58 protein-coding genes, 1 tRNA gene and 1 pseudogene (2 of these 60 only partly in view) are annotated in these 56,638 nt (G+C 50.1%); 28 read left to right on the top strand and 32 right to left on the bottom strand.

Annotated elements, in window-relative coordinates; genetic code table 11:
* The 7 genes from pyrC to A7Z29_RS00875 form a co-directional block, all read left to right on the top strand.
* Nucleotides 1-713 carry the 3' portion of a dihydroorotase gene (pyrC, locus tag A7Z29_RS00905; protein WP_000126572.1) on the top strand. It extends 334 nt beyond the left edge of the window, so the window shows 713 of its 1,047 coding nt (coding positions 335-1,047); its start codon lies beyond the left edge, outside the window; the stop codon is at nt 711-713.
* Between the two features lie 73 nt (nt 714-786).
* Nucleotides 787-1,032, top strand: a complete 246-nt coding sequence (dinI, locus tag A7Z29_RS00900) for a DNA damage-inducible protein I (protein WP_001217767.1) — start codon at nt 787-789, stop codon at nt 1,030-1,032.
* 276 nt (nt 1,033-1,308) lie between these two features.
* On the top strand, nt 1,309-1,563 hold the full coding sequence (gene bssS / locus A7Z29_RS00895; protein WP_000414435.1) for a biofilm formation regulator BssS: 255 nt from the start codon (nt 1,309-1,311) through the stop codon (nt 1,561-1,563).
* Between the two features lie 114 nt (nt 1,564-1,677).
* The gene (gene solA / locus A7Z29_RS00890; RefSeq protein WP_000872755.1) at nt 1,678-2,796 is read left to right on the top strand and encodes an N-methyl-L-tryptophan oxidase; all 1,119 of its coding nucleotides are present in this window, start codon (nt 1,678-1,680) and stop codon (nt 2,794-2,796) included.
* A 46-nt stretch (nt 2,797-2,842) separates the two neighbouring features.
* Complete coding sequence (locus A7Z29_RS00885; RefSeq protein WP_001253424.1) at nt 2,843-2,956, top strand: YceO family protein; 114 nt, start codon at nt 2,843-2,845, stop codon at nt 2,954-2,956.
* 261 nt (nt 2,957-3,217) lie between these two features.
* Entirely contained in the window at nt 3,218-3,784 is a 567-nt protein-coding gene (locus A7Z29_RS00880; RefSeq protein WP_000060038.1) for a cytochrome b, read from the top strand.
* 1 nt (nt 3,785) lies between these two features.
* The gene (locus A7Z29_RS00875; RefSeq protein WP_000749261.1) at nt 3,786-4,361 is read left to right on the top strand and encodes a YceI family protein; all 576 of its coding nucleotides are present in this window, start codon (nt 3,786-3,788) and stop codon (nt 4,359-4,361) included.
* 41 nt (nt 4,362-4,402) lie between these two features.
* Here the strand turns inward: A7Z29_RS00875 and trhO are convergent, their stop codons facing one another.
* Nucleotides 4,403-5,455 carry an oxygen-dependent tRNA uridine(34) hydroxylase TrhO gene (gene trhO / locus A7Z29_RS00870; protein WP_105289686.1) on the bottom strand — a complete coding sequence of 351 codons (1,053 nt, stop codon included), beginning with the start codon at nt 5,453-5,455 and terminating at the stop codon, nt 4,403-4,405.
* Between the two features lie 224 nt (nt 5,456-5,679).
* Here trhO and lpxL point away from each other — a divergent pair, with 224 nt between their 5' ends.
* From lpxL to A7Z29_RS00855, 3 genes are all read left to right on the top strand, one after another.
* Nucleotides 5,680-6,600, top strand: a complete 921-nt coding sequence (gene lpxL / locus A7Z29_RS00865; RefSeq protein WP_010345635.1) for a kdo(2)-lipid IV(A) lauroyltransferase — start codon at nt 5,680-5,682, stop codon at nt 6,598-6,600.
* A gap of 170 nt (nt 6,601-6,770) precedes the next feature.
* Nucleotides 6,771-7,997: a multidrug efflux MFS transporter MdtG gene (mdtG, locus tag A7Z29_RS00860; RefSeq protein WP_000050573.1), complete on the top strand. Its 1,227-nt coding sequence runs from the start codon at nt 6,771-6,773 to the stop codon at nt 7,995-7,997.
* A gap of 82 nt (nt 7,998-8,079) precedes the next feature.
* Nucleotides 8,080-8,454: a MysB family protein gene (locus A7Z29_RS00855; protein WP_000180062.1), complete on the top strand. Its 375-nt coding sequence runs from the start codon at nt 8,080-8,082 to the stop codon at nt 8,452-8,454.
* Here the strand turns inward: A7Z29_RS00855 and A7Z29_RS00850 are convergent, their stop codons facing one another.
* The 3 genes from A7Z29_RS00850 to mdoG form a co-directional block, all read right to left on the bottom strand.
* Nucleotides 8,455-8,682, bottom strand: coding sequence for a YceK/YidQ family lipoprotein (locus tag A7Z29_RS00850; protein WP_001211109.1), 228 nt, complete (start codon nt 8,680-8,682; stop codon nt 8,455-8,457). It abuts the gene before it with no gap.
* A 148-nt stretch (nt 8,683-8,830) separates the two neighbouring features.
* The gene (mdoH, locus tag A7Z29_RS00845) at nt 8,831-11,374 is read right to left on the bottom strand and encodes a glucans biosynthesis glucosyltransferase MdoH (RefSeq protein ID WP_071995174.1); all 2,544 of its coding nucleotides are present in this window, start codon (nt 11,372-11,374) and stop codon (nt 8,831-8,833) included.
* A complete protein-coding gene (mdoG, locus tag A7Z29_RS00840; RefSeq protein WP_077629659.1) occupies nt 11,367-12,902 on the bottom strand; it encodes a glucans biosynthesis protein MdoG in 1,536 nt (511 codons plus the stop codon). The genes mdoH and mdoG overlap by 8 nt, the downstream gene beginning before the upstream one ends.
* Nucleotides 12,903-13,294: 392 nt before the next feature.
* On the opposite strand from mdoG, the gene mdoC reads away from it, so the two are divergent.
* Entirely contained in the window at nt 13,295-14,452 is a 1,158-nt protein-coding gene (gene mdoC, locus A7Z29_RS00830) for a glucans biosynthesis protein MdoC (protein WP_105289685.1), read from the top strand.
* A gap of 7 nt (nt 14,453-14,459) precedes the next feature.
* Here the strand turns inward: mdoC and clsC are convergent, their stop codons facing one another.
* The 6 genes from clsC to csgB form a co-directional block, all read right to left on the bottom strand.
* The gene (gene clsC, locus A7Z29_RS00825) at nt 14,460-15,941 is read right to left on the bottom strand and encodes a cardiolipin synthase ClsC (protein ID WP_123058393.1); all 1,482 of its coding nucleotides are present in this window, start codon (nt 15,939-15,941) and stop codon (nt 14,460-14,462) included.
* Complete coding sequence (gene ymdB / locus A7Z29_RS00820) at nt 15,883-16,416, bottom strand: O-acetyl-ADP-ribose deacetylase (protein WP_000842234.1); 534 nt, start codon at nt 16,414-16,416, stop codon at nt 15,883-15,885. Before ymdB ends, clsC begins: the two co-directional genes overlap by 59 nt.
* 94 nt (nt 16,417-16,510) lie before the next feature.
* A complete protein-coding gene (locus A7Z29_RS00815) occupies nt 16,511-16,822 on the bottom strand; it encodes a type 1 fimbrial protein (protein ID WP_000489603.1) in 312 nt (103 codons plus the stop codon).
* A gap of 116 nt (nt 16,823-16,938) precedes the next feature.
* Complete coding sequence (gene csgC / locus A7Z29_RS00810; protein ID WP_000992819.1) at nt 16,939-17,271, bottom strand: curli assembly chaperone CsgC; 333 nt, start codon at nt 17,269-17,271, stop codon at nt 16,939-16,941.
* Between the two features lie 58 nt (nt 17,272-17,329).
* Entirely contained in the window at nt 17,330-17,788 is a 459-nt protein-coding gene (gene csgA, locus A7Z29_RS00805; RefSeq protein WP_000771421.1) for a curli major subunit CsgA, read from the bottom strand.
* A gap of 40 nt (nt 17,789-17,828) precedes the next feature.
* Nucleotides 17,829-18,284, bottom strand: a complete 456-nt coding sequence (gene csgB / locus A7Z29_RS00800; RefSeq protein ID WP_010345644.1) for a curli minor subunit CsgB — start codon at nt 18,282-18,284, stop codon at nt 17,829-17,831.
* 756 nt (nt 18,285-19,040) lie between these two features.
* Here csgB and csgD point away from each other — a divergent pair.
* From csgD to csgG, 4 genes are read left to right on the top strand one after another with little or no spacing between them, the layout of a single operon-like run.
* Nucleotides 19,041-19,691 (top strand): biofilm master transcriptional regulator CsgD, encoded by a 651-nt coding sequence (csgD, locus tag A7Z29_RS00790; protein ID WP_000481491.1) that lies wholly within the window; start codon nt 19,041-19,043, stop codon nt 19,689-19,691.
* 4 nt (nt 19,692-19,695) lie between these two features.
* The gene (csgE, locus tag A7Z29_RS00785; protein WP_000833234.1) at nt 19,696-20,085 is read left to right on the top strand and encodes a curli production assembly/transport protein CsgE; all 390 of its coding nucleotides are present in this window, start codon (nt 19,696-19,698) and stop codon (nt 20,083-20,085) included.
* Between the two features lie 24 nt (nt 20,086-20,109).
* Nucleotides 20,110-20,526, top strand: coding sequence for a curli production assembly/transport protein CsgF (gene csgF / locus A7Z29_RS00780; protein WP_001264078.1), 417 nt, complete (start codon nt 20,110-20,112; stop codon nt 20,524-20,526).
* 26 nt (nt 20,527-20,552) lie between these two features.
* A complete protein-coding gene (gene csgG, locus A7Z29_RS00775) occupies nt 20,553-21,386 on the top strand; it encodes a curli production assembly/transport protein CsgG (protein WP_001189336.1) in 834 nt (277 codons plus the stop codon).
* A 62-nt stretch (nt 21,387-21,448) separates the two neighbouring features.
* Here the strand turns inward: csgG and A7Z29_RS00770 are convergent, their stop codons facing one another.
* The 4 genes from A7Z29_RS00770 to ghrA form a co-directional block, all read right to left on the bottom strand.
* Nucleotides 21,449-21,940, bottom strand: coding sequence for a DUF1097 domain-containing protein (locus A7Z29_RS00770; RefSeq protein WP_032147879.1), 492 nt, complete (start codon nt 21,938-21,940; stop codon nt 21,449-21,451).
* Between the two features lie 101 nt (nt 21,941-22,041).
* Nucleotides 22,042-22,596, bottom strand: coding sequence for a molecular chaperone YcdY (gene ycdY, locus A7Z29_RS00765; RefSeq protein WP_001001898.1), 555 nt, complete (start codon nt 22,594-22,596; stop codon nt 22,042-22,044).
* Nucleotides 22,597-22,619: 23 nt separating this feature from the next.
* Nucleotides 22,620-23,357, bottom strand: a complete 738-nt coding sequence (locus tag A7Z29_RS00760; protein ID WP_000283652.1) for a phosphatase — start codon at nt 23,355-23,357, stop codon at nt 22,620-22,622.
* 54 nt (nt 23,358-23,411) lie between these two features.
* A complete protein-coding gene (ghrA, locus tag A7Z29_RS00755) occupies nt 23,412-24,350 on the bottom strand; it encodes a glyoxylate/hydroxypyruvate reductase GhrA (RefSeq protein ID WP_000351340.1) in 939 nt (312 codons plus the stop codon).
* A gap of 233 nt (nt 24,351-24,583) precedes the next feature.
* On the opposite strand from ghrA, the gene A7Z29_RS00750 reads away from it, so the two are divergent.
* Nucleotides 24,584-24,671: transfer RNA gene (locus A7Z29_RS00750), tRNA-Ser, on the top strand.
* 195 nt (nt 24,672-24,866) lie between these two features.
* Here the strand turns inward: A7Z29_RS00750 and phoH are convergent.
* The 5 genes from phoH to putP all read right to left on the bottom strand — a co-directional run bounded on the left by phoH (nt 24,867) and on the right by putP (nt 31,319).
* Complete coding sequence (gene phoH / locus A7Z29_RS00745; protein ID WP_000533536.1) at nt 24,867-25,655, bottom strand: phosphate starvation-inducible protein PhoH; 789 nt, start codon at nt 25,653-25,655, stop codon at nt 24,867-24,869.
* 643 nt (nt 25,656-26,298) lie between these two features.
* Nucleotides 26,299-27,570 carry an iron uptake transporter deferrochelatase/peroxidase subunit gene (efeB, locus tag A7Z29_RS00735; RefSeq protein ID WP_001199187.1) on the bottom strand — a complete coding sequence of 424 codons (1,272 nt, stop codon included), beginning with the start codon at nt 27,568-27,570 and terminating at the stop codon, nt 26,299-26,301.
* Nucleotides 27,571-27,575: 5 nt separating this feature from the next.
* Nucleotides 27,576-28,703, bottom strand: coding sequence for an iron uptake system protein EfeO (efeO, locus tag A7Z29_RS00730; protein WP_105280997.1), 1,128 nt, complete (start codon nt 28,701-28,703; stop codon nt 27,576-27,578).
* A 57-nt stretch (nt 28,704-28,760) separates the two neighbouring features.
* Nucleotides 28,761-29,591, bottom strand: a complete 831-nt coding sequence (gene efeU, locus A7Z29_RS00725) for an iron uptake transporter permease EfeU (protein ID WP_105289683.1) — start codon at nt 29,589-29,591, stop codon at nt 28,761-28,763.
* Nucleotides 29,592-29,810: 219 nt separating this feature from the next.
* Nucleotides 29,811-31,319: a sodium/proline symporter PutP gene (gene putP / locus A7Z29_RS00720; RefSeq protein WP_001018481.1), complete on the bottom strand. Its 1,509-nt coding sequence runs from the start codon at nt 31,317-31,319 to the stop codon at nt 29,811-29,813.
* A 421-nt stretch (nt 31,320-31,740) separates the two neighbouring features.
* On the opposite strand from putP, the gene putA reads away from it, so the two are divergent.
* On the top strand, nt 31,741-35,703 hold the full coding sequence (gene putA, locus A7Z29_RS00710) for a trifunctional transcriptional regulator/proline dehydrogenase/L-glutamate gamma-semialdehyde dehydrogenase (protein ID WP_105289682.1): 3,963 nt from the start codon (nt 31,741-31,743) through the stop codon (nt 35,701-35,703).
* Between the two features lie 39 nt (nt 35,704-35,742).
* On the opposite strand, the gene rutR is transcribed toward putA, so the two are convergent.
* Together rutR and A7Z29_RS00700 are read right to left on the bottom strand one after the other, a co-directional pair.
* A complete protein-coding gene (gene rutR / locus A7Z29_RS00705) occupies nt 35,743-36,381 on the bottom strand; it encodes an HTH-type transcriptional regulator RutR (protein WP_010344430.1) in 639 nt (212 codons plus the stop codon).
* Between the two features lie 221 nt (nt 36,382-36,602).
* Complete coding sequence (locus A7Z29_RS00700; RefSeq protein WP_001273661.1) at nt 36,603-36,776, bottom strand: con-10 family general stress protein; 174 nt, start codon at nt 36,774-36,776, stop codon at nt 36,603-36,605.
* Nucleotides 36,777-37,137: 361 nt separating this feature from the next.
* Here A7Z29_RS00700 and wrbA point away from each other — a divergent pair, with 361 nt between their 5' ends.
* Together wrbA and A7Z29_RS00685 are read left to right on the top strand one after the other, a co-directional pair.
* Entirely contained in the window at nt 37,138-37,734 is a 597-nt protein-coding gene (gene wrbA / locus A7Z29_RS00690; RefSeq protein WP_001151442.1) for an NAD(P)H:quinone oxidoreductase, read from the top strand.
* Nucleotides 37,735-37,754: 20 nt separating this feature from the next.
* Nucleotides 37,755-37,982 (top strand): YccJ family protein, encoded by a 228-nt coding sequence (locus A7Z29_RS00685; RefSeq protein ID WP_001143120.1) that lies wholly within the window; start codon nt 37,755-37,757, stop codon nt 37,980-37,982.
* A gap of 37 nt (nt 37,983-38,019) precedes the next feature.
* Here the strand turns inward: A7Z29_RS00685 and agp are convergent, their stop codons facing one another.
* Nucleotides 38,020-39,261, bottom strand: a complete 1,242-nt coding sequence (gene agp, locus A7Z29_RS00680; protein ID WP_105289681.1) for a bifunctional glucose-1-phosphatase/inositol phosphatase — start codon at nt 39,259-39,261, stop codon at nt 38,020-38,022.
* A gap of 157 nt (nt 39,262-39,418) precedes the next feature.
* Nucleotides 39,419-40,852 (bottom strand): gluconate:proton symporter, encoded by a 1,434-nt coding sequence (locus A7Z29_RS00675; RefSeq protein ID WP_105289680.1) that lies wholly within the window; start codon nt 40,850-40,852, stop codon nt 39,419-39,421.
* A gap of 272 nt (nt 40,853-41,124) precedes the next feature.
* Here A7Z29_RS00675 and A7Z29_RS00670 point away from each other — a divergent pair, with 272 nt between their 5' ends.
* From A7Z29_RS00670 to cbpM, 5 genes are all read left to right on the top strand, one after another.
* The gene (locus A7Z29_RS00670) at nt 41,125-42,039 is read left to right on the top strand and encodes a LysR family transcriptional regulator (RefSeq protein ID WP_000776565.1); all 915 of its coding nucleotides are present in this window, start codon (nt 41,125-41,127) and stop codon (nt 42,037-42,039) included.
* A 50-nt stretch (nt 42,040-42,089) separates the two neighbouring features.
* Nucleotides 42,090-43,343, top strand: coding sequence for a D-amino acid dehydrogenase (locus tag A7Z29_RS00665; RefSeq protein ID WP_105289679.1), 1,254 nt, complete (start codon nt 42,090-42,092; stop codon nt 43,341-43,343).
* On the top strand, nt 43,340-43,696 hold the full coding sequence (locus tag A7Z29_RS00660) for a RidA family protein (RefSeq protein ID WP_024165060.1): 357 nt from the start codon (nt 43,340-43,342) through the stop codon (nt 43,694-43,696). Before A7Z29_RS00665 ends, A7Z29_RS00660 begins: the two co-directional genes overlap by 4 nt.
* A 213-nt stretch (nt 43,697-43,909) precedes the next feature.
* Nucleotides 43,910-44,830, top strand: a complete 921-nt coding sequence (cbpA, locus tag A7Z29_RS00655) for a curved DNA-binding protein (RefSeq protein WP_000420621.1) — start codon at nt 43,910-43,912, stop codon at nt 44,828-44,830.
* Complete coding sequence (gene cbpM, locus A7Z29_RS00650; RefSeq protein WP_105289678.1) at nt 44,830-45,135, top strand: chaperone modulator CbpM; 306 nt, start codon at nt 44,830-44,832, stop codon at nt 45,133-45,135. Before cbpA ends, cbpM begins: the two co-directional genes overlap by 1 nt.
* A 53-nt stretch (nt 45,136-45,188) precedes the next feature.
* Here cbpM and torD read toward each other — a convergent pair whose 3' ends face one another.
* The 3 genes from torD to torC are packed head-to-tail and all read right to left on the bottom strand — an operon-like array spanning nt 45,189 to nt 49,497.
* On the bottom strand, nt 45,189-45,788 hold the full coding sequence (torD, locus tag A7Z29_RS00645) for a molecular chaperone TorD (protein WP_105289677.1): 600 nt from the start codon (nt 45,786-45,788) through the stop codon (nt 45,189-45,191).
* Nucleotides 45,785-48,325 carry a trimethylamine-N-oxide reductase TorA gene (torA, locus tag A7Z29_RS00640; protein WP_105289676.1) on the bottom strand — a complete coding sequence of 847 codons (2,541 nt, stop codon included), beginning with the start codon at nt 48,323-48,325 and terminating at the stop codon, nt 45,785-45,787. Before torA ends, torD begins: the two co-directional genes overlap by 4 nt.
* On the bottom strand, nt 48,325-49,497 hold the full coding sequence (gene torC / locus A7Z29_RS00635) for a pentaheme c-type cytochrome TorC (protein ID WP_040090208.1): 1,173 nt from the start codon (nt 49,495-49,497) through the stop codon (nt 48,325-48,327). Before torC ends, torA begins: the two co-directional genes overlap by 1 nt.
* A gap of 129 nt (nt 49,498-49,626) precedes the next feature.
* Here torC and torR point away from each other — a divergent pair, with 129 nt between their 5' ends.
* On the top strand, nt 49,627-50,319 hold the full coding sequence (gene torR, locus A7Z29_RS00630) for a two-component system response regulator TorR (RefSeq protein ID WP_001120129.1): 693 nt from the start codon (nt 49,627-49,629) through the stop codon (nt 50,317-50,319).
* Here the strand turns inward: torR and torT are convergent.
* Entirely contained in the window at nt 50,292-51,320 is a 1,029-nt protein-coding gene (gene torT, locus A7Z29_RS00625; RefSeq protein WP_105289675.1) for a TMAO reductase system periplasmic protein TorT, read from the bottom strand. The two genes, torR and torT, sit on opposite strands and share 28 nt — an antisense overlap.
* A gap of 81 nt (nt 51,321-51,401) precedes the next feature.
* Between torT and torS the strand changes: the two genes are divergently transcribed.
* Complete coding sequence (gene torS, locus A7Z29_RS00620) at nt 51,402-54,146, top strand: TMAO reductase system sensor histidine kinase/response regulator TorS (protein WP_105289763.1); 2,745 nt, start codon at nt 51,402-51,404, stop codon at nt 54,144-54,146.
* Between the two features lie 71 nt (nt 54,147-54,217).
* Nucleotides 54,218-55,291, top strand: coding sequence for a 4Fe-4S binding protein (locus A7Z29_RS00615; protein WP_000136746.1), 1,074 nt, complete (start codon nt 54,218-54,220; stop codon nt 55,289-55,291).
* Nucleotides 55,292-55,339: 48 nt separating this feature from the next.
* On the opposite strand, the gene A7Z29_RS00610 is transcribed toward A7Z29_RS00615, so the two are convergent.
* From A7Z29_RS00610 to cspG, 4 genes and pseudogenes are all read right to left on the bottom strand, one after another.
* Entirely contained in the window at nt 55,340-55,513 is a 174-nt protein-coding gene (locus tag A7Z29_RS00610; RefSeq protein ID WP_001019199.1) for a GnsA/GnsB family addiction module toxin, read from the bottom strand.
* Nucleotides 55,503-55,730, bottom strand: a pseudogene (locus A7Z29_RS23455) (protein YmcE). The gene A7Z29_RS00610 and the pseudogene A7Z29_RS23455 overlap by 11 nt, the downstream one beginning before the upstream one ends.
* Complete coding sequence (gene ymcF, locus A7Z29_RS00605; RefSeq protein ID WP_071524879.1) at nt 55,705-55,893, bottom strand: cold shock small protein YmcF; 189 nt, start codon at nt 55,891-55,893, stop codon at nt 55,705-55,707. Before ymcF ends, A7Z29_RS23455 begins: the two are co-directional and overlap by 26 nt.
* Before the next feature lie 10 nt (nt 55,894-55,903).
* Nucleotides 55,904-56,116 (bottom strand): cold shock protein CspG, encoded by a 213-nt coding sequence (gene cspG, locus A7Z29_RS00600; protein ID WP_000066493.1) that lies wholly within the window; start codon nt 56,114-56,116, stop codon nt 55,904-55,906.
* Nucleotides 56,117-56,401: 285 nt separating this feature from the next.
* Between cspG and cspH the strand changes: the two genes are divergently transcribed.
* On the top strand, nt 56,402-56,614 hold the full coding sequence (gene cspH / locus A7Z29_RS00595; RefSeq protein ID WP_000087760.1) for a cold shock-like protein CspH: 213 nt from the start codon (nt 56,402-56,404) through the stop codon (nt 56,612-56,614).
* Here the strand turns inward: cspH and A7Z29_RS00590 are convergent.
* Nucleotides 56,602-56,638 carry the end of an AppA family phytase/histidine-type acid phosphatase gene (locus tag A7Z29_RS00590; protein WP_024212534.1) on the bottom strand. 1,274 nt of this gene lie beyond the right edge of the window, so the window shows 37 of its 1,311 coding nt (coding positions 1,275-1,311); its start codon lies beyond the right edge, outside the window; it ends in the stop codon at nt 56,602-56,604. The genes cspH and A7Z29_RS00590 overlap by 13 nt on opposite strands.

The raw sequence follows: 56,638 nt of genomic DNA, 5'->3' as shown, positions 1-56,638 counted from the left end.
ACTCCAGCCACGGCGTGACGTCGGTTGACGCTATCATGCCCGTACTGGAGCGAATGGAAAAAATGGGTATGCCACTGCTGGTACACGGAGAGGTGACACACGCCGACATCGACATTTTTGACCGTGAAGCGCGCTTTATTGAAACTGTTATGGAGCCGCTACGCCAACGTCTGGCTGGGCTGAAAGTGGTTTTTGAGCACATCACGACGAAAGATGCCGCTGAATATGTTCGTGACGGTAATGAACTGCTGGCTGCTACCATTACACCCCAGCATTTGATGTTTAACCGTAACCATATGCTGGTTGGTGGCATACGTCCGCATCTGTACTGCCTGCCCATTCTCAAACGTAATGTGCATCAACAGGCGCTGCGTGAACTGGTCGCCAGTGGCTTTAGTCGCGTTTTCCTTGGGACTGACTCCGCGCCACATGCGCGTCATCGCAAAGAGAGTAGCTGCGGTTGTGCCGGCTGTTTTAATGCCCCAACGGCGCTGGGCAGTTACGCCACTGTCTTTGAAGAAATGAATGCGTTACAGCACTTTGAAGCATTCTGTTCTTTAAACGGCCCGCAGTTCTATGGTTTGCCAGTCAACGAATCGTTTATTGAACTGGTACGCGAAGAGCAGAAAGTGGCTGAAAGCATCGCTCTGACTGACGACACGTTGGTGCCATTCCTGGCCGGAGAAACAGTACGCTGGACAGTTAAACAATAAAAAACGTAGTTCCCTGTTGTCATTAGGTTATTTTACCTGTATAAATAACCAGTATATTAAACAGGGGGCTATTATGAGAATTGAAGTCACCATAGCGAAAACTTCTCCATTACCTGCCGGAGCCATTGACGCTCTGGCAGTTGAACTTTCCCGCCGTATTCAATATGCGTTTCCTGATAACGAAGGTCATGTTTCTGTTCGTTATGCCGCAGCTAATAATTTATCGGTTATTGGCGCAACAAAAGAAGATAAACAGCGCATTAGCGAAATTCTGCAAGAAACATGGGAAAGCGCAGATGACTGGTTCGTTAGCGAATAATATGCAGTAATGTTTGTTTTTGCCGGGTCGCCCCGGCTTTTTTATTTTCAGCACAAAATTTCTACACTTCCTCAAAATAATTGCACGATATGCTAAAAAAATATGAATGACATGCTGTTTTATTGTTCATATAAATCTTAAAAACAAAAAAATATCTCTTTCCCCCTTTAAAAATTCTGTGGATACCCTTACTTATTGGTATACTGAAGTTGCTTCAGATAAAAATGCATTGAACCTCGAATAACGTTGTCTAGTAACACGAATTAGGGGGCCATGATGGAAAAAAACAATGAAGTCATTCAGACTCATCCGCTCGTAGGGTGGGACATCAGCACCGTTGATAGCTATGATGCTCTGATGTTGCGTTTGCACTACCAGACCCCAAATAAGTCCGAGCAGGAAGGGACTGAAGTTGGTCAGACACTCTGGTTAACTACTGATGTTGCCAGACAATTTATTTCGATATTAGAAGCAGGAATCGCCAAAATTGAATCGGGTGATTTCCATGTAAATGAGTATCGTCGTCATTAACTTGACATGACCATCCACCCAAAAGGCACCAGATTGGTGCCTTTACTATTTCTGGGTTGTATATCTGCATTCACTTAATTACTCTGCTTAAACCATGAGAGCAGAGAGAAAAAAATGAAATACGATCTCATCATTATTGGCAGCGGTTCCGTAGGCGCTGCAGCCGGGTATTATGCCACTCGGGCCGGTTTGAAAGTGCTGATGACCGACGCCCATATGCCGCCGCACCAACACGGCAGCCACCACGGTGATACACGATTAATTCGCCATGCTTATGGTGAAGGTGAAAAGTATGTTCCGTTGGTACTTCGCGCGCAAACCCTGTGGGATGAACTCTCCCGTTACAACGAAGAAGACCCCATTTTTGTGCGCTCTGGCGTCATTAACCTCGGCCCAGCCGACTCCGAATTCCTCGCCAATGTCGCCCACAGCGCGGAACAATGGCAACTCAACGTCGAAAAACTGGATGCGCAAACCATTATGGCTCGCTGGCCTGAAATACGCGTCCCTGACAATTACATCGGCTTGTTTGAGGCTGATTCTGGCTTTCTGCGCAGCGAACTGGCAATTAAAACCTGGATCCAACTGGCGAAGGAAGCTGGCTGTGCCCAACTGTTCAACTGCCCGGTCACCGCAATTCGTCATGACGATGACGGCGTAACTATTGAAACAGCTGACGGCGAGTATCAGGCGAAAAAAGCGATCGTCTGCGCGGGAACCTGGGTAAAAGACCTGTTGCCAGAACTGCCTGTCCAGCCAGTACGCAAAGTGTTCGCCTGGTATCAGGCCGATGGTCGTTATAGCGTGAAAAATAAATTTCCGGCCTTTACCGGAGAACTGCCCAATGGCGATCAGTATTACGGCTTTCCCGCCGAAAATGACGCTCTGAAAATTGGAAAACATAATGGTGGTCAGGTGATTCATTCAGCGGATGAACGCGTTCCGTTTGCTGAAATCGCCAGTGACGGTTCTGAAGCATTTCCCTTCTTACGTAGCATACTGCCGGGCATTGGTTGCTGCCTGTACGGCGCTGCCTGTACCTACGATAATTCGCCTGATGAAGATTTTATTATCGACACCCTGCCCGGTCACGATAATACGCTGCTGATTACCGGCCTGAGTGGTCACGGATTTAAATTTGCATCGGTATTAGGGGAAATAGCCGCCGATTTTGCGCAAGGTATAAATAGCGATTTTGATTTGACGCCATTCAGACTTTCCCGCTTCAAATAATCATCATCACGGCCTCAAAATGAGGCCGTTTTTACAGGAGTATTTAATGCGTCGGCTGTTGAACTATCTCATCAATAATATTCGCGAGCATCTGATGCTTTATCTTTTTCTGTGGGGATTATTGGCCATTATGGATCTGATCTACGTGATTTATTTTTAACCACGCAGCATTGACATAAATTGACAAAAACTTAATCTCTCTTTCATTTGGTGTGAAAAATTGAATAAGCTTATGTCTCTCTTAACTTCATTCCCCAGACATACCTCATCCTGAAACCACTAAACTTATGAAGATTCTTTCATTATTAAATCAAAATTATTGAAATAAAAATAAATATCATTTGAATTGTTATTTTTAAGTTGCAATTCATTCTCCAACGCGCCATTTTCATTCTTTCGCAAATAAGTTTCGGATGCACTGATGTCCCTTACAAATACCCCCAAACGCTATGGTGTTATATCAATGACCTTTCATTGGCTGAGTGCAATCATTATCTACTGCATGTTTGCTTTAGGGCTATGGATGGTAACACTCAGTTATTACGATGGCTGGTATCACAAAGCACCAGAGCTGCATAAAAGCGTCGGTATTCTGCTCATGATGGGGCTGGTTATACGCATTCTGTGGCGTGTTATATCCCCACCACCTGGTCCGTTGCAAAGTTATTCGACCATGACGCGTCTCGGCGCACAAATTGGACATCTCGCGCTATACCTTTTGCTCTTCGCCATTGGCATCAGCGGCTATCTCATCTCGACCGCCGATGGCAAACCAATCAGCGTTTTTGGCTGGTTTGACATCCCCGCGACCCTTGCCGATGCTGGCGCACAGGCTGACTTAGCCGGTGCCCTGCATTTTTGGCTAGCGTGGAGCGTCGTCGTACTGTCCGTTATGCACGGATTTATGGCCCTGAAGCATCATTTCATCGATAAAGACGACACCCTGAAGCGTATGCTGGGAAAATCGTCATCTGACTATGGAGTATAAAATGAAAAAAAGCCTGCTTGGTTTAACCTTCGCTTCCCTGATGTTCTCTGCCGGTTCAGCTGTCGCCGCCGATTACAAAATTGACAAAGAAGGTCAGCACGCCTTTGTCAATTTCCGCATCCAGCATCTTGGCTATAGCTGGTTATATGGCACCTTTAAAGATTTCGACGGTACTTTTACCTTTGATGAAAAGAACCCAGCTGCTGATAAAGTGAATGTGACAATTAACACCACCAGCGTCGATACCAATCACGCCGAACGTGATAAGCATCTTCGCAGCGCAGATTTCCTCAACACCGCAAAATATCCGCAGGCGACGTTCACTTCTACCAGCGTGAAGAAAGACGGTGATGAGCTGGATATTACGGGCGATCTGACACTCAATGGCGTAACCAAACCAGTAACGCTGGAAGCAAAATTGATTGGTCAGGGCGACGATCCGTGGGGCGGTAAACGTGCGGGCTTCGAGGCAGAAGGCAAAATTAAGCTGAAAGACTTCAACATTAAGACTGATTTAGGTCCAGCTTCGCAGGAGGTTGATCTGATTATTTCGGTGGAAGGTGTACAGCAGAAGTAATGCATAGATGTTGCCGGATGACGCGCATCCGGCACGAATGTTTATTTTGTTGGCTCAGGAATGACCAGCGTCGTGTTCAGCCGTCCACGCGATTTATTAAAGATCTTATTGCCATTTTCTCGCCCGGCACGACGGCGGCGCTGTTCTTCTGGCGGTAATGCGCTTTCTTCACAGCAAATCTCACTACAACAGCCCTTGAATTTCTCGGCACATGCCGGACACTGGATAAACAACAGATGACAGCCATCATTTCTACAATTGGTATGGCTGTCACAAGGTGTGCCGCACTGATGACAATGCGCAATAATTTCGTCAGAGATCCGCTCGCCCATCCGCTCGTCAAAAACAAAATTTTTACCAATAAAGCGGACAGGCAAACCTTGTTCACGCGCCTTACGAGCGTATTCAATAATCCCGCCTTCAATATGCCAGACTTTATTGAATCCGTTATGTTTCATCCAGGCACTGGCCTTTTCACAACGAATGCCGCCGGTGCAGTACATCACAATTTTTTTATCTTTATGTGCCTGCATCATCTCGACTGCTTTTGGCAGCTGCTCACGGAAGGTATCTGCCGGAATTTCCAGCGCGTTTTCAAAGTGCCCCACTTCATACTCATAGTGGTTACGCATGTCGATAAATAGTGCATCGGGATCGTCAAGCATGGCGTTCACTTCCGCCGCTTGCAGATACTCACCAACATTGCTGGCATCAAAGTGAGTATCGTCAATACCGTCGGCAACAATGCGATCGCGTACCTTCATGCGCAGTACCCAGAAGGATTTCCCGTCATCATCCAGCGCAATATTCAGACGTAAACCGTTTAAAGCAGGATCAAAAGCATAAAGCTGTGCGCGAAATGTCTCTACGTTGCTCGCCGGTACGCTGATTTGTGCGTTGATCCCTTCATGCGCCAGATAGACCCGCCCAAAGACATTCAACGCGGTAAATAGCTTATATAAAGCATCGCGGGTCGTTTTGGGATCGGTAATGTGGAAATATTTATAGAACGAAATGGTGGTACGTGGTTCGCTCTCGGCCAGCATTTTGGCTTTCAGCGCGTCATTAGAAATGCGGTTGTGTAACACTGGCATGGTGTACGGTTCCTGCAGGGTGGGAAAGTAAAAATCCGCAGCATGATATAGCAATTATCGACAATTAACATCCATACATTTTACGCTACATTTGCGCATTAAAAATTATTAATGATTTACATACGCGGTAATTTCGCCCAGTCTTCGGTCACAAATTTTGGTTGCGGACGAAAAAATGCGACAATACATACAATTGCCCGTATAGGTTGAAAGACAGGATTTATATGACGAATCTACCCAAGTTCTCCACCGCACTGCTTCATCCGCGTTATTGGTTAACCTGGTTGGGTATTGGCGTACTTTGGTTGGTCGTGCAATTGCCCTACCCGGTCATCTACCGTCTCGGTTGTGGATTAGGAAAACTGGCGTTACATGTTATGAAACGTCGCGCCAAAATTGTACATCGCAACCTGGAACTGTGCTTCCCGGAGATGAGCGAACAAGAACGCCATGAAATGATGGTGAAGAATTTCGAATCCGTTGGGATGGGGTTGATGGAAACCGGCATGGCGTGGTTCTGGTCGGATCGTCGAATTGCCCGCTGGACGGAAGTGATTGGCATGGAACATATCCGTGACGTGCAGGCGCAAAAGCGCGGCATTCTGTTGGTCGGCATCCATTTCCTGACGCTGGAGCTGGGCGCAAGGCAATTTGGTATGCAGGAACCGGGTATCGGCGTCTATCGCCCAAACGATAATCCGTTGCTCGACTGGCTGCAAACCTGGGGGCGCCTGCGTTCGAATAAGTCGATGCTTGATCGCAAAGACTTAAAAGGAATGATCCGGGCACTAAAGAAAGGCGAAGTGGTCTGGTATGCGCCAGATCATGATTACGGCCCGCGCTCAAGTGTTTTCGTGCCGCTGTTTGCTGTTGAGCAGGCGGCGACCACCAGTGGCACCTGGATGCTGGCGAAAATGTCTGGTGCGTGCCTGGTGCCGTTTGTTCCGCGTCGTAAGCCAGACGGCAAAGGGTATCAGTTGATCATGCTGCCGCCAGAGTGTTCACCTCCGTTGGATAACGCTGAAATCACCGCTGCATGGATGAATAAAGTGGTCGAAAAATGCATCATGATGGCACCGGAACAGTATATGTGGCTACATCGTCGCTTTAAAACGCGCCCGGAAGGCGTACCTTCACGCTATTAAATCTCCCTTGCCGGATGTTTCGAACTGCATCCGGCATTACCACTACAAATCCTCCTGATTTAGCGATAAAAGCTCTGTACATTGCGTCACCTATAAGTCAGGCGCATAATTAGTGTGCTTACTTTTTCTTCTTTTAATCACCGCGCCTGGCGCACCAACAGCGGATTGCTATGTCACTCTGTGAAAATGACACCCCCATAAACTGGAAACGAAACCTGATCGTTGCCTGGCTAGGTTGTTTTCTTACCGGTGCCGCCTTCAGTCTGGTGATGCCATTCTTACCCCTCTACGTTGAGCAACTTGGCATCACCGGCCACAGCGCGCTGAATATGTGGTCGGGGATTGTCTTCAGTATTACCTTTTTATTTTCCGCCATCGCCTCCCCTTTCTGGGGCGGGCTTGCCGACCGCAAAGGCAGAAAAATCATGTTATTGCGTTCTGCTCTCGGCATGGGCATCGTGATGGTGCTGATGGGGCTGGCGCAAAATATCTGGCAGTTTTTGATTCTGCGGGCGCTGCTTGGTTTGCTTGGCGGATTTGTCCCCAACGCCAATGCTCTTATCGCCACACAAGTACCGCGTAATAAAAGCGGCTGGGCGCTGGGCACGCTCTCCACCGGCGGCGTTAGCGGCGCGTTGCTCGGCCCGATGGCTGGTGGCTTACTCGCTGATAACTACGGCTTACGTCCGGTATTCTTTATTACCGCCAGTGTGCTCATACTCTGCTTTTTCGTCACCCTGTTTTGTATCAGAGAAAAATTCCAGCCCGTCAGCAAAAAAGAGATGCTGCACATGCGGGAAGTCGTAACATCGCTTAAAAATCCGAAACTGGTACTTAGCCTGTTTGTCACAACATTAATTATCCAGATTGCTACTGGATCTATCGCACCAATCCTGACGCTGTATGTCCGCGAACTGGCAGGAAATGTCAGTAATATCGCCTTTATTAGTGGCATGATCGCCTCCGTGCCCGGCGTGGCTGCACTGCTAAGTGCTCCACGACTTGGTAAACTTGGCGATCGTATCGGGCCAGAAAAGATCCTGATAACTGCGCTGATCTTTTCTGTGCTGCTGTTGATCCCAATGTCTTATGTCCAGACACCACTGCAACTGGGGATTTTACGCTTTTTGCTCGGCGCCGCAGACGGCGCTCTGCTCCCAGCCGTACAAACGTTGCTGGTTTATAATTCGACCAACCAAATCGCCGGACGCATTTTCAGCTATAACCAGTCGTTTCGCGATATTGGCAACGTTACGGGGCCGTTGATGGGCGCAGCTATTTCAGCACACTACGGCTTTCGTGCTGTATTTCTGGTTACCGCCGGAGTCGTTTTGTTTAACGCGGTCTATTCGTGGAACAGCCTGCGCCGTCGCCGACTCCCCCAGGTATCGAACTGATTTTTCACCTTTCATACTTGCAAAAGCGGAGAATCAGCTATTCTTTCCCTGAACACCTCAGCAAATCAAAGGGAGAGTCGTGATGACTATGTACGCAACGCTTGAAGAAGCCATTGATGCCGCACGCGAAGAATTTCTTGCTGACAACCCCGGCATCGACGCCGAAGAAGCGAATGTGCAACAGTTCAATGTCCAGAAATATATTCTGCAAGATGGCGACATTATGTGGCAGGTTGAGTTTTTAGCCGATGAGGGCGAAGAAGGTGAATGCCTGCCAATGTTCAGTGGAGAAGCCGCACAAAGCATCTTTGATGGCGACTATGATGAGATTGAAATCCGCCAGGAATGGCAGGAAGAAAATACCCTGCATGAATGGGACGAAGGTGAATTTCAGCTTGAACCACCGCTGGATACCGAAGAAGGACGCGCAGCAGCAGATGAGTGGGATGAGCGTTAATTACTCATATGCTCCGTGATGAATGTCGATCGGTAGCAGTAAGGTATCAAAGACTAAAGAGAAAGGGAGATCAAGGATTGTGACATAGCGCCATGCGGAGTCACGTACATCCCATTGCACGCCGGGATAATATTGGTTGCCATGCCCCTGTCCCGGTATGGTGCGGCTAATGATGCTGCCACAACCACTCAGCAAGGTAACCATGATGCTGACTACGATGAAACGCATTTGAACCCTCTTCCGTAAAAAAATACCGGCATAACGCCGGTATTTTTATTGCTGACAAAATGCTTGTTGTTTTTGCCGGATGCGGCATGAACGCCTTATCCGGCCTACGAAACCTTGCAAATTCAATATATTGCAGTTATCTACACTTTTATTGCGAAGCCGCATCCGGTTTACGCAATGCCAGTGGATTCAACTTTATCCCTTCGTAGTAACTCACCCATGAAGAATATCTCTCCGGGGAATTCCAGACGCGGAAATGCAAACGAGCCATCGTCACCGGATCGCTTAGCAGCACCAGACGACGATCGCGATTCAGCTTCTCTGGCGTCTCGTTCAGCGCCTGTTCAACATGGCGGTCACGGGCGATTTCCAGCACCTTACTGGCGCGGTGACGCGCAGTGGCCATTGCCGTTGCCAGAGCGTTAAACGACGGATTAAACACTGCATGCATAAAGCCATCGTCGAGAGAACGTTGACGGTTCATCTCAAGGAAACGATCGGTATCGATCAGTACCTGAGGCGGTGAATACTCTTCCGGGATCAGGAACAGTTTCCAGCGTTTCGTGCGCAGCCCAACGGTTGTACGGCTGGAGATCACCGAAACAAACGGTGACAGAATCAGCGAGAAGACAATCGGTGCCAGCCAGAACAGGAAACGCAGATCCAGCCACGCCATACCGACCGCCCACACTAACCCCAGTAGCAACTGTGAGCCGTGGCGTTTAAACGCTTCGCCCCAGGAGGTAGAGTCGTCATCACGTTGCGGGGAATTCCACACCACTTCCCAGCCAAGGAAGGCGCTAACCACGAATACCGTATGGAACAACATACGCACCGGCGCCAACAGCACGGAGAACAGCACTTCTAACAGCAGCGATAACGTAACTCGCCAGAAGCCGCCATACTCTTTAGTCCCTTTGCACCAAATAAGCAAAATACTCAACAACTTCGGCAGGAACAGCAGCACCATCGTCGAGGCAAACAGCGCAATCGCCAGTTCAGGACGCCACTGTGGCCAGACCGGGAATAACTGCCGTGGTTGCAGGAAGTATTGCGGTTCGGTCAGCGCGTGCACGACCTGCAATGCGGTAGAGAGCGCAAGGAACATAAACCACAGCGGTGCGGAAAGATAAGACATCACGCCCGTCAGGAACACCGCGCGGTGAACCGGGTGCATCCCTTTAACCAGGAACAAACGGAAGTTCATCAGGTTACCATGGCACCAGCGGCGATCACGTTTTAACTCGTCAAGCAGGTTAGGCGGCAGTTCTTCATAAGAGCCAGGGAGATCGTAAGCAATCCATACCCCCCAGCCTGCACGGCGCATCAGTGCGGCTTCCACGAAGTCGTGCGAAAGGATTGAACCCGCAAATGATCCTTCACCAGGCAGCGGCGCCAGCGCGCAGTGCTCGATAAACGGTTTCACGCGGATAATCGCATTATGCCCCCAGTAGTGCGACTCGCCGAGCTGCCAGAAATGCAAACCGGCAGTGAACAATGGCCCATAGACACGGGTCGCAAACTGTTGGCAACGTGCATATAGCGTATCCATACCAGACGCTTTCGGCGACGACTGGATAATCCCGGCGTTCGGGTTGGCTTCCATCAGGCGCACCAGACCGCACAAACAATCACCGGTCATCACCGAGTCCGCATCCAGCACCACCATGTAGCTGTACTGGCTACCCCAGCGACGGCAGAAATCGTCAATGTTACCGCTTTTACGCTTCACGCGACGGCGGCGACGGCGATAGAAAATCTGGCCTTCGCCCTGCACTTCGGCGATCAGCTCCATCCAGGCTTTTTGTTCTGCCACACAGATGTCCGGGTTGTAGCTGTCACTCAGGATATAAACATCAAAGTGTTTGGCATTACCGGTCGCTTTCACGGATTCCCACGTTGCACGCAGACCTGCAAAAACGCGATTCACGTCTTCGTTACAGATAGGCATGATCAATGCTGTGCGATGCTCCGGATTTAACGGTTCATCGCCAACGGTTGAAGCGGAAATACTGTATTTATCGCGACCAATAAGCAGTTGCAGGAAGCCCATCAACGCCGTCCAGAAACCGGCTGACACCCAGCAGAAAAGAACAGCGAAGAGGATCAGAATACCGGTTTGCAGCATGTAAGGCAGAAGCTGCATAAAGGAAACCCACAAATCCTGATCGACCATATCAACTGGATTAATCAGCGCCCACCCCTGATAAGGCAGAATGGTCTTCATATACCAGGTAGCGACGACGGTTTGCGCCAGAGTGAGAAGAAGCAGGATGTAACGACGGATGGTGCCGACGGTACGCCACTTTTGCTCGCTCTCCTGCTCTTCTTTGGTCAATCGCGCCAGATAGCGCGGCGTCACATCGCGCCCACGCAGACGATCCCAGAAACGACCAACCGGGTTAGTACGCCACGGATCGGGGAACATAGAAGAACGTTTTGCTTTCGGCATTGCCTTAAGCTGATCGCGCCCTTCGTCGTCTTGAATTAACTGTCCATCAGCGAGTGAATCTGGCCAGGCTTGTTCCAGACGTGCTTTTACCGACCCTTGCGGGGAGTCATCCTCTCGCGCCCAGGTTCGGTGTTCAGCATCCAGCGCCTGATGAACAGCGCGGATATCAGTCTTCGGCAATGCCGCTTTCTCGCTTGCGGAGATGGGCATTGCGTCAATGTACTCGGTTGTCTTATTCATTGGCAGGTAACTGGTAGCTCCAGGTTTCACTCAACGTTTGATCGGCATTCACCAGGGCAGCACGCATTTCAGTGGTTTTCTTGGCATCTTTCACTTTCACACGCATTACCAGACGCCAGCCTTTGGTGACCGGGTTATAGCGCACCGTGCTTTCTACAATCTCACCATTATCGCCAATGCTGGTTTGTGCAGTGACCGGTGTATTCTCTGGCAGTTTTTTCATCTCTGCGCCAGTAAAATCGACCACAAAAGCGATAGTGCCGTCAGGCTGTCGAATCAGGTTCGACTGCTTCACATCCCCCGTTGAACGACGCGTCTGCTGCACCCAGGCGTTATCAGGCGCGTGAAGTTTGTCTTCATCACGGCTGAAAGTAATGGTGTATTTAAAGTTCATCTCTTTACCTGGTTCCGGTAACTGATCCGGCGTCCAGTAAGCGACGATGTTATCGTTGGTTTCATCGTTGGTTGGAATTTCCACCAGCTCAACGCTGCCTTTGCCCCACTCCCCTTTCGGTGTCACCCACGCGCTTGGACGGAGATCGTAACGATCGTCGAGATCTTCAAAGCGGGAGAAATCGCGGCCGCGCTGCAACAGACCGAAGCCTTGCGGGTTTTCCATCGAGAAGCTGCTGATCGCCAGATGTTTCGGGTTGTTTAGCGGACGCCAGATCCACTCACCGTTACCAGCATGGATAGACAGACCGTTGGAGTCGTGCAATTCCGGACGATAATTATTCGCCGGAGATGGCTGGTTCGGCCCGAACAGGAACATACTGGTTAACGGCGCAACGCCCAGTTTGCCGACTTTATCGCGCAGGTAGATTTTCGATTGCACATCAACAACCGTGTCACGTCCCGGCATAACAACGAACTTGTAAGCGCCTGTCGCACGCGGCGAATCAAGCAACGCATAAATCGTTAAACGCTTATCGGTCGGTTTTGGACGCTCGATCCAGAACTCCTTAAAGCGTGGAAATTCTTCACCTGATGGCAAAGCGGTATCAATAGCCAGGCCTCGGGCAGAAAGACCGTAAACCTGACCTGCGCCAATCACGCGGAAATAGCTGGCCCCGAGCATGCTGACGATTTCATCATTTTTATCTTTGCTGTTGATCGGGTAAAGCACTTTAAAACCGGCAAAACCAAGATCTTTTACCGTGTCTTTGTCATGCTGAACATCGCCGAAAGTGAAATAATCCGGGCTGTATTTGATTCTTTTTACTGCCGTTGCAGTGACTTCATTTATTTTGACCGGTGTGTCGAAGTACATACCCTGATGGTAGAACTCGAGCTTGAATGGGGTCTTCAGATTGTTCCAGTATGCTTTGTCATGATTAAACTGGATCTGTTGATAGTCCGCGTATTTCATGTCGCGGAAAACGGAGGGCAAGTTACTTTTAGGCGCCTCATAGCCTTTCCCGGCTAAGGATTGAGCTTGCTTTGCGACATCGTCAATGCTGAAGGCCCAGCTTGATGATGTATACAGGGTTAACATTACTGCAGCACTCAACCAACGCATTTTCATCATTTGTAGTTTATGTTTCATAATAAGTAAGCACTTCCCCCTTTGTGTGCTTATATCGATCCGATCTATTTTAATGGATAACCAGCCATTCCGACAACAGAATCCCGGTATTATTCAGCGCGCCGGCTCATGGATTAAGCACCTGATTGCAACCGTTTTCACTTTCCGTGCTTATCCTAAAGACAGAAGGAGCGAGTTCGTGTAGGGTTTGCCGGCAAATTTATTTATCAACCGTCTTACAGGCGCTTCCATTTTGGTTAGTGATTGCGGCTATGCCGCGCAAAAACACATTTGAAGCCTGCACCTCATGCAGCAGGTCAGTGTCGTTACGGCAAAAGCCTAAAGGCATTACCCGGCGGGGATAAGACGAAAAATCCGAGATTAGTTAACCATATATGAATCCAGTACCCGCGCAGCGTGAATATTTCCTCGACTCCATCCGCGCATGGTTGATGTTGTTAGGGATCCCTTTTCATATTTCTTTAATCTATTCAAGCCACACCTGGCATGTGAATAGCGCAGAACCGTCATGGTGGCTGACGCTTTTTAACGATTTCATCCACGCCTTCCGTATGCAGGTATTTTTCGTTATTTCCGGATATTTTTCCTACATGCTGTTTTTGCGCTACCCGTTGAAAAAATGGTGGAAAGTGCGCGTTGAACGCGTAGGGATCCCGATGTTAACGGCTATTCCCCTGCTCACCTTGCCGCAATTCATTATGCTGCAATATGTCAAGGGCAAAGCGGAAAGCTGGCCTGGGCTATCATTGTATGACAAATATAATACTCTGGCCTGGGAGTTAATTTCACACCTGTGGTTTTTACTGGTGTTGGTCGTTATGACGACACTTTGCGTGTGGATATTTAAACGAATAAGAAATAATTTAGAAAATTCAGATAAAACAAATAAAACTTTCTCGATGGTTAAGCTATCGATACTATTTTTCTGTCTGGGAACTGGCTATGCAGCAATAAGAAGAACGCTATTTATCGTTTATCCACCCATTTTAAGCGACGGCATGTTCAATTTTATTTTCATGCAGACGCTGTTTTATATGCCGTTCTTTATTCTCGGTGCGCTGGCTTTCATTTTTCCTAGTCTAAAAGCCTTGTTTACCACACCGTCTCGTGGATGCACTCTCGCGGCAGCACTGGCATTTGTTGCTTATTTGCTCAATCAACGCTACGGCAGCGGCGATGCCTGGATGTATGAAACCGAGTCAGTGATCACGATGGTGCTCGGCCTGTGGATGGTGAATGTGGTCTTCTCCTTCGGCCACCGTTTGCTTAATTTCCAGTCAGCGCGGGTAACCTATTTTGTAAACGCGTCGCTATTTATTTATCTGGTTCACCACCCGTTAACGCTCTTTTTCGGTGCTTACATCACTCCGCACATTACATCAAATCTGCTGGGTTTCCTCTGCGGTCTGATATTTGTGGTAGGGATTGCGATAATTCTGTACGAAATTCATTTACGCATTCCGTTGTTGAAGTTTTTGTTCTCCGGCAAACCGATCATAAAACGCGAGAATGACAAAGCGCCAGCTCGCTAAACCATACTTACAATAACCATTCAACGGGCAATATTGACGCCAGTCTGACCATAACCCGCTTCCAGAAACTGGTGGCGGGTTCTTTTTTGAGGATAATTTCCTCCTTCCCATGGCGATCGACCCAGTTGATTCGTCCCCACCGATCCAGACGGAGCTGCCAGGCCGCATCATACTGGCTCTGAATAAAGCGTTTATCGATTAATTGTGCCAGCGTTTCGCTCTCTATCACGAAGCCCATTTCAGTATTGAGCAATGTTGAACGCGGATCGAAATTGAATGAGCCAATAAACACTATTTTGCCATCGACACTGAATGTCTTGGCATGAAGGCTTGCGCCGGAATTACCGGTTATACCGCGATCGTGCAACGTGCCGCTCTGTTCCCGCGTCGGCTTCAGTTCATACAATTCCACGCCATAGCGGAGTAACTTTTTGCGCCAGCGGGCATACCCGGCATGAACGACAGCGACATCGTTAGCGGCAAGTGAATTGGTTAAGATGGCTATCCTGACTCCTTTTCTCACCATTCGTAAAAGCTGCGCCACTCCCGCGCGCGTTGGCACAAAATAGGAAGAGATAATATCAATACGTTCGCTGGGTGAGCCCATGATATCAAACAGGCGCTGCGGTAACAGCGAATGCCGTTTTGCCTTGCCCTCCCCTTTTACCGGATCATCACTTAATAAACGCGTTCTTGCCCAGATAAGCGGCAACGTTCCGTCAACCAGTTGATTTATAAATGGACTTAACTCCATTTGGCGCAAATAGCGATGTGTCTCGGTGTCGTTGTACCAGGACGCAGGTAGCTCAATACGGTCAGCCATTTCGCCATCGGGAACATCCAGCACCTGCTGCAATGGTGACACTGATTTGCAATACCAGTAGCGGGCAAAATCATCGGCAACGTCCTCAACAACCGGCCCTATTGCCAGAACATCTAAATCTGAAAAAAGTGGCTCTTCTCCCGCACCGAAATAGGCATCGCCAACGTTGCGCCCGCCCACCAGCGTCACCACGCCATCAATAGTGAAACTTTTATTGTGCATACGACGATTGAGGCGGGAAAAATCGGTGATATAACCAAGCGGACGTAACAGACGAAAAGAGAAAGGATTGAAAAGTCGAACTTCAATACGCGGGTGACTATCGAGCAAGCGTAAAATATCATCAAGACCGGGAGTATTATTGTCATCCAGCAACAAACGGACGCGAACGCCACGCTTCGCTGCGGCTAACAGAGCCGAAAACAGCAATCGCCCCGACATATCGTCCTGCCAGATGTAATACTGAACATCCAGAGTATGCTCCGCCATTTCTGCCAGACGATATCGTGCAGCAAACGCATCCAGACTTTTATCCAGGGGGAAAATGCCGCACTGTCCAGGATGTTGCGAGCACAGCGGCAGCACCGCGCTCGCCAGCCGGGGAAAATCATTCATCTCCTTGTTGGGTAAGGAGTCTTTCGTAGAGGTGGGCATTTTCTGCATCATAACAGACAAAGTATACCTGCTCAGGCAAAGCGTGACGGGTAATAAATTCTGAAACGGTTTTTACTGCTATTTCAGCCGCTGCAGCACGCGGGTAACCATAAACGCCGGTGCTGATGGCAGGAAATGCCACTGTCGCATAGCCGTTCGCCGCTACCAGTCGTAGACTATTGAGATAGGCATCCTGCAATAACTGGTCTTCGTTTTGTTCGCCACCGCGCCAGACAGGCCCAACGGTATGCACAACAGCTTTGGCAGGGAGATCGCCCGCAAGAGTAATCACTGCATGTCCCGTGGGGCAATCGCCCTGTTGCTGGCGAACTTTCAAACAGGCATCCAGCAACGCCGGGCCGGCTGCGCGATGAATAGCGCCATCAACGCCGCCGCCCCCCATTAATGACGGATTAGCCGCATTAACAATAACATCAACGGCTAGTTTAGTAATATCACCCTGCACAACATGAATACGCGATTTCATAACGCCTCCTTACACCCTCTTGTTTCTTAAGTGTACAGCAGTGTTTTTAGGTAAATCGCATTTTTCTTGTCAGCAACGTGAGTAGTTCAGAAACTTAGTTATATTCGATGTTCATCACAGCCAGCTTTTTCTGCTCATCAAGATACTGCACTTTTACTGAGGCAATTTGCGCATTTTTAACTTTGCCACTCATTAACTCTTTGCTGGAATACGTTTTGCTCTGTACTGGACCATTTTGCATACAGGTCATTTCAACTGGCGTTTGCAGGGAGCTCACGTCACACGAGGGTTCCACGATTTGACCATAAAAATGAATCACGCCACCTTGCGCATTGCTTTCCGCTGTTGCAAAGAAAGGAAAAACCAGGCTGCCGAGCATAAGGGAGTTTAACAACGGTCTGAACATCTATTCTGTTTCCTCAATGATTAATCATCCTTGAGGGGGTTATCCATGCTTTCAGGTTGGTCGATTCGCATCAGACCGTTCTCTTCCGGCTCGTTTTATGCTCAACTATTAATACATTAAGACTTTCCTGAAGAGGGCGGCCATTGTTGTGATAAATGAAGTGACTGTCCATCAGAAACCGTAACAACTATTTTCACCCGATCGTCCGGGGAAATATTTAAACTCAACTTCGTCAAGGCAATGGGTTGATTAGCGGGTAATGAAAGGGTCTTTTCTTGCTTCGTCTGACTTTGTCCCGAACTGCCTTCGCGTAGTGACAATATCTGAACCCGGCACAAGCATGATTGCGTAAGAGTAACTTCAGGAATAATGGTGTACATGTCACCTTGCTGGGTTGTATTAAAGGTTATCTGGCTGGAAAGTGCCGCGAGAAGTAATAACGCGTTCATACTATTCTCCCGAAAAAAAACAGGGCTTGCGCCCTGTTTCTGTCATACAAATTCTGTATTAGTACTGATGAGCGGTCGCGTTGTTACCAAAGCCAACCTGAGTTACGTTGACGCTGGAGTTAGATGCAGTCTGGTCAACTGCTGCACCGTTGCCACCACCGAACTGTTTAACAGTCATTTCAGAGTTTTTACCGTTCCACTGATCAAGAGTGGCGCTGTTACCGAAGCCACGCTGGGTCAGTTCAATTGAGCTGTCATCAGAACCTTGTCCTACGTCTGCGCCGTTACCGCCGCCGTGCTGGGTAATAGTCAGATCAGAGTTGCGGGCATCAGCCTGCAATGCAACAGCAGAGTTACCGCCACCGTACTGATAAATATTCAGCTCTGAATTCGGGCCGCTGTTATTGCCGCCACCACCGTGGTTGCCGCCGCCACCGCCGTACTGAGGAATAGAACCTGCCAGAGCGCTACCGGAGAATACGATTGCTGCAATTGCTGCTACTTTTAAAAGTTTCATGTAAAACCCCCATCGGATTGATTTAAAAGTCGAATGGAAATTAACGTTGTGTCACGCGAATAGCCATTTGCGACTGTCTCTGCACTACAATTGCCGTTTTTTGAGTACCATGCTGCGTAATATTTGCTTTATTACCAGAACCTTTCTGGATAATCATTGCAGTATTACCATATGCGCCTTGCGAAATACTGGCATCGTTGGCATTGCCCGCCTGATCAATATATGCAAGGTTATAATCTCCTGTCTGGTCAATCTTTGCCCGGTTGCTATTACCCTCTTGCGAAACAACCGACAAAAGTTTTGAGCCTCCCTGCCGTAACTGTGCACTATTATTAGTACCAGCTTGACCAACTATGGCTGCCTGATTAAATGAAGACTTACTCAATTCATTTACCGCTAAGTTATATTCTGAATTAGCTAAATCATAACCTGCTGCGGCTGCAATCCCAGGCGCACCCAGTATTGTTAACATCACAAATAACAATTTGTTTTTCATGTTGTCACCCTGGACCTGGTCGTACATTTAAGAAATTAAATCATTTCAACTTGGTTGTTAACGCAAACCGTTTTTTGTTAACGCTGCGTTACGATGGAAAGTATGTCTGCGGAAATATTTTTAATAACTCACCCGCGCGTTGTATTTTGCTTTTTTTGTTCATACCAAAGTATTAAAACTCGCGCAAATACGCTGTTATTTACGCAAAAATTATTTTGTTTTCTTTTAAAGTACCGTTTTTTGACAGCAAAAAATCGACAGTCAGCCTTCCTTCATGATTCGCGAAGATTACGTCGATATGTCTGTTTGACAAGCCGTGACAAACATCGTCTTTTTACGGCAAAAAATTGTCCATGGGCAACATCAGAGAAAGTAAGAAATTTTCACACGACAAAAGAACTATGTGAAAATAATTTTTATATGGATAATTATGGACTTAGCGTAATTTGTATGACTTTTTAAAACTGTGCAATAAAAGCCATATGTACAACTTTTCTATCAATTCTAAACTCCACAACCACGCTGCGTTAACATTTTAAAATTCCAGATTACATTTTGTTACACGTTTAACACTTGATTTAAGATTTGTAATGGCTAGATTGAAATCAGATGTAATCCATTAGTTTTATATTTTACCCATTTAGGGTTGATTTATTACTACACACAGCAGTGCAACATCTGTCAGTACTTCTGGTGCCTCTATTTTATAAAGGCAGCTGTCAGGTGTGCGATTAATAAAAAAAGCGGGGTTTCATCATGTTTAATGAAGTCCATAGTATTCATGGTCATACATTACTGTTGATCACTAAACCTTCTTTGCAGGCGACTGCGTTATTGCAGCATTTAAAACAATCGCTGGCAATCACAGGAAAACTGCATAATATTCAACGTTCTCTGGACGATATATCTTCTGGCTGCATTATTCTGTTGGATATGATGGAAGCAGATAAAAAGCTCATTCATTACTGGCAGGATACATTAAGCAGAAAACACAACAACATTAAAACGCTGTTGTTAAATACTCCAGATGATTACCCGTACCGCGACATTGAAAACTGGCCGCATATCAATGGTGTTTTTTACGCCATGGAGGATCAAGAACGCGTAGTCAATGGGTTGCAAGGCGTCTTACGTGGTGAATGCTACTTTACGCAAAAGCTTGCCAGTTACTTGATTACACATTCCGGTAACTATCGTTATAACAGCACGGAATCTGCCCTCCTTACTCATAGGGAAAAAGAGATCCTTAATAAGCTGCGTATCGGCGCCTCCAATAACGAGATTGCTCGTTCGCTGTTCATCAGCGAAAACACGGTAAAAACGCATCTTTATAATCTTTTCAAAAAGATAGCAGTTAAAAACCGAACACAAGCGGTCTCATGGGCAAACGATAACCTCAGGCGATAAAGCCATGAAACGTTATTTATGCTGGATTGTAGCAGTAGAACTTCTCTTCGCTGCGGGAAATGTTCACGCCGTTGAAGTAGAAGTACCGGGATTGTTAACTGACCATACTGTTTCCTCTATTGGCCATGATTTTTACCGTGCCTTTAGTGATAAATGGGAAAGTGACTACACCGGTAACTTAACAATTAATGAAAGACCCAGTGCACGATGGGGAAGCTGGATCACAATAACGGTGAATCAGGACGTTATTTTCCAGACATTTTTATTCCCATTGAAAAGAGACTTCGAGAAAACTGTTGTCTTTGCACTGATTCAAACTGAAGAAGCACTAAATCGTCGCCAGATAAATCAGGCGTTATTGAGTACGGGCGATTTGGCGCATGATGAATTTTAAATAAAAAATTGTTCGGAGGCTGCAATGCGTGTCAAACATGCAGTAGTTCTACTCATGCTTATTTCACCATTAAGTTGGGCAGGAAATATGACTTTCCAGTTCCGCAATCCAAACTTTGGTGGTAACCCGAATAACGGCGCTTTTTTATTAAATAGTGCCCAGGCGCAGAACTCGTATAAAGATCCGAGCTATGACGATGACTTTGGTATTGAAACGCCATCGGCGTTAGATAACTTTACTCAGGCCATTCAGTCCCAAATTTTAGGTGGACTGTTGTCGAATATTAACACGGGTCAGCCAGGGAGAATGGTAACCAATGAATATATTGTTGATATTGCCAACCGCGATGGTCAATTGCAGTTGAATGTGACGGATCGCAAGACAGGACAAACCTCGACCATCCAGGTTTCGGGTTTACAAAATAACTCAACCGATTTTTAAGCCCCAGCTTCATAAGGAAAATAATCATGCAGCGCTTATTTGTTTTGGTTGCCGTCATGTTGCTGAGCGGATGCTTAACCGCCCCACCTAAAGAAGCCGCCAGACCGACATTAATGCCTCGTGCCCAGAGCTACAAAGATTTGACCCACCTGCCAGCGCCAACGGGTAAGATCTTTGTTTCGGTATACAACATTCAGGACGAAACCGGGCAATTTAAACCCTACCCGGCGAGTAACTTCTCCACTGCTGTTCCGCAAAGCGCCACTGCGATGCTGGTCACGGCATTGAAAGATTCTCGCTGGTTTATACCGCTGGAACGTCAGGGCTTACAAAACCTGCTCAACGAACGCAAGATTATTCGTGCGGCACAGGAAAACGGCACTGTCGCGGTAAACAACCGAATCCCGCTTCAATCGTTGACCGCAGCCAATATCATGGTTGAAGGCTCTATTATTGGTTATGAAAGCAACGTCAAATCGGGCGGTGTTGGGGCGAGATATTTTGGTATTGGTGCAGATACGCAATACCAACTTGATCAGATTGCCGTGAACCTGCGCGTCGTCAATGTAAGTACCGGTGAGATCCTCTCTTCGGTGAACACCAGTAAGACGATCCTTTCCTATGAAGTCCAGGCGGGTGTCTTCCGCTTTATTGACTACCAGCGGTTACTGGAAGGGGAAGTGGGTTATACCTCTAACGAACCGGTTATGCTCTGTCTAATGTCCGCCATCGAAACAGGCGTTATCTTCCTGATTAACGACGGCATCGACCGTGGCTTGTGGGATTTACAGAATAAATCAGAGCGGCAGAATGACATTCTGGTGAAATACCGTCACTTATCAGTACCACCGGAATCCTGATACATAAAAAAGCCGGAGTTTATTCCGGCCCTTTACGATTCAATCTAAAGCGTGAGTGCTCCTCACGCTTTATTTTTGACTTGTTGCTCACGGTGAGCGGACTTAGCACTGCGCGCCGCCAGCCAAAGACCGCTGTTTTTCATTGCGTAACCAAACACCAGCCCAAGCGCCAGCGAAGGTAGCACCAGCTTCCAGTTCCCTTGCCCGGCAAACGTCGCACATGCGCCAATAAACGTCCCCGGAACAAACGACAACAATACCTGTTTCGCCTGAATACACATCAGAAAAGCGACAATACCGGTTATGACATAACCGAGAATTTCCAGATGTGGTGCCAGAGCACTGCCGTAAATAATAACCATCGCCCACACCACGCCGCTAAGCAGTGTTGCAGCGGAAATAGCCAGCCCTTTTAGCCCACCTTGCGGACAGGCAAAGTAGGCCGTACAGCCCAGGAAACCTGCCCAGCTAAGTAAGCCAAGGGAAACAGCCACCCAGCCCCAGATACCGGAGAGAATGCCTGTTGTGATTGCAATAGAGAGAAGTATGTTCATGCCGCGCATGATAGCAGAAAACGCGACTATGAATGAGATCGAGCACACATTTTATGCAACAGCTATATATAGATTGCAGTAATGAGTGATTCCGATCACATTTATTCCTCTGATTCTTCCTCAAGTTCATCCCACATTGCGCTGATTGCATCGCGGGTTAGCGGTGCCATGGTGCGCCAGAACGGTGTAGTCGCATGAGCCTCAACTTTACCGAGAAATGCGCCGCACCAGGGCAACAGATACTCGCTAAACAGTGTTTCCAGAGCTTCGCTTTCATCCTCTGTTGACTGATCTTCCAGCCAGGAAGCGGCCAGCAGCAAAGTACCAATGTGATCGGCTGGCGTATCCGCTAACGGCATACCGCGTTCGGAAAGGAAAGTACGGACTTCTGTTTCTGTGGCGCCCTCAACCCAGGTGCTGCGATAAGGTGAAACTGCGCATTCATCACCGACGAATAATGCATTGTAATCGGCAGAAACTTGCGCCATATCACAGCTTTTCTGCAAACGCGCCAGCAATTCATCCTGTTCCAGCGGCCAGTTCGCCGCCAGTTTCCCTTCACGAATTAAGGTAAACAGCGGAACCAGTAAAGGATCCTGCGGTTGACGGTAATAGAGCGAACCCAGCACACGACACAGGATAGAAAACTCGTTCATTAATTTATTTCCGTTAATAGCAATTAAAGATCAGCAAATTCCGCAATCGGCGCCATGCCGCGAGATTCAAGGAAATTCAGCAAACGGCGTGGCGAAACATTCAATATTCTCTCTTCCGGAAAATCCACTGCGTCGAGGATCTTACGGCATTCTTCAAAATCGCCCATGGTAAAAGCGGTATGAGAATCCGATCCTAACGCGACCCAACCTCCGGCATCGCGCACCGCAGCGGCAACCGCACGGCAGTTATCTTCACTGCCCTTACGCGAATGTAAGAATGAGGAGTTATTGATTTCCAGCGCCACCTGATACTTAGCAGCAGCTTCAGCAACAGCTTTAAAATCAATTGGATATCGTGGATTTCCGGGATGGCTAACCACGTGCACATGCCCACTCGCCATCGCGGCAATCATGGCCTGAGTATTCGTAGCTTCATCATGCGGCGCAAAAACCGGTTCATGAAAACCAGCAATGATCAGATCCAGCGAGTCAAACATTTTGCCGCTGCAATCAATTTCACCATCAATATTTTTGATATTGGCTTCGATGCCACGCAGGATCCCCACCCCATCGACGACTCGCGGCCAGATACGCATATTAATGAAGTGCCAGTGATGCGGTGCATCTTCCATATCAGGGCCATGATCGGTGATCGCAAAAAGTTTAATGCCTTTCTGTTTGGCCTGGGCAATGTAATCACTTAATGTGCTATATGCATGTGTACTGGCAACGGTATGCATATGAAGGTCGACGGGATACATAACTCTCTCCTGTATTCAATTCCCGCCAAGGATAGCAGGAATCCGTATGGTTTATTAGTAGCCTCGTACACGGTCGACTTGTCCGCTGACCGTCTTCCCTTTTTCGAGTTGTGTAATGGCGCGAGCAATGTACTCCACCGCTTCAACGGGTCGGGTAATGGCTGCAACATGTGGTGTTATTGTCACGCGTGGATGTTGCCAGAGCGGACTTTCAGGCGGTAAAGGTTCACGATTAAAAACATCCAGCATCGCCGCTTTAACTTTACCGCTATCCAGCGCCGCAAGCAGGTCATCTTCTACCACATGAACGCCACGCGCCAGGTTGAGGAGATATGCGCCATCCGGTAATTTTTCTAATAATTGTTGATTAATAATGCCGACGGTTTCAGGCGTATTCGGTAACAGATTAATTAATACACGACATTGACTCAAAAATTTGCCCAACTCTTCAGTTCCGGCAAAACTTTGTACACCGGGCCAGCTTTTATGGCTACGGCTCCAGCAACGCAGCGGAAAACGCCAGGTCTGCAAGCTCTGTGCGACTTTACTGCCTAATACGCCAGCCCCCAGGATGCCGATAGTAAAATCTTCCCGTTGATACTCAGGCAGAGGTTGCCAAAACGAAGCATTTTGCTGCGCTCGATAATCGTCAAAACGTCTGAACCAATGGAGCACCTGACTGACAGCATATTCCTGCATTTGCTCGCCCATACCGGTATCTTCCAGACGAAAAAGCGGAATAGACGGTTTCAGCATTTCAGGGTACGTCTGTAATTTACTCAAAATCGAATCAACACCGGCACCCAATGCGAACACGGCCTTAAGGTCACGACCTGCCAACATTTCAACAGGCGGATGCCAGACCAAAGCATAATCCGCAGGATGATTATCACCGGTTTTCCATGCTCTGACTCTGGCCTGAGGAATAGCTTTACCCAGCGCATCAATCCACCAGGCGGTATCGAACACAGGATGATAAAAAATGATATCCATACTAACTCCCGAAAGCGGTTGTGCGGAATTTACCCGCACTTATCATTATGATCTACAAAGCACCTCAGCATAACAAATCCACTACCGGTGGCAAAAAAAGCAAACTCTGCTTACTAAAAGCGCAGATTGATTGAAGTTTGAATAAACGCGCTATTTTTTAAAAAAGTTTGTTGACCTCAGGCCGTGATTTCCCTAAATTAGCGCCCGTTCCAGCAAGACAGGAACGACAATTTGGTGAGGTGTCCGAGTGGCTGAAGGAGCACGCCTGGAAAGTGTGTATACGGCAACGTATCGGGGGTTCGAATCCCCCCCTCACCGCCATATTTTAAGAAGAGCCCGTACGTAAGTACGGGCTTTTTTTTCGCATATTGCACGCACCGAGGGGATGAGAAGCCCCGACAGGGGTTCGACAACTGGCGACAGTCCGCGAACGCAGTGAGTGGACTGCACCTTACTCAGTTGGGTGTCCAACTTTTGGGGTGCACTCCACGCCAGGGCTTTGTACCATTAAAACTCTCAACTATAGGCATGTAGCGTACGTTGGCAAAGTGCCGAACGCACGCAATCCTCTTTACCGAATCGGACAATCCCGACCATTTCATCTTCTTCGAAACGTTCCAGCGCGTCACTTAAGCCGGAGCGCACACCGCGAGGTAAATCGCACTGTGTAATATCTCCGTTAACAATAACCGTCACGTTCTCCCCCAGACGGGTTAAAAACATTTTCATTTGTGCGGCAGTCACATTCTGCGCCTCATCAAGAATGACGACCGCATTTTCAAATGTACGTCCACGCATATAGGCGAACGGCGCGATTTCGACCTTCCCTATCTCCGGCCGCAGGCAGTATTGCATAAAGGAAGCGCCCAACCGCCGAACCAGCACGTCGTAGACCGGACGAAAATAAGGAGCAAACTTTTCTGCAATATCTCCAGGTAAGAAGCCAAGATCTTCATCGGCTTGCAGAACAGGACGGGTGACGATAATCCTGTCGACATCCTTATGTATCAGGGCTTCTGCCGCTTTTGCCGCACTGATCCAGGTTTTACCACACCCGGCTTCGCCCGTGGCGAATATCAGTTGCTTACTCTCAATAGCCTTCAGATAGTGCAATTGCGCTTCATTTCGCGCGAGGATTGGCGAGGTATCGCGACTGTCGCGAGCCATGCCAATGGCTTCTACGCCGCTCATCTGCACAAGCGAGGTGACCGATTCTTCTTCACGCTGTTTATGGCTGCGCGAATCCCGTCTCAGCACACGTTTTGCCTCGCGACGAGCTTTGATCACTGCTTTTTGTCTTCCCATGGAGAGCACCTTGAGTTGTTTGTATTCATCACACGCGCCGTTGGCAGCGCGATTATGCGCACGAACATCAGAGGGTTGGCTTCCTTGTAAGCCATAGTTTGCTTTTGGAAATAACACCGAAAACGGCTACGCGCACCGTTAAAGGCGTCGGTAACACGAATAAAGAAAGGAAGTGGGTAAAAATACAGAATGACGAGATGACTACCGGAGGAGAAATCTCCGCGAGTGGTGGAGCGTTGCTTAACAAAACATTGTCCAGTACAGGACGTTACCATCCGCGATCTCCATAGTGACTGACTATCACTGCCGGGAACTACCGCTGTTACTTAATAAGTACAACAGTTTTCGCATTTGTTGCAACAATATATTTACTTATATTTAACCATAAAACACCATTTAGATGGCATTAGCTTCTACTGGAAAGATGACAGAGTGATGACAGTGATGGTAAAAGCTGTGTACTTTCAGCAGGATTCGCGTTTGCTGGTAAAATGAGCCTTGTGCTTGCCGGATGCGGCGTGAACGCCTTATTCTGCCTACCGATCCGGCACCGATTGTAGGCCTGATAAGACGCGCAAGCGTCGCATCAGGCATCAGCGCACGAACGTCGGATGCGGCGTAAACGCCTATCCGCCTAAAAACATTAAACCCGCAATAATGCGCTTCCGAGATAATCGTTCGTGTCCTTCACCCCTGGCAATGCAAAGAAATAACCGCCACCGATAGGTTTGACGTATTCCTCCAGCGCCTCGCCATTCAGTCTTTTTTGTACTGTCAGAAAGCCCTTTTCCAGATCGTGTTGGTAGCAAACGAACAGTAGCCCCATATCCAGTTGCCCGGAGTTGGTGACGCCCAGTGAATAACTGTAGCCACGGCGCAACATCAGGCTGGACTCACTCTCTGGCGTGCGCGGATTCGCCAGCCGGATATGGCTGTCCAGCGCAATCACCTTACCTTCAGGATCGCTGGCGTAATCGGGCACATCATGCTCGTGCTGCATTCCCAGCGGAGCACCGGTTTGCTTATCACGACCAAAAATCGTCTGCTGTTCTTTCAGTGGCGTTCTGTCCCAAAACTCCACCCGAAACTGAATCAACCGCACCGCCTGGTAGCTGCCGCCGATGGTCCAGGCAGGTTCCTGCTGATCTGCCGTGACCCACACCACTTTTTGCATCAACTTCGCATTATGGCTGTCGGGATTAGCAGTGCCGTCTTTGAAGCCCAGCAAATTAATTGGCGTATCTTTGCCTTTACTTCGCGCCGCATGATCGGAAATAAACCCTTCCCGCTTCCAGCGCACGCTGAGCAAATCCGGCGTGTGTTTAATGATATCGCGCAGCGCATGGATCACCGTATCCTGGGTGTTGGCGCAAATCTGTAGCAACACATCACCATGACATAACGCTGCATCAAGCGAGTCGTTGGGGAAACGCGTCATCTTCTGCAACTTTTTCGGCATCTGCGGCGCAAGGCCAAACCGTTCATCAAACAATGAGTAACCAACAGACAACGTGATGGTGAGATTATCAGGCGCAATGTAGCCGCCAAGAATGCCGGAATCGAGTGGCGGTAGGCGCGGATTTGGCGTTTCTGGTGCCGTTCCGCCCTGAGTCAGAAAAGCAAAACGCTGAGTCAACAAGCGAAACAACCGCTCAAGATCGGCTTTATCACTGGCAAGCACATCAAACGCCACCAGCATCATTGCGGCCTGCTGTGGCGTCACAATCCCCGCCTGATGTTCGCCATAAAAAGGCTGTTTCTCATTGCGCGCATCCGGCGAAAGCGTACCCGGTGCACTTTGCGCTTTTTGTGCATGAGCCACCGGGCAACTTCCCGCCAGTGCCAGCGCACCAATCCCTTTCAGTAAACGTCGGCGCGAGGGTTCATTCACGCCGTTTTCATTTTCATACTGCATAATGCTTAGTCCAGCCCCAGCACACCACGAAGTTGCGCCAGATCTTCCGCCAGCGCGGTAATCGGGCCTTTTAGCGCGTTACGGTCGGCATCGGTCAATTTGTCGTAGGTTTCAAAACCGTCTTTGGTACGGTATTTCGCCAGAATGGTATCGACCTTTTTGAAGTTGGCATCGACTTTTACCAGCAGTTCCGGGTTGGCTTTTTGCAGTTGTGGACGCAGCAGATCGACAATTTTCTGCGAGCCTTCAACGTTAGCCTGGAAATCCCACAGATCGGTGTGGCTGTAGCGATCTTCTTCACCGCTAATTTTGCTGGCTGCCACTTCCTCAATCAGTCCCGCTGCGCCGCCGACCACTTTTGAAGGTGGGAAAGCCAGTTCACTGATGCGTTTATGCAAATCAACCACATCGGTATAAAGCTGGTCAGCGTACTGATCCATTCCTTTGGTGGTGTTGTCGCCAAACAAGGCTTTTTCCAGACGGTGGAAACCGGTGAATTTTGGGTCGGCGGCTTTTTGCTCGTAATCATCCTCACGGGCGTCAATGCTGCCATCCAGATCGGAGAACAGTTCAGCGATCGGTTCAATGCGCTCATAGTGCTGGCGCGTCGGTGCATACAGTGCTTTCGCTTTTTCGATATCGCCCGCTTTAATGGCGTCGGTAAAGGCTTTAGTGTCGGTCACCAGCTGCGTGGTTTCCGCCATGACATACGCCTTATATGCGGTAATTGCACCGCCGAGGCTTAACAGTGCATCACTTTGCGCCGCATCCGCTGTCGCCTCGCCTTTGACGATCAACTTCCCTTTCGGGTTAGTCAGCAGACCGCAGGTCATATCGTATTCACCAGGCTGTAAATTCGCCGTCATTTTCTGGCTAAAACCAGGGGCGATATTTTCCCGCTCTTCCACCACCATCACGCCTTTGAGGATCTCCCATTCCAGGGCCTTCTGACTGTGGTTCTGAATGATAAACTGCGTTTTCCCGGCGTTAACCGTAATAGTCATTGGTTCGCACTGCTTATCCGTCACGGTCACTTTGACTTGCGGAATATCGGCGGCGTTAGCCATAAAAGCAGAAGAGAACAGCGCAGCCACGCTTAATTGCAGTGCGCTACGACGGAAGTTAATGGTCATGACGAGACTATCCCTTTAAAGTATGTTGTAACTAAGCAAGAGTTTGCGTCGTATTTGTTACGCGGAGCGAGACGCTGTCGTTCCTGCACGTGGCGGCAGAGCAAACGCCACCAGCGCCGGGATGAGATAAATAAACCAGACGGCGACTTCGCTGACGCTCGGCGCTTCCTGATAACCAAAAATACCTTCCATCAGCGTGCCGAACAGCGAGTGAGTTGAGAGCACCGCGCTCATATCGAAGGCAATTTCCTGAAAGTGGTTCCATAATCCGGCTTCATGAAATGCGCGAATGGCACCTGCTGCCAGCCCTGCGGCGACGAAGAGAATAAACAGGCTGGTCCATTTGAAAAATGCGCCAAGATTGAGGCGAATACCGCCCCAGTAGAGCAGGAAACCAAGCACCACGGCCGTGGCGAGGCCAAGCATTGCGCCGAGCGGCGGCCAGATCCCGACATCTTGTTGAAATGCCGCCAGCAGGAAAAAGACCGACTCCAGCCCTTCCCTTGCAACGGCAAAAAAGACCATCATCACCAGCGCCCAGCCGTGATGATTCCCGCGCTGCAATGCGCTATCGACCGCCTGCTCCAGTTGCATTTTGACGTTGCGCGACACTTTGCGCATCCAGAAAACCATCCAGGTGAGGATCACCACGGCGATCACCGCCACGATACCTTCGAACAGTTCCTGTTCTTTTTGCGGAAATTCGCCGGTAGTTTCGTTAATGAAGATACCCAGCCCCAGGCACAACGCAGCGGCAAGCAACACACCAACCCACATCACACCAATCCATCGGCCTCGCTGGGTACGCTTAAGATAGCTGGCAATCAAACTGACAATCAGCGCGGCTTCAAGTCCTTCGCGCAACATAATGAGAAACGGAACAAACATGCCACCCACCCTTAAACGTTTTTCTGAGTCAATCTATGCAAAGAAAAGTAAATCGCAGTGATAGCGATTATCATTACGGCGGAGAAAAACACAAGCGGAATGTAGTGATAATGATGAGGAAATGTAAAATTTTTTTTGCGAGAAAACACAGAGGGCAATCACTGATTGCCCTCTTCTGCTTCCCATTATGACGTGGGATTTTCGGTAAAACGCCTTCCCTTAACCTTCCTGCAACCGTGACGGCGGCGCCGAATGATAATGCGCATCTGCTTCAGCAAAACGTTTTTGCATCGCCGCTGACGGCGCTTTACCCAGCAAACTGAACACCACAATCCCGATACTGCCGAAGATAAAGCCCGGAATAATTTCGTACAGACCCAGCCAGCCGAACTGTTTCCAGACGATAACCGTGAGCGCACCGATGATCATTCCCGCCAGTGCGCCGTTGCGCGTCATGCGTGACCACATCACCGAGAACAGTACCACCGGACCAAACGCCGCGCCAAAACCTGCCCATGCATAGCTCACCAGCCCCAGCACGCGGTTTTCCGGGTTTGCCGCCAGCGCAATGGCCACCAGCGCCACCACCAGCACCATCACACGCCCTACCCACACCAGTTCTTTCTGGCTGGCATGTTTACGCAGAAACGCTTTGTACAGATCTTCGGTAATCGCACTGGAACATACCAGCAGCTGGCAGCTTAACGTTGACATCACCGCAGCCAGAATCGCCGACAGCAGGATCCCGGCAATCCACGGGTTAAACAGAATTTGCGCCAGTTCGATAAACACGCGCTCGGCATTCTGATTTACCGCACCTGCTACCGCCGGATGATCATTAAAGTAAGCAATCCCAAAGAAGCCGACAGCCACCGCCCCTGCCAGGCAGAGGATCATCCAGGTCATACTGATACGACGCGCATGGACAATGCTGTGGTGAGAATCTGCCGCCATAAAACGCGCCAGGATGTGCGGCTGCCCGAAGTAACCCAGCCCCCAGCCCATCAGCGAGATAATGGCGACAAAGTTCAGCCCTTTGAGCATATCCACGTTTTCAATGCTCTTTTGTTTGATCACTTCCAGCGAGTCACCAAAACCACCGACGCTGATAATGACGATAACCGGCGTCAGGATCAGGGCAAAAATCATCAGACTGGCCTGTACGGTATCGGTCCAGCTCACCGCGAGGAACCCACCAATAAAGGTATAAAGGATGGTCGCCGCTGCACCTGCCCACAGAGCCGTTTCGTAGCTCATGCCAAAGGTGCTTTCAAACAGACGCGCGCCTGCCACAATGCCCGAAGCGCAATAAATGGTGAAGAACAGCAAAATAACCAGCGCGGAGATAATGCGCAAAATACGGCTTTTATCTTCAAAGCGCCCGGTGAAATAATCCGGCAAGGTTAAGGCGTTATTGTTGTATTCGGTATGCACACGCAACCGCCCGGCCACCAGTTTCCAGTTAATCCACGCGCCTAATGTCAGGCCAATAGCGATCCAGCTTTCGGAAATCCCGGAAAGAAAGACTGCGCCTGGCAATCCCATTAACAGCCAGCCGCTCATATCCGACGCACCCGCCGATAACGCCGTCACAAACGGCCCAAGGCTGCGACCGCCCAGAATATAGTCGTCAAAGTTTTTAGTTGATCGCCAGGCGATAAACCCAATCAATATCATGCCAAAGATATAGACACAAAATGTCACCAACATCGGTGTGCTAATAGCCATCTAAAGTCTCCAAAAAATTATTATCGGCAATGTCGAAACTTGCCGTTATATCTGCCACCGGAACGGGGTAACAGAGTTTATGTTTACCAGGGCGACCGTATCCTGCCGGAAGCGTTGGTTATTCACAATCGATTTAACACATCATTTACATTAAATTTTAGTGCCCAGCGATACTATTTTTCATCAGGTTGCACTCCCTCACATTTTTTGCGGTTGCACCTGTCAAAAATGTTAACTGCCGCAGAGAAAAAGTCTGCGTTATTTTTTTATTCCCTGTCATATCGATTTCTTTTATTAACATTTAATTCATTTTTAAGCTTGCTACGTAAGTCACATTTTACATGGTTGCACAAAGTTGCAACATAATAGATATTTCACAATAACGTTAAGTTGCACCTTTCAGAACAACAGGAGTAATGGCATGGGAACCACCACCATGGGGGTTAAGCTGGACGACGCGACGCGTGAGCGTATTAAGTCTGCCGCGACACGTATCGATCGCACGCCACACTGGTTAATTAAGCAGGCGATTTTTTCTTATCTTGAACAACTGGAGAACAGCGATACCCTGCCGGAGCTGCCTGTGCTGCTTTCTGGCGCTGCCAATGAGAGCGATGAAGCACCGACTCCGGCAGAGGAACCACACCAGCCATTCCTCGACTTTGCCGAGCAAATTTTGCCGCAGTCAGTTTCCCGTGCGGCCATCACCGCTGCCTATCGCCGCCCGGAAACCGAAGCGGTTTCTATGCTGCTGGAACAAGCTCGTCTGCCGCAGCCGGTTGCGGAACAGGCGCACAAACTGGCATATCAACTGGCAGATAAACTGCGCAATCAAAAAAACGCCAGTGGTCGCGCAGGCATGGTTCAGGGGCTATTACAGGAGTTTTCACTGTCATCGCAGGAAGGCGTGGCGCTGATGTGTCTGGCAGAAGCGTTATTGCGTATTCCCGACAAAGCCACCCGTGACGCGTTAATTCGCGACAAAATCAGCAACGGTAACTGGCAGTCACATATTGGTCGTAGCCCGTCTTTGTTTGTAAATGCCGCCACCTGGGGGCTGCTGTTTACCGGCAAACTGGTTTCTACCCATAACGAAGCCAGCCTCTCCCGTTCGCTGAACCGCATTATCGGTAAGAGCGGTGAACCGCTGATCCGCAAAGGTGTGGATATGGCGATGCGCCTGATGGGCGAACAGTTTGTCACCGGTGAGACCATCGCGGAAGCATTAGCCAATGCCCGCAAGCTGGAAGAGAAAGGTTTCCGTTACTCTTACGATATGCTCGGCGAAGCCGCGCTGACCGCCGCAGATGCGCAGGCGTATATGGTGTCCTATCAGCAGGCGATTCACGCCATTGGTAAAGCGTCCAACGGTCGTGGCATCTATGAAGGGCCGGGCATTTCAATCAAGCTGTCGGCGCTGCATCCGCGCTACAGCCGCGCCCAGTACGACCGGGTAATGGACGAGCTTTACCCGCGTCTGAAATCATTAACCCTGCTGGCGCGTCAGTACGATATTGGTATCAACATTGACGCCGAAGAGGCCGATCGTCTGGAGATCTCCCTCGATTTGCTGGAAAAACTCTGTTTCGAGCCTGAACTGGCAGGCTGGAACGGCATCGGTTTTGTTATTCAGGCTTATCAGAAACGCTGCCCGCTGGTGATCGATTACCTGATTGATCTCGCCACCCGCAGCCGTCGCCGTCTGATGATTCGCCTGGTGAAAGGCGCGTACTGGGACAGTGAAATCAAGCGTGCGCAAATGGACGGCCTTGAAGGTTATCCAGTTTATACCCGTAAGGTGTATACCGACGTTTCTTATCTCGCCTGTGCGAAAAAGCTGCTGGCGGTGCCGAATTTAATTTATCCGCAGTTCGCGACGCACAACGCCCATACGCTGGCGGCAATTTATCAACTGGCGGGTCAAAACTACTACCCGGGTCAGTACGAGTTCCAGTGCCTGCATGGTATGGGCGAGCCACTGTATGAGCAGGTCACCGGGAAAATCGCCGACGGTAAACTTAATCGTCCGTGTCGTATTTATGCCCCTGTCGGCACACATGAAACGCTGCTGGCGTATCTGGTGCGTCGCCTGCTGGAAAATGGTGCCAACACCTCGTTTGTTAACCGTATTGCTGATACCTCTTTGCCGCTGGATGAACTGGTTGCCGATCCGGTCGCGGCTGTAGAAAAAATTGCGCAACAGGAAGGGCAAACAGGCTTACCGCATCCGAAAATTCCCCTGCCGCGCGATCTTTACGGTCAGGGGCGCGATAACTCGGCAGGATTAGATCTTGCCAATGAACATCGTCTGGCATCGCTCTCCTCTGCCCTGCTCAACAGCGCACTGCAAAAATGGCAGGCCCAGCCAATGCTGGAACAGCCGGTTACGACAGGTGAAATGTCACCCGTTATTAACCCGGCAGAACCAAAAGATATCGTTGGCTATGTGCGTGAAGCCACGCCGCGTGAAGTGGAACAGGCACTGGAAAATGCGGTTAATAACGCGCCAATCTGGTTTGCCACTCCTCCGGCTGAACGTGCGGCGATATTGCATCGCGCTGCCGTGCTGATGGAAAGCCAGATGCAGCAACTGATTGGTATTCTGGTGCGTGAAGCCGGAAAAACCTTCAGTAACGCCATCGCCGAAGTGCGTGAAGCCGTCGATTTTCTCCACTATTACGCGGGACAGGTGCGTGATGATTTCGCTAACGAAACCCACCGTCCATTAGGGCCTGTGGTGTGTATCAGCCCGTGGAACTTCCCGCTGGCGATTTTCACCGGACAGATCGCCGCCGCACTGGCGGCAGGTAACAGCGTACTGGCAAAACCGGCAGAACAAACGCCGCTGATTGCCGCGCAAGGGATCGCCATTTTGCTGGAAGCGGGTGTACCGCCAGGCGTAGTGCAGTTGCTGCCAGGTCAGGGTGAAACCGTAGGTGCGCAACTGACGGGGGATGATCGCGTGCGCGGGGTGATGTTTACCGGTTCAACCGAAGTCGCCACGTTACTGCAACGCAATATCGCCAGCCGCCTGGACGCTCAGGGTCGCCCCATTCCGCTCATTGCTGAAACCGGCGGCATGAACGCGATGATTGTCGATTCTTCAGCACTGACCGAACAGGTCGTCGTGGATGTACTGGCTTCGGCGTTCGACAGTGCAGGCCAGCGTTGTTCGGCGCTGCGTGTACTGTGCCTGCAAGATGAGATTGCCGACCACACGCTGAAAATGCTGCGCGGCGCAATGGCTGAGTGCCGGATGGGTAATCCGGGTCGCCTGACCACCGATATCGGGCCGGTAATTGATAGCGAAGCGAAAACCAATATTGAGCGTCATATTCAGACCATGCGCAGCAAAGGCCGTCCGGTGTTCCAGGCGGTGCGGGAAAACAGCGAAGATGCCCGTGAATGGCAAAGCGGCACTTTTGTTGCTCCGACGCTGATCGAACTGGATGACTTTGCCGAATTGCAAAAAGAGGTCTTTGGTCCGGTGCTGCATGTGGTGCGCTACAACCGTAATCAATTGCCGGAGCTGATCGAGCAGATTAACGCTTCCGGCTATGGTCTGACGCTCGGCGTCCATACGCGTATTGATGAAACCATTGCCCAGGTCACTGGCTCGGCCCATGTTGGTAACCTGTATGTTAACCGTAATATGGTGGGCGCAGTGGTTGGGGTGCAACCATTCGGTGGCGAAGGGTTGTCTGGCACCGGGCCGAAAGCAGGCGGTCCGCTCTATCTCTACCGTCTGCTGGCGAATCGCCCGGAAAGTGCACTGGCATTGACGCTCGCGCGTCAGGATGCGGAGTATCCGGTCGATGCGCAGTTGAAAGCCGCATTGACTCAGCCGCTAAATGCACTGCGGGAATGGGCAGCAAATCGTCCAGAATTGCAGGCGTTATGTACGCAATATGGCGAGCTGGCGCAGGCAGGAACACAACGATTGCTGCCAGGGCCGACGGGTGAACGCAACACCTGGACGCTGCTGCCGCGTGAGCGCGTATTGTGTATCGCGGATGATGAACAGGATGCGCTGACTCAGCTCGCCGCCGTGCTGGCGGTGGGCAGCCAGGTACTGTGGCCGGATGACGCGCTGCATCGTCAGTTAGTGAAGGCATTGCCATCGGCAGTCAGCGAACGTATTCAACTGGCGAAAGCGGAAAATATAACCGCTCAACCGTTTGATGCGGTGATCTTCCACGGTGATTCGGATCAGCTTCGCGCATTGTGTGAAGTCGTTGCAGCGCGGGATGGCGCAATTGTTTCGGTGCAGGGTTTTGCCCGTGGCGAAAGCAATATCCTGCTGGAACGGCTGTATATCGAACGTTCGCTGAGTGTGAATACCGCTGCCGCTGGCGGTAACGCCAGTTTAATGACGATCGGTTAAACAGGTAGCCGGAGGATGTTACAACCTCCTCCGGCATCTTTAACGTGGTCGAATCCCCTCAATAATAATCCGCTGCACGTTTTCAACCGTTTGATTGAAAAATACCTCATCGCGCAACGTCGCGCCTGTCACCGCCTCCACCTGAGGGGCGAAATCGGCGTAATGTTGAGTGGAAGCCCAAATCATAAAAATCAGATGCTGCGGGTCAATCGGCGCGAGTTTGCCGCTTTTGACCCAACCGGCAATCAGCGCCGATTTCTCATCAATTAACGCCTTCAAATCGCCCGTCAGCTCATCCATTAATAGCGGCGCACCTGCCAGCATCTCCATACAGAACAGGCGTGAAGCCTGCGGATAATCACGGGAGACTTCCAGCTTCAGACGAATGTACTCTTTGATTGCCGCCAACGGGGCGAAATCTTCACGAAACGCTTTTAACGGTGCCAGCCAGATATCGAGAATCTGCCGCAGCACGGCAATATACAGCGCCTCTTTTGACGGAAAGTAATACAGCAGATTGGTTTTTGAAACACCCGCCAACTCTGCGATCTGCTCCAGCCTTGTGCCGTGAAAACCGAATTGTGAAAAAGTGTCCAGTGCCGCACCAAGAATCGCTTTTTTCTTCGCACTCACTGCGCGCGAACGTTTACCCGTTGTTTTCACTGCGCCTTGCGTCATGCGCTCACCCCTCTTGTAGACTGGCAACAGGATAGCAAAATCAGCACGATGCCTCGACCATCAACATTCACGGCACGAATGAATAATGGTGGAATGAGCGAGAAAGGTATTAACGTAAGGATATTAAGGAGAGTACCAGAACGAAAAACCGCCGGAATTACCGGCGGCAGTGGCGTATTGACGCGCGTCAGACAAAACGCATTCGTCATAGAGTAGCCCGGCTAGTTGTTGCTTTTGCCGTGACTGCTTTTGCCCCCTTTTTTTCCTGCTTCAGATGCGCGCTGCGGGTCATTTTTGAAATTCCCCCCGCTGTGCTGTCCACCTTTTTTGCCTGCTTCTGATGCTCTTTCGCGGTCTTCTGCAAAATTGCCGGAACCGCCTCGATGGTTTGCCATTACTGACCTCCGTCATCATAGTGCCCAGGATTAACGCGGCGTATGGCGGGTGCCATATTTTCGCTACGTGGGACTAAGCTTAGTGAACTGACGCGGGTAAGCCTGCGTTTGGTAATATCCTGCAACAGCTTCTTAGCGAGAATAGATATCATTTCCGGTAATCAGCCATAAGCCGCTCTTATGATTAAAAAAACACTATGGGATAAAAATGTATCATTTTGCGACAAAATTACATGCTTGTGAAAATTGTTATAAATCAAATAAGTGGTTGTGAAATTTGCACTCTGAATAGGACGTCTTATCTTTAAATGAGTGGTAGCGAATCGCTACGGAATAGAGATAACACGAGGAGTGGTTAGAAATGGCTAAAGTTCTGGTGCTTTATTATTCCATGTACGGACATATCGAAACGATGGCGCGTGCAGTCGCTGAAGGCGCAAGCAAAGTCGATGGCGCAGAAGTTGTCGTTAAGCGTGTACCGGAGACCATGCAGCCGCAATTATTCGAAAAAGCAGGCGGTAAAACGCAAACTGCGCCCGTTGCAACCCCGCAAGAACTGGCCGATTACGACGCGATTATTTTTGGTACACCAACCCGCTTTGGCAATATGTCAGGCCAGATGCGTACTTTCCTGGATCAGACTGGCGGCCTGTGGGCTTCCGGCGCTCTGTACGGCAAACTGGCGAGCGTCTTTAGTTCGACCGGCACCGGCGGCGGTCAGGAACAGACTATCACTTCAACCTGGACGACCCTTGCACATCACGGCATGGTGATTGTCCCCATTGGCTACGCAGCACAGGAATTATTTGACGTCTCGCAGGTTCGCGGCGGAACGCCTTATGGCGCGACCACCATTGCAGGCGGTGACGGTTCGCGCCAGCCCAGTCAGGAAGAGTTGTCTATCGCACGTTACCAGGGGGAATATGTTGCTGGTCTGGCAGTCAAACTTAATGGCTAATCTTCAACAGGAGGATACGCATGCCAACTCAAGAAGCGAAAGCTCATCACGTGGGTGAATGGGCATCTCTGCGCAATACGTCGCCGGAAATAGCCGAGGCCATTTTTGAAGTCGCCGGGTACGACGAGAAAATGGCGGAAAAAATTTGGGAAGAAGGTAGCGATGAAGTGTTAGTCAAAGCCTTTGCCAAAACCGATAAAGATTCGCTTTTTTGGGGCGAACAGACCATCGAACGTAAAAACGTTTAACCAGTGACTCCCCCGTTTCTCGCGGGGGAGTTTTCTGTTATTTCACTGCTTCATTCAACACGCTATCAAACTTATCCATTGGACAGAAACCATCAGCGTCTATCGGGCAACCGCTTAATTCCAGCGTCACCCGCTGAGCCGGAGCCTGTAACGTTAACGCGTCGGCATTACGCAACTGTTCCGAACTTTGATAAACATATTCAATTTTCATCAAATCACGATTGGCTTTGCTGTCATGCCAACGCTGGAAAACGATTTTGCCGCCAATTGGCGTGCGTTCGTTCTGGTCATGCAACTGATAGGGTTTAAAGTCCAGCGCGGTCAGCAATGAGGCAATATTAGAGTCATGCCCTACCAACACAGTGATTTTCGGTGCGCTGGCACGATCGGTGACCAGGGCTTTGTCGATATAACTGACCAGCGGTTTCGCAACATTGCGCGCTACTTCCGGTGAGGTAAACAAGCTGTCCTGGTAGCCGTTTTTCAGCTTCGACAACACCTTCCACTGTTGGTCAGATTTAATTTTCCCCCACGCCACCTGATCCATCGGGAAACCTTCGTAGTATTGCAAAGTGAAAGCATCCACCAGCGAATTGCCGACTTTCAATGGCCCGGAAACGCCCGGCTCTTGTTGATACTTCGCACTGAAGGTATTTTTGCCATCCACCAGCGAACATTGCTGCTTCTCTTTACAGGCTGGAGACTCTTTATAGTTAACGATTTTTTCCAGTAGCTGATAGCTGTCAGTCAGTTGTAGTTTGCTGAACTCTTTCTCCATTGCCGCCACCGCCTGCTCACTGAATGCGGCGGAATCATCGGTGATTACCGGGTTAAAGGTTGGATCCATAGTGCCCATTTTTTCCTGGTGATGAACAGGAATATCACATCCAGGGAATGCGCCGGTAATAAAGAACTGCGCGGTAGCGACGGTACGTTGCAGGCTGTTTGCGTAGGCATAAACGGTGTCCGGTGGCGGGCATTCACCCGACTTTACCATCCCCTGCTCTGCCAGCCACTCACGCATGTAATGCCCCATATACACTTCCAGCACGCCACCTTTAGTGGTGAGCTGCCCGCCGGGAACATCCCATTCTGGCCATTTATTCGGCGTCGACTGCTCAAGCACACTGCCATTATTAGCCAGCGGTGCGCGTAAGTTATGGCGACTCATCATAAGCACTTGCTGTAGCTGATAGCCCTCCGGTACAGCCTGTGCCTGAGTATTTGAAGAAAGCAAAGCCATCCCTGCCACGGCTGCGGCGATTAGCGTTTTTTTCATTCCTCACACCTCTTTTGTTATCAATGATTAAAGAGTGTGACAGAAATATGACTTATTTCCGGGAACCGGTTCGCAAATTAGCAGATAACGAGGCGGGAAACTTGCAGGGCACCAGGCGATGACTGACAGTAGCTGCGCTATCGCCTGGTTTGTATCGTTAAACTAATATCTGAAACAGCACGGCAAAAAGAATGATATTGGCAATGACAATGGTCCAACCGTTATAAAGCATATATTTCAGATGGGTTGATTGTGCCAGCCCCATTTGACCAAACATATCCGATGAAGGGAAAGGCCCAAACCAGTCCACTTGCGATGAGGCCAACAATACCGCCGTTGTCCCCTGTGGCGGCACTCCCGCAGCCATCAACATCGGACCAAATATTTTGTGCGTAAAGGTCATCTGAGCAACAGCGGCGCCTGGCACATGACCGATAATGTTAAAGGCAAAAATACAGAAGCAAAGCCATGCTGGTGATATCCCGGTTAACAGAGGTTGAGTGTATTCGAGCAACCCCTGATACGCCTGCAGGCTATCCATAAGTTCCAGAATCGGGTTATACAGCCAGTAGAGCAGAAACATCCACACCAGTCTGCCACACCCCTTATACAGCGCCTGCAGTATCCCGGCAGGGCTTAATCCTCCCACCAGTCCGGTGATCAAAGCCACCAGTAACATCACGATAATGGCAAAACTAAAACCTGCTTTTATCACTACACCGATAACCGCCATAACAATAATGGTTGCGGCAAATGCCAGCGCGCTGAGCTTGCGACGGCGAACACAGGCGGGCTGCTCTTCTTCCTGAGTTTTCTCAGAGAGATCCACCTCGTAATGTAATTTTCCTTCCGTCATCTTCTGAATTCGCCCGGCCATTATCCAGCCAGCAAATAACGTCACGGCACTCATTGGTAGCCCGACGTACATCAGGTATTGCGGATAAGTCAGGCCGCCGAGTTGTAAAATCGTCACGGTACTGGGAGTAAATGGCCCGGTAAACAATCCCACTGAGCCCGCCGTCATCATCAGTGCAGCCACCGTGGGAGGCGTCAGCCGTACTGCCGCCGCCACAGGAATAATCACCGCGACAATAATGGCATTACCGCCTGCCATAGTGCCCAGCGCGCCACAGATGAGAATGGAAGAGACAACGATGCCAAATTTGACCCGCGTCTGGCTGGAAAGCCCGATACGATGTACCACAAATTTGACCAGTTCAACGGCGGCTCCGGTACGTGTTGCCACTTCCCCGACACCGGCACCAAGCATAATGATCAGACCAACTGTGGCGATAAACGATCCCGTCGATTTTGCCAGCATGGTGCCCATTTCAGGTAAGCCGGTGGAAGTCATTATCATCGCAATAATAATCGATGAAATAACCGCCAGAACAATATCGACGCCTATCAACGAGAGCACCGCTAACGCTACCAGCGGTGTAAAACCAAGCAGTCCGAGTTCATTACCTGGACGCCCCTGACACCAGAACGCTGTCAGTAAAAAAACAACCAACAGTAAACCAATAATGACATTCTTTTTGGTGATATTTTGTCTGGTTAGCGAACCACCAGCGAGCATTGAGTCACTCATATAACTCCTTAACCCCATCGAATCGACCATCAATATCAGCCGATGTATTTGGACAGCTCAGAAAATATCCCCCCTCGTTATTATTGTTAGCAAAATGCACTGAGGGTTTGTCCGGGTACTACAGGTATTATTCTGAGTTCGTAATTAACCCCTTTAGGTGGGCAAATAACGCATTGTTACCAGAATAGGCGTTACAGATTAAATTTATGTTAACTTGGTGTTACCATGAAATGACTTTTTATCTATTGTCTATAACTCTGGGTTAACTCTTAATGAAACTGCGCCACCTGGAAATCTTCTATGCCGTAATGACATGCGGGACACTTTCCCGGGCAGCGGAATCGCTGAATATTTCCCAGCCGGCCGCCAGTAAAGCGTTAAAAAACGCTGAACAAAAACTCGGGTTTCAGCTCTTTCAGCGAGTGCGTGGCAAGCTTCTTCCAACCAGCGAAGCGATCACACTTTTTGAAAAAGCGCAGTCGATTTATCACGAACTCGATAACCTGCGACTGCTGGCCGATAACCTGACGCGAGATCCGCGAGCCAGAATAGCTCTGGGATGTCTGCCAAGCCTGGGATTAAGTCTGGTGCCGGAAATAGTCACTGCGTTTTACCAGCAGAATGCGAATCTGGTAATGACACTGACGACAGAGCACACCGAAACGTTGGTTAAAAAGCTTGATCTGCGCGAGATTGATCTGGCTCTGACGCTACAGCCGATTCAACAGGGGGAGATTATGACGACGCTGATAGCCGAAGTTCCGCTGGTTTATATCGACCGGGACTATCGACAGGGCGCGGTAGAAATAGACAAGATTGACCAACAACGCTGGATTTCTCCCGGCCCCTATTCCCTTTCTGATGCAATAGCTAAACGACGTGATTTTTTGACGACACGCCTGAATGTCCAGACCTATTACATGGCGACTGAATTTGTAAAACGAGGAATGGGATGCAGTATTACCGATATTTTCTCTGCCCGTCATAACCTCCCGGCAGAGACGATTCACCCCATCGCCCCCCCAATGAAAATTGACCTTTGTTTGCTACGCCGTGCCGATGTTTCGCTTAGCCCTATTACACAAAAATTTGTCGATTTCCTCTGTCAGCAATTACGTCAGCAACTGCGAGCCATTAACCTTGAGTTATACCCTGAAAATAAAAAGTCAATTGCTCCTCAGGCCTAAATGTTTTGACATATCCCCAACGCACTTATTAGCGGTGGATATCTCAGGTGATGAAAAAACGCATTGTAGTTATTGGCGGCGGGGTAATTGGTCTGGCGACAGCATGGGTGCTGGTAAAACAGGGCCATCAGGTGCAATTGTTAGAACGCAACAGTCAGGCAGGCGTCGCCACCAGTTTCGCTAATGGCGGGCAACTCAGCTATCGCTACGTTGCCCCTCTGGCGGATAAAGGCGTACCGATGCAGGGGCTTAAATGGATGGGGAAAAGTGACTCCCCTCTGAATATGCGTTTGCGCCTGTCATTTAGCCAGTGGCGCTGGTTGCTGGCGTTTTTAATGTCCTGTAATAGCCGGACAAATAAACTCAATGGCGACCATATTTTACGCTTATCACTGTTAAGTCGTCAGGTCATGGAAGCATGGTTGTTGGAAGATAATCTTGATGATTTTCACTGGCGCCGTTCTGGCAAACTGATTATTCATCGCCGTCAGCAAGATTTAGCCAAAGCGGCAAAAGGCATTGATCCGCAATTTCAACAGGCTTTATCACGCGAAGAGTGTGTTCATCTTGAACCTGCACTAAAACATATTGGTCATTCCCTGTGCGGTGGTATTTACTCCCCCGGCGATGAAACGGCGGATTGCTATAAGTTCTGTCAGGCATTACTTACCAAACTTAATGCCAGCGCGAATTTTTCGCTACAAACCGATTGTGAAGTTTTGCAGTTGAATAAAAAAGGTGAGCGCATTGTCTCTATTACCACCCGCACTGGAACGCTGGTTGCGGATGATTATGTCGTTGCCGCCGGTAATGGCAGCACGCATTTGCTTGCCGGAACCGGGACGCACGTACCGCTCTGCGGTCTGAAAGGTTACAGTTTGACGCTCCCCTTCCCACAAAAAATGGGGATCGCGCCACAAATCAGTGTCACCGACTATGGTCATAAAATTGTCTATGCCCGACTCGGTGACCGGTTGCGCATCGCCGCCATGGTCGATATTGGCTATGACGGTAATGAACTGCGCTCTGAACGCATTGGCGCTTTAAAACAGATCGTAGCGGCCAGCTTTCCGCAACTACAAGGTATCGATGAGGCCGAATTATGGACGGGTATGCGTCCATCCACCCCTGCGGGTCCGCCACTATTAGGACGGGCGAAGTATCAAAATCTATGGATGAATCTTGGTCAGGGCAGTCTGGGCTTTACGCTGGCGGCGGGTAGTGCCGTGGTGTTAGGCGCTCTGCTGTCGGGCGAAGACCCTGCAATTTCACTTGATGGACTGACATGGAGCCAATCAGCTTGAATATCAAACGTAATAACCCACAACCGCGTCTTGCCGCCAGCGTGGAATATGGCAATCTTGTTTTTCTCTCCGGTCAGACACCGAAGAGCAATACCCCGTCCATCGCGCAACAAACGCGCGAAGTGCTGGAGAAAATCGACGAATTACTTGCGGCAGCTGACAGTGATAAATTTCATCTCTTGTCCGCTCAGATATGGTTAAAAGATATCAGCCGCGATTTTGCCGATTTCAACGACGTATGGGTTAGCTGGATACCAGAAGGATATAGCCCGGCACGTGCTACCGTACAAGCTGAGATGGCCCGCCCGGAGATTCTGGTTGAAGTGATGGTAACTGCGGTAAAAGCGGGATAAGCCCCCATTTTCTGCCCCCTGGCAAGGTCGTCATGGGGCATCCCTGAAGGTTAAACGTCCCCTCTTTTACCTGCCAACATTCAGGCTGAAAATATCATTTTTAGTTATGTTGTTGTCTCTGGCCTACGATTTTTTCTGATTTCCCCTACACTTAACACTGATACCTTGTCAGGGGTTTCCCTTTGTCTGTATTGATTTACGCGAGATAACGCTATGGAATTAAAGGATTATTACGCCATCATGGGCGTGAAACCGACGGACGATCTCAAGACAATCAAGACCGCCTATCGTCGACTGGCCCGTAAATACCATCCCGATGTCAGTAAAGAACCCGATGCCGAAGCCCGCTTCAAAGAGGTCGCTGAAGCGTGGGAAGTGTTGAGTGATGAGCAACGTCGCGCTGAGTATGATCAGATGTGGCAACATCGCAACGATCCGCAATTTAACCGTCAGTTCCATCATGGCGACGGTCAGAGTTTTAACGCCGAAGATTTTGACGATATCTTCTCGTCAATTTTCGGTCAACATGCCCGCCAGAGCCGCCAACGCCCCGCTACACGTGGCCACGATATTGAAATCGAAGTGGCGGTATTCCTTGAAGAAACGCTTACTGAGCACAAGCGTACCATCAGCTATAACCTGCCGGTTTATAACGCCTTTGGCATGATCGAACAGGAAATCCCGAAAACGCTGAATGTGAAGATCCCGGCGGGCGTCGGCAATGGTCAACGCATCCGCCTGAAAGGCCAGGGGACGCCGGGCGAAAACGGTGGCCCGAATGGCGATTTGTGGCTGGTGATTCATATTGCGCCGCATCCGCTGTTTGATATTGTCGGTCAGGATCTGGAAATTGTGGTGCCGGTTAGCCCGTGGGAAGCGGCGCTGGGTGCTAAAGTCACCGTCCCAACACTGAAAGAAAGCATTTTGCTGACTATCCCGCCTGGCAGCCAGGCCGGGCAACGATTGCGCGTTAAAGGCAAAGGTCTGGTGAGCAAAAAACAGACCGGCGATCTGTATGCGGTACTGAAAATCGTGATGCCGCCGAAACCAGATGAAAACACTGCCGCGCTGTGGCAGCAACTGGCAGACGCCCAGTCGTCTTTTGATCCACGCAAAGATTGGGGGAAAGCATGATGGCTAATGTTATGGTGACTTTTACCATTACCGAATTTTGCCTGCATACCGGCATCTCTGAAGAGGAGTTGAATGAAATTGTCGGTTTGGGGGTGGTTGAACCGCGTGAGCTCCAGGAAACAACCTGGGTATTTGACGACCATGCCGCCATCGTGGTGCAACGCGCAGTACGGCTGCGTAATGAGCTGGCGCTGGACTGGCCGGGGATCGCGGTGGCGCTGACGTTAATGGATGATATTGCACATCTGAAACAGGAAAACCGCCTGCTGCGCCAGCGGCTTTCCCGGTTTGTGGCTCATCCGTGAGTTTGTTGCCTGATGCGACGCTTAACGCGTCTTATCAGGCCTACAAATCGGCATTATCTCTTTTGGTTGTCGCACTCCACCAACACCTGCAATAACTGGCTTAGTGCCGCGTAAAAACCAAAGCTATCATACTGACGGCAACGCGCAGCAAACTCCGGTAACCAGCGCCACAGCGCCGTCAGTGTTTTTTGCCGCAAACTTTCGATTCCTCGCGCAGGAACGGTCCCCTCTCCCAGCGAAAAATGCAGATGACTCAACAACTCGAGATAGATCGCCAGATGATCTGCCGGTTCGTTGAAATTGCCGCTGGTTTCCATCCCTGCCTCAACTAACAAGCGTTTAATCTCTTGCTCGTCCTGTTTGTAGGCCGATGCATACGGCAGCGCGGCTTGTTTGTCGGTCATCAGAAACAGGCCGCAAAAGTCAGCGGCCAGTTCCAGACGGGCATCGTCACGTACTGTCAGCGTGGCAATACAGTTTTCCAGATCATTCACCGCCGCTGTGAGCGGCGGTTCGCTTTTCAGCAACGAAAACCATTCAGCCATCTGCGCACTGGCGATTTGCGTCAGTTGTTCATCGTCCAGTTCACGGGAGAACAACTGCGCCAGCCAGGCGTAAACACAGGCAATCTGTTGTGCTGTCAGCGTGGTCATGATTTCACCTGCGACGCCGGAACATATTCGCACTGCGCCACCATCTCCACGGGGCCGTTAAACGCCGTCACCTGCTCCACTGTTCCGTTGTACTTCTCAATTTCCACCAGCGTAGTGTGTGCACTGGTCGCCTGCGCCAGCTGCGAAGTTCCGATGTCGATGGTCAACACGTTGGGGTTACCGTATTTGCACAGCGCACCAGGCTCGCCACCTTTATCTGGATCGTACCATGCCCCTTCGTGAATTCGCGCCACGCCGGGTGCATAGCGGTCAGAAACTACTGCTCCTGCCAACACCTGACCGCGAGCGTTAAACACGCGTACCACATCACCGTTACGAATACCGCGCGCACTGGCATCCTGCGGGCTAATAAATACTGGCTCTTTACCCGCTACCGTATATTGCTGACGCAGGGTTTCAGATTCACATAACTGTGAGTGAAGTCGGAAATCGGGATGCACAGATTGCAGATGCAACGGATACTTCTGCGAGCCGGGTCCACCGTGGGAACGTTCGATTTTCTCAAACCACATCGGATGCCCCTGACAATCGTCGTAGTTCATATCGGCGATGGTTTTCGAGTAGATCTCAATCAGGCCACTCGGCGTGCCCAGCGGTTCGAGATCCGGATCTTCGCGGAATGCCTGGTGGCGAACAAACATCTGCGGATGGTCAAACTCGACGTACTCTTTGTTATTCCAGAAGTCATCAAACGCTGGCAGATGAACGCCGCGTCCTTTGCCTTGTTGTACACCTTCCTGCCAGATGCGTTTCAGCCAGCCCATTTCGTCCAGCCCTTCGGTAAAGGATTCTTCGCGATTAAAGCGGCGGCACAGCTCGCGGAAAATATCAAAGTCGTTGCGCGCCTCGAACTGCGGCGGCACGACCTGTTTCATGGCGATAATGCCACGGTTGGAGTGGTTGCCGTACTGGTCGAGATCGTTACGCTCAAACTGCGTGGTCGCAGGCAGCACGATGTCGGCAAAGCGGCAGGTTGAGGTCCACTGGTTATCTATGGCGATAACCGTTTCCAGCTTGCGCCAGCCTTCAATAATGCGGTTGATCTGCTGATGGCGATGGAACGGGTTAGTTCCGGCAAAAATACACATTTTCAGCGGCGGCAGTTTTACCGATTTACCGTTCCAGTTGATCACTTTCCCCGGTTCGAGGATCGCATCGATAAAACGGGCAATCGGAATGGTGCTGCTGTAGCCTTTGTAGTCACTGTTGTCGTGAACAGGCGGAATCGACGTAGAGCCGGAGAAACCACTCAGAATAACGCCTTTACGCCCCGGCGTGCCTGCGCCGTTATAGTGCCAGCCAAAACCAAAGCCACCACCTGGCAGGCCAATTTGCCCCAGCATCGCCGCCAGAACGACAATCATCCACGCCCACTGTTCACCGTGCTGCATACGCTGCACGCACCAGCCAGCAATAATTTGCGTTCTGTTCGCCGCCATCTGCCGCGCCAGCCCACGAATGGTTTCGGCATCAATGCCGGTCAGTTTTTCAGCCCATGCGGCATCTTTCGGCTGACCGTCTTTCTCACCCAGCAGATACGGCAGGAACTGCTCAAAACCCACACAGTAGTTAGCGAGGAAGTTTTTGTCGTACAGGTTTTCACTGTACAGCGTATGTGCCAGCGCCAGTTGCAGCGGCACGTCAGTTTGCGGGTTAACCGCAATGTGCTTCACATGCTCGCGCCCCAGATACTCATGGGTGGATGTGACAACCGGATCGATGCTGATGACCACAACTTCACCGGCGGCGACTTTCGCTTTTAGCTGCTCGTAATATTCATAAACATCGTGATCCGGGCACCACCAGTTCGCTTGCTGGTTTTTCAGCAAATCGGAGCCCCACAGTACAATGGTTTTGCTGTTCTGCAATACCAGCGGCCAGGAGGTTTGCTGTTCATACACTTCCATCGAACCGACTACGCGCGGCAGGATCACCTGCGCAGCGCCGGTAGAATAATCTCCGCCCGTACCCACGCTATTGCCATGCAAGGCAATAGCTTTCGCCAGCATCCCCGAAGCGTTATGGAACATCCCCGTCGATTGCCAACCACTGGCGGTCAGCAAGGCACTCGGCCCGTGAGTTTTCTGTACGCGTTCCAGTTCTTCATAGAACATGTCGAGGGCTTCATCCCAGCTCACGCGCACAAAACGGTTATCACCGCGCTGGGATGTGTCGCTCAGATGGCGCTTACGCAGCCAGTCCACGCGTACCATCGGATAACGAATACGCGCCGCGTTGTGTACGTGATCCGGCAATCCGGCGATCATTTTCGACGGATATTTATCCAGTTCGAACGGTTTTGCCGCCACAAAGCGACCATCCTTCACCGTCGCGCGGATAGCCCCCCAGTGCGACCCGGTAAGAATGCCCTCTTTCGAGATGACAGCCGCCGCTTGCGCCGCAGTCGCACGGCGCGGCGTTAACAATGACGGCCCCAGCATCCCGGCGACGGTTAAGCCGCCGAGTTGTGCCAGAAAACGCCGACGTGATGCCTGAAAGAGATCGTTATTGTTCATTATTTTTCTTCCTTCTTATCGCCGTGAGCCTTACCTGCGGTGTCAGACGCATTCATTTGCAGATATTTCAACAAGGTGCGTTCTTCACGTTTATCGAGACTGGTAAAGCCAATCATGCCGTTGAGCGTGCCGATCCAACCGTTAGCGTCAAAGTGGGCGATTTCCGGTGCGCCGTGGCACTGGTTACAAGTGCCGTTGTACAACGAATCCGCATAAGCCCAGATCGGTTTGATATCGTTTACCATGTCGCCTTTCTTCATCCACGCAGTGGCCTGCAACTTGCTCCACTCGGTATTGGTGTCGGCTACGGTGGTTTTCTCCAGCGTTTTCACCTGCTGCTGCACATCACCACGAATCGAGGCAACAAAGATGCGTTTACCTGGCAATTGGGTGAGTACACGCTGACGTCCGGCGCTTTCTGTCCAGCCGGTAATCTCAATTTGCAGCCAGTCGCCGTCACGTTTAAGGACTTTCACTTCCGAAGCAGGCAGCAGTGAACCAGACGCTTCTTTATCGCCTTTCGCCGCATAAATCGGCTTGATATCAATGGAGTACAGCGTGTCACCACTGTCATTAGCACTGGCGCGCAACTCGTCGAACTGCTTACGGAAGCCGCTACTCATATCCGGTAACTGGTGGGCAATACCTTTATGACAGTCGATGCAGGATTGATTATCTTTCGCTGCCACCTTCATCTGACGTGCCGCTTCCGGATGCTGCTTCGCATGATCCATCGCATCGTAGTTATGGCAGGAGCGGCAGGTTGCCGAGTTGTTTTCTTTCATTCGCGCCCATTCACGCTCGGCAAGTTCCGCGCGTTTGGCTTCGAATTTTTCAGGTGTATCAATGGAGTGGGCAATAAAGGTCTGGTAGATATCGTTGCTCGCTTCCAGTTTGCGCTTCACCATGCCTGGAATATCCGGCGGGATATGACAGTCATGGCATTCAGCTCGCACGCCGGAGGCGTTCTGGAAATGCACCGACTGTTTATATTCTTCATACACCGGTTGCATACTGTGGCAACTGACACAAAATTCGGTTGTGCTGGTGACTTTGATCCCAACGTGTGGCAATACAATCAGCGCAATGCCAATCACAATCCCAATAGCGACCAGCGCCAGTACCGACCAACGAGCACTGGGTCGGCGTAGCGCGTTCCAGAGTTTCCGCATAATAGCCCCTGTAAAATTATGGTTTAGTGAAGCGATCTTAATGAGCAAATATGAACAGCGGCACTGGTCAGGATGAACGGCTTACGGCAGAATATGAACAGATATGAACAGAATGAGTAAAACCCTCTGATGCCACATCACATTGTTATTGTTGAAGATGAACCGGTTACCCAAGCGCGATTACAAACCTACTTCACTCAGGAGGGGTATACCGTTTCCGTTACGGCGAGCGGTGCCGGGCTGCGGGAAATTATGCAGAATCAGCCGGTGGATTTAATTCTGCTGGATATCAACTTGCCCGATGAAAATGGCCTGATGTTAACCCGCGCCCTGCGAGAACGCTCAACGGTGGGGATTATTCTGGTTACCGGACGCAGCGATCGAATTGACCGTATTGTTGGGCTGGAAATGGGCGCAGACGATTACGTCACCAAACCGCTGGAACTGCGCGAACTGGTAGTACGGGTAAAAAATCTGCTCTGGCGCATCGACCTCGCGCGACAAGCTCAACCGCACACTCAGGACAACTGCTATCGCTTTGCCGGTTATTGCCTGAATGTGTCGCGCCATACGCTGGAGCGGGATGGCGAGCCGATTAAACTGACCCGCGCAGAGTATGAAATGTTGGTGGCGTTTGTGACCAACCCAGGCGAAATTCTCAGCCGTGAACGTCTGCTGCGTATGCTTTCTGCGCGTCGGGTGGAAAATCCTGACCTGCGCACCGTCGATGTGTTAATTCGTCGTTTACGCCATAAACTCAGCGCGGATTTACTGGTGACGCAACATGGCGAAGGTTATTTCTTAGCCGCTGATGTGTGCTGATAATAATAGACCGGACGAAATCCCCCCGGTGACAGCGAGCGGTGGATATGTTCGCGGTCGGCATTTTTCGGCGTCAGAACTAAAATCGGTGGGCTGACATTATCAGACACCGATTGCCCCTGTAATTGCCTGATGGCCTGCTCAACCGCCAGTTCCCCCTGCCAGACCATTTGATCGCTGGCAGCCATAATCACTCTTCCCCGCTTCAGCCCGCGATACACCTGATGTGAAAGATAAAACGACACCACGGTAAGCGGCGTTTTCAGGTTACGTCCTTCACCCATTGCCGCCTCTGCCGCAATGGCCGTTCCGGCAACGACGTCGATTTCTGGATGACGTTCCAGCATCTCCTGCAACAGGTTACGCTGGATTTCAATATCGTTGTCACCGAGCGCAATATCGACAATACGCACCGGGCTTCCGGCAATGGCTGCGCGAAACCCCTCTACCATCTCCTTACTGCCCCCGGCGTTATCGGGTCCGGGCATCAACAGCACGTTCAGTGGTTTACCGTGGCTCCATTGCACCAGATATCGCCCTGGTTGATAGCCCATCTGAAACCAGGGCACACCAACGCGGCTTTTTATCTGTGAGTCGTCAATGGCATTCACCAGTTCAATCACCGGCAGACTTGCTACCTGCTTTTGCAGATCGGGAAATGACGTCGTGCTACTACCGAGCAAAATGGCCTCTGCCCCCCATTGCTTACACTGGTCGATTTGCGCCTGCTGGGTAGCTAACTGGCTGTAGCCGCCTGCCTCCAGCACTTTTAAATCCACACCGTAGCGGCGAGCAGCCTCCTGCATTCCATAGTTCAACGATAACCAGTATGAATCTTTCAGGCTGGGGTAAAGCGCGCACAGTTTCCATGCGCGTTTGGCTTTAAGCGGCGTATAGGGTTGCACCGTGAAATGCTGCGCATCATGCCAGCGCAACAGGTTATCAGCCGAAAATGCCGGCAACATGAAAAGGGAAAGAAGTAAAAATAGCAGTACGCGCATGATAGCCTCATCAATAATAAGGCTTTATGCTAGATGTATTCCGCTTTGCGACTCAACATTTTTCACCTAAGTACACCGACCGTGAATTTAACCCTGACCCGAAGGCTCTGGATGGGCTTTGCCCTGATGGCGCTGTTAACCCTGACCAGTACCCTGGTGGGATGGTACAACCTGCGCTTTATCAGCCAGGTGGAAAAAGACAACACTCAGGCATTGATTCCTACCATGAATATGGCGCGCCAGTTGAGCGAAGCCAGCGCCTGGGAACTTTTCGCCGCGCAGAACCTGACCAGTGCCGATAACGAAAAAATGTGGCAGGCGCAGGGGCGAATGCTCACCGCACAAAGCCTGAAGATTAATGCGTTGCTGCAAGCGTTACGGGAACAAGGTTTTGATACCACCGCTATTGAACAACAGGAGCAGGAGATTTCCCGTTCGTTACGTCAGCAAGGGGAACTGGTGGGACAGCGTTTGCAACTGCGCCAGCAACAACAGCAACTCAGTCAGCAGATAGTCGCCGCCGCCGATGAAATCGCACGCCTGGCGCAAGGTCAGGCGAATAATGCGGCAACCTCCGCCGGAGCGACCCAGGCCGGGATTTACGATTTGATCGAACAACATCAGCGTCAGGCCGCTGAAAGTGCACTCGATCGGCTGATTGATATCGATCTTGAGTATGTTAACCAGATGAATGAACTGCGCCTTAGCGCCCTGCGGGTGCAGCAAATGGTGATGAATCTGGGGTTGGAACTGATCCAGAAAAATTCGCCAACGCTGGAAAAGCAGCTCAATAATGCGGTGAAAATTCTGCAACGTCGGCAAATACGCATTGAAGATCCGGGAGTTCGTGCTCAGGTCGCAACAACGTTAACTACCGTTAGCCAATATAGCGATTTGCTGGCGCTGTATCAGCAGGACAGTGAAATCAGCAATCACCTGCACACTCTCGCCCAAAATAACATCGCCCAGTTTGCGCAGTTTAGTAGCGAAGTCAGTCAGCTGGTCGACACTATTGAGCTGCGTAATCAACATGGACTGGCGCATCTCGAAAAAGCCAGCGCACGCGGGCAATACAGCCTGGTATTGCTGGGGATGGTTTCACTTTGCGCACTGATTCTGATCCTCTGGCGCGTGGTTTATCGCTCTGTCACACGTCCACTTGCTGAACAAACGCAGGCGCTGCAACGCTTGCTGGACGGTGATATCGACTCCCCTTTCCCGGAAACCGCTGGCGTGCGGGAGCTGGATACCATCGGGCGGCTGATGGATGCGTTTCGCAGCAGCGTTCATGCGCTGAATCGCCAGCGCGAACAGCTGGCGGCACAAGTAAAAGCGCGCACGGCTGAATTACAGGAACTGGTGGTAGAACATCGACAGGCTCGTGCGGAAGCCGAAAAAGCCAGCCAGGCAAAATCTGCGTTTCTGGCGGCAATGAGCCATGAGATCCGCACACCGCTGTACGGTATTCTCGGCACCGCGCAACTGCTGGCAGATAACCCCGCACTTAACGCCCAGCGTGATGATTTGCGGGCAATTACCGACTCCGGCGAATCGCTGCTGACCATCCTTAACGATATCCTCGATTATTCGGCTATCGAAGCGGGGGGCAAAAATGTTTCGGTCAGCGATGAACCCTTTGAACCACGCCCGCTGCTGGAAAGTACCCTGCAATTAATGAGCGGGCGGGTGAAAGGTCGCCCGATTCGCCTGGCAACGGCAATTGCCAACGATGTACCGAGCGCGTTAATGGGCGATCCGCGACGTATTCGCCAGGTTATTACCAACTTGTTGAGCAACGCCGTGCGTTTCACTGACGAGGGGCAGATCGTCCTGCGCAGTCGCACTGATGGCGAGCAATGGTTGGTCGAAGTGGAAGACAGCGGCTGCGGGATTGATCCCGCGAAACTGGCAGAAATATTCCAGCCATTTGTTCAGGTAAGCGGCAAACGCGGCGGCACCGGGCTGGGGCTGACTATCAGTAGCAGTCTGGCTCAGGCGATGGGCGGCGAACTGAGCGCCACCAGCACGCCGGGGGCTGGAAGCTGTTTTTGTTTACGCTTGCCGTTACGTGTTGCCACTGCCCCCGTGCCAAAAACAGTCAATCAGGCGGTACGTCTGGACGGTTTACGTTTGCTGTTAATTGAAGATAACCCGCTAACCCAGCGAATTACCGTTGAGATGCTAAACACCAGCGGTGCGCAGGTCGTGGCTGTTGGCAATGCCGCGCAGGCGATAGAAACGCTGCAAAATAGTGAACCATTTGCTGCCGCACTGGTGGATTTTGATCTGCCGGATATCGACGGCATTACCCTTGCCCGACAACTGGTACAGCAATATCCGTCGCTGGTTTTGATTGGCTTTAGCGCCCATGTCATCGACGAAACGCTGCGCCAGCGAACCAGTTCGCTCTTTCGCGGGATTATCCCTAAACCAGTGCCGCGTGAAGTGCTCGGTCAGTTACTGGCGCACTATCTCCAACTGCAAACCAATAAAGATCAATCGCTGGATGTATCGCAACTCCATGAAGATGCTCAGTTAATGGGGACGGAGAGTATTCGCGAATGGCTGACATTATTTAAACAACATGCCCTGCCACTTCTCGATGAAATAGACGCAGCCCGCGCCAGGCAGGACGGCGAAAAAATTAAACGTGCCGCGCACCAGCTAAAAAGCAGCTGCGCGAGTCTGGGAATGCGTAGCGCCAGCCAGCTATGCGCGCAACTGGAGCAGCAGCCATTATCTGCGCCCCTCCCACACGAAGAAATTACACGCAGTGTTGCCGCTCTGGAAGCGTGGTTGAATAAGAAAGACCTGAACGCGATTTGAATCAATATCAGCCAGTTAAGAATATTTAGAATAGTGGCATTTAGTATGCAACTTAACGGGCTGGCAAAATCATGACAGAGAAAAAAAGAACCCGCTGGCAGCGGCGGCCAGGCACGACGGGCGGCAAATTACCGTGGAATGACTGGCGTAATGCCACGACCTGGCGTAAAGCGACGCAATTATTACTGTTAGCAATCAATATTTATATTGCCGTCACCTTCTGGTACTGGGTGCGCTATTACGAAACGGCAGGTAGTACGACATTTGTCGCCAGACCAGGAGGCATCGAAGGCTGGCTACCGATTGCCGGCCTGATGAATCTGAAATATAGCTTTGAAACAGGCCAGCTACCTTCCGTCCATGCCGCCGCGATGCTGTTGCTGGTCGCTTTTATCATCATCAGTCTGTTGCTGAAAAAGGCCTTTTGTTCATGGTTATGCCCGATTGGTACGCTTTCTGAATTAATCGGCGATCTCGGGAAAAAACTGTTTGGTCGGCAATTTGCCCTTCCCCGCTGGCTGGATATTCCTCTGCGCGCAGTGAAGTATTTGCTGTTGAGTTTTTTTCTCTATATCGCGTTATTGATGCCCGCTCAGGCAATTCACTATTTTATGCTATCGCCCTACAGCGTGGTGATGGACGTTAAAATGCTCGATTTCTTTCGTCATATGGGAACCGCGACATTAATCAGCGTGACCGTTTTGCTGATTGCCAGCCTATTTATTCGCCATGCCTGGTGTCGTTATCTTTGCCCATATGGCGCGCTGATGGGCGTGGTTTCGTTATTTTCGCCGTTTAAGATTCGTCGCAATGCCGAAAGTTGTATCGATTGTGGCAAATGCGCAAAAAATTGCCCATCACGGATCCCGGTCGATAAATTAATTCAGGTACGAACAGTGGAATGTACCGGCTGTATGACTTGCGTAGAGTCATGTCCGGTCACTTCAACATTAACTTTTTCGCTGCAAAAACCTGCGGCAAATAAAAAGGCCTTTGCGTTGTCTGGCTGGTTAATGACGCTATTGGTTCTGGGGATTATGTTTGCGGTGATTGGATATGCGATGTATGCGGGTGTATGGCAAAGCCCGGTGCCAGAAGAATTGTATCGACGCTTAATTCCACAAGCGCCAATGATTGGTCACTAAATTAGCAACAAGCGGAACATCACCTCGTGCGGGGTGATGTTCACAAAATCACATTATTTTGATTTTGACGTCATAACCTTCAAGCCCGGTCATTTTCTCCCGTGCAGTAAAGCGAATTTCAGAGACTTCTTTCCCTGTGTTTTTATTCAATTCGGCGATTTTTTGCGCAATAAAGTCGGAGATTTCCGTTTCGGCTTGTTTTTTTAGCTCTTCAATATTCACTGTTAACCTCTTCTGGTCTTAAAAGACAGCAACACGCCAGCAAGGTGTTGGTTCCGATCCCCTGGTCAGGTTAGAAATGTTATAAGCCATCTGCATGAAAGATTCAATAATCAGTAGGTTATCGCTCAATATGCGTACAGGGATAAGCGCAAACAGAAGATATAAAAAAGGCTCCGCGAGGGAGCCTGATATTATTTTGTGAAATCCAGCGGCGCATGGTCAGTGCGTATTTGCAAGGCAACGTTATCAAAGGTGATCATCGTCGATTTACAGAAAATACACTTAGCGCCCAAAGGGTTTCGCTCCGTCACATCGAATGCCGATGTGCGGTACTGTGAACCATGACAACATGGACAGCGGAAATGGAGATGTTGAGTAATAACGGCAACCTTAGAGCGTAACAACGTTCGCTGCCGAGGGACCACGTTGCCCCTGCTCAATAGAAAATTCGACTTTCTGATTTTCATTCAGCGTGCGAAATTCATTGCTCTGGATGGCGGTGAAATGAACGAAAACGTCCTTGCTGCCATCATCAGGAGTGATAAAGCCAAAACCTTTATCTGCGTTAAACCATTTTACTAAACCAGTCATTTTATTAGACATATTTTACTTCCTTCATTTTGAGCCTTTCGGCAAACAGGGCTTTATTACAGAAACTACTTAGTGTTCAGGAGAGAGACTCAAAAGAAGGGGATAATGCCTGATAATGAGAACTGCTTTAGTAAACTACTTTGTATGCTGTCTGTCTTTCAAACCGACGCAGCTATTAACGCATGATAAATATGATTAAGCAAATTTTATTTTAGCCGTCCGGCGGTCTTAAATATCGCTGGCTTTATTTTATTAACACCGTATAGTGCAGCGCAGTATTTTTAGTAAGGAATTTGTTTGTCCCGTAAAATGACAGGAATTGTCAAAACCTTTGATCGCAAAAGCGGCAAAGGATTCATCATCCCCTCCGACGGTCGTAAAGAAGTCCAGGTTCATATTTCCGCATTCAGTCCCCGCGACGCAGAAGTGCTCATCCCAGGATTACGCGTAGAATTTTGCCGCGTAAATGGCCTGCGAGGACCAACAGCGGCAAATGTTTATTTATCCTGATGTAAACTACATGCCGGAATACGC

Origin of the sequence: Escherichia sp. MOD1-EC6842, from assembly GCF_002965705.1 — a bacterium.
Taxonomy (GTDB): Bacteria; Pseudomonadota; Gammaproteobacteria; order Enterobacterales; family Enterobacteriaceae; genus Escherichia; species Escherichia ruysiae.
Note: the sequence above shows the minus strand (reverse complement) of the source record. Positions and strands in the feature narration are given on the sequence as shown.

What these genes read in the sequence shown, in the direction of transcription:
- dinI (WP_001217767.1), top strand. Translation starts at nt 787, where the DNA reads ATGAGAATTGAAGTCACCATAGCGAAAACTTCTCCATTACCTGCCGGA.
- bssS (WP_000414435.1), top strand. Translation starts at nt 1,309, where the DNA reads ATGGAAAAAAACAATGAAGTCATTCAGACTCATCCGCTCGTAGGGTGG.
- solA (WP_000872755.1), top strand. Translation starts at nt 1,678, where the DNA reads ATGAAATACGATCTCATCATTATTGGCAGCGGTTCCGTAGGCGCTGCA.
- A7Z29_RS00885 (WP_001253424.1), top strand. Translation starts at nt 2,843, where the DNA reads ATGCGTCGGCTGTTGAACTATCTCATCAATAATATTCGCGAGCATCTG.
- A7Z29_RS00880 (WP_000060038.1), top strand. Translation starts at nt 3,218, where the DNA reads ATGTCCCTTACAAATACCCCCAAACGCTATGGTGTTATATCAATGACC.
- A7Z29_RS00875 (WP_000749261.1), top strand. Translation starts at nt 3,786, where the DNA reads ATGAAAAAAAGCCTGCTTGGTTTAACCTTCGCTTCCCTGATGTTCTCT.
- trhO (WP_105289686.1), bottom strand. Translation starts at nt 5,455, where the DNA reads ATGCCAGTGTTACACAACCGCATTTCTAATGACGCGCTGAAAGCCAAA.
- lpxL (WP_010345635.1), top strand. Translation starts at nt 5,680, where the DNA reads ATGACGAATCTACCCAAGTTCTCCACCGCACTGCTTCATCCGCGTTAT.
- mdtG (WP_000050573.1), top strand. Translation starts at nt 6,771, where the DNA reads ATGTCACTCTGTGAAAATGACACCCCCATAAACTGGAAACGAAACCTG.
- A7Z29_RS00855 (WP_000180062.1), top strand. Translation starts at nt 8,080, where the DNA reads ATGACTATGTACGCAACGCTTGAAGAAGCCATTGATGCCGCACGCGAA.
- A7Z29_RS00850 (WP_001211109.1), bottom strand. Translation starts at nt 8,682, where the DNA reads ATGCGTTTCATCGTAGTCAGCATCATGGTTACCTTGCTGAGTGGTTGT.
- mdoH (WP_071995174.1), bottom strand. Translation starts at nt 11,374, where the DNA reads ATGAATAAGACAACCGAGTACATTGACGCAATGCCCATCTCCGCAAGC.
- mdoG (WP_077629659.1), bottom strand. Translation starts at nt 12,902, where the DNA reads ATGATGAAAATGCGTTGGTTGAGTGCTGCAGTAATGTTAACCCTGTAT.
- mdoC (WP_105289685.1), top strand. Translation starts at nt 13,295, where the DNA reads ATGAATCCAGTACCCGCGCAGCGTGAATATTTCCTCGACTCCATCCGC.
- clsC (WP_123058393.1), bottom strand. Translation starts at nt 15,941, where the DNA reads ATGATGCAGAAAATGCCCACCTCTACGAAAGACTCCTTACCCAACAAG.
- ymdB (WP_000842234.1), bottom strand. Translation starts at nt 16,416, where the DNA reads ATGAAATCGCGTATTCATGTTGTGCAGGGTGATATTACTAAACTAGCC.
- A7Z29_RS00815 (WP_000489603.1), bottom strand. Translation starts at nt 16,822, where the DNA reads ATGTTCAGACCGTTGTTAAACTCCCTTATGCTCGGCAGCCTGGTTTTT.
- csgC (WP_000992819.1), bottom strand. Translation starts at nt 17,271, where the DNA reads ATGAACGCGTTATTACTTCTCGCGGCACTTTCCAGCCAGATAACCTTT.
- csgA (WP_000771421.1), bottom strand. Translation starts at nt 17,788, where the DNA reads ATGAAACTTTTAAAAGTAGCAGCAATTGCAGCAATCGTATTCTCCGGT.
- csgB (WP_010345644.1), bottom strand. Translation starts at nt 18,284, where the DNA reads ATGAAAAACAAATTGTTATTTGTGATGTTAACAATACTGGGTGCGCCT.
- csgD (WP_000481491.1), top strand. Translation starts at nt 19,041, where the DNA reads ATGTTTAATGAAGTCCATAGTATTCATGGTCATACATTACTGTTGATC.
- csgE (WP_000833234.1), top strand. Translation starts at nt 19,696, where the DNA reads ATGAAACGTTATTTATGCTGGATTGTAGCAGTAGAACTTCTCTTCGCT.
- csgF (WP_001264078.1), top strand. Translation starts at nt 20,110, where the DNA reads ATGCGTGTCAAACATGCAGTAGTTCTACTCATGCTTATTTCACCATTA.
- csgG (WP_001189336.1), top strand. Translation starts at nt 20,553, where the DNA reads ATGCAGCGCTTATTTGTTTTGGTTGCCGTCATGTTGCTGAGCGGATGC.
- A7Z29_RS00770 (WP_032147879.1), bottom strand. Translation starts at nt 21,940, where the DNA reads ATGAACATACTTCTCTCTATTGCAATCACAACAGGCATTCTCTCCGGT.
- ycdY (WP_001001898.1), bottom strand. Translation starts at nt 22,596, where the DNA reads ATGAACGAGTTTTCTATCCTGTGTCGTGTGCTGGGTTCGCTCTATTAC.
- A7Z29_RS00760 (WP_000283652.1), bottom strand. Translation starts at nt 23,357, where the DNA reads ATGTATCCCGTCGACCTTCATATGCATACCGTTGCCAGTACACATGCA.
- ghrA (WP_000351340.1), bottom strand. Translation starts at nt 24,350, where the DNA reads ATGGATATCATTTTTTATCATCCTGTGTTCGATACCGCCTGGTGGATT.
- phoH (WP_000533536.1), bottom strand. Translation starts at nt 25,655, where the DNA reads ATGGGAAGACAAAAAGCAGTGATCAAAGCTCGTCGCGAGGCAAAACGT.
- efeB (WP_001199187.1), bottom strand. Translation starts at nt 27,570, where the DNA reads ATGCAGTATGAAAATGAAAACGGCGTGAATGAACCCTCGCGCCGACGT.
- efeO (WP_105280997.1), bottom strand. Translation starts at nt 28,703, where the DNA reads ATGACCATTAACTTCCGTCGTAGCGCACTGCAATTAAGCGTGGCTGCG.
- efeU (WP_105289683.1), bottom strand. Translation starts at nt 29,591, where the DNA reads ATGTTTGTTCCGTTTCTCATTATGTTGCGCGAAGGACTTGAAGCCGCG.
- putP (WP_001018481.1), bottom strand. Translation starts at nt 31,319, where the DNA reads ATGGCTATTAGCACACCGATGTTGGTGACATTTTGTGTCTATATCTTT.
- putA (WP_105289682.1), top strand. Translation starts at nt 31,741, where the DNA reads ATGGGAACCACCACCATGGGGGTTAAGCTGGACGACGCGACGCGTGAG.
- rutR (WP_010344430.1), bottom strand. Translation starts at nt 36,381, where the DNA reads ATGACGCAAGGCGCAGTGAAAACAACGGGTAAACGTTCGCGCGCAGTG.
- A7Z29_RS00700 (WP_001273661.1), bottom strand. Translation starts at nt 36,776, where the DNA reads ATGGCAAACCATCGAGGCGGTTCCGGCAATTTTGCAGAAGACCGCGAA.
- wrbA (WP_001151442.1), top strand. Translation starts at nt 37,138, where the DNA reads ATGGCTAAAGTTCTGGTGCTTTATTATTCCATGTACGGACATATCGAA.
- A7Z29_RS00685 (WP_001143120.1), top strand. Translation starts at nt 37,755, where the DNA reads ATGCCAACTCAAGAAGCGAAAGCTCATCACGTGGGTGAATGGGCATCT.
- agp (WP_105289681.1), bottom strand. Translation starts at nt 39,261, where the DNA reads ATGAAAAAAACGCTAATCGCCGCAGCCGTGGCAGGGATGGCTTTGCTT.
- A7Z29_RS00675 (WP_105289680.1), bottom strand. Translation starts at nt 40,852, where the DNA reads ATGAGTGACTCAATGCTCGCTGGTGGTTCGCTAACCAGACAAAATATC.
- A7Z29_RS00670 (WP_000776565.1), top strand. Translation starts at nt 41,125, where the DNA reads ATGAAACTGCGCCACCTGGAAATCTTCTATGCCGTAATGACATGCGGG.
- A7Z29_RS00665 (WP_105289679.1), top strand. Translation starts at nt 42,090, where the DNA reads ATGAAAAAACGCATTGTAGTTATTGGCGGCGGGGTAATTGGTCTGGCG.
- cbpA (WP_000420621.1), top strand. Translation starts at nt 43,910, where the DNA reads ATGGAATTAAAGGATTATTACGCCATCATGGGCGTGAAACCGACGGAC.
- cbpM (WP_105289678.1), top strand. Translation starts at nt 44,830, where the DNA reads ATGGCTAATGTTATGGTGACTTTTACCATTACCGAATTTTGCCTGCAT.
- torD (WP_105289677.1), bottom strand. Translation starts at nt 45,788, where the DNA reads ATGACCACGCTGACAGCACAACAGATTGCCTGTGTTTACGCCTGGCTG.
- torA (WP_105289676.1), bottom strand. Translation starts at nt 48,325, where the DNA reads ATGAACAATAACGATCTCTTTCAGGCATCACGTCGGCGTTTTCTGGCA.
- torC (WP_040090208.1), bottom strand. Translation starts at nt 49,497, where the DNA reads ATGCGGAAACTCTGGAACGCGCTACGCCGACCCAGTGCTCGTTGGTCG.
- torR (WP_001120129.1), top strand. Translation starts at nt 49,627, where the DNA reads ATGCCACATCACATTGTTATTGTTGAAGATGAACCGGTTACCCAAGCG.
- torT (WP_105289675.1), bottom strand. Translation starts at nt 51,320, where the DNA reads ATGCGCGTACTGCTATTTTTACTTCTTTCCCTTTTCATGTTGCCGGCA.
- A7Z29_RS00615 (WP_000136746.1), top strand. Translation starts at nt 54,218, where the DNA reads ATGACAGAGAAAAAAAGAACCCGCTGGCAGCGGCGGCCAGGCACGACG.
- cspG (WP_000066493.1), bottom strand. Translation starts at nt 56,116, where the DNA reads ATGTCTAATAAAATGACTGGTTTAGTAAAATGGTTTAACGCAGATAAA.